The organism is Streptomyces sp. NPDC091412 (assembly GCF_044756885.1).
Lineage (GTDB): Bacteria > Actinomycetota > Actinomycetes > Streptomycetales > Streptomycetaceae > Streptomyces.
Genome location: NZ_JBIVTV010000002.1, coordinates 55478 through 112148, shown reverse-complemented (window position 1 = coordinate 112148; position 56671 = coordinate 55478). Strand labels below are relative to the sequence as shown.

Sequence of the window (56671 nt, the reverse complement as noted above, 5' to 3'; positions counted from 1 at the left end):
GCACCTCGGCGCGGTCGCCGGTGTGGAGGTCACCGCCAGCCACAACCCGCCCCGCGACAACGGCTACAAGGTCTACCTGGGCGACGGCTCCCAGATCGTGCCCCCGGCGGACGCCGGAATCGCCGCCGAGATCGACGCGATCACCACGCTCACCGCGGTGCCCCGCCCCGACTCCGGCTGGGACATCCTCGACGACTCCGTCCTGGAGGCCTACCTGGCCCGTACGGACGCGGTCCTCGCCCCCGGCTCGCCGCGCACGGCCCGCACCGTCTACACGGCGATGCACGGCGTCGGCAAGGACACCCTCCTCGCCGCGTTCGCCCGGGCCGGCTTCCCGGCCCCGGACCTGGTCGCCGAGCAGGCCGAGCCGGACCCGGACTTCCCGACCGTCGCCTTCCCCAACCCGGAGGAGCCCGGCGCGATGGACCTGGCGTTCGCCCGGGCCCGCGCGACCGGCCCCGACCTGATCATCGCCAACGACCCCGACGCCGACCGCTGCGCGGTGGCCGTCGGGCACGGCACCGACTGGCGCATGCTGCGCGGCGACGAGGTGGGCGCCCTGCTCGCCGCCCACCTGGTCTCCCGCGGCGTGACCGGCACCTTCGCGGAGTCGATCGTCTCCTCCTCCCTCCTCGGACGCATCGCCGGGAAGGCGGGCCTGCCCCACGAGGAGACGCTCACCGGCTTCAAGTGGATCGCCCGCGTGGAGGGTCTGCGCTACGGCTACGAGGAGGCCCTCGGCTACTGCGTCGACCCCGACGGCGTGCGCGACAAGGACGGCATCACCGCCGCCCTCCTGATCACCGAACTGGCGTCCCGGCTCAAGGAGGAGGGCCGCACCCTGCTGGACCTCCTGGACGACCTCGCCGTCGAGCACGGCCTGCACGCCACCGACCAGCTCTCGGTCCGCGTCAAGGACCTCTCGCTGATCGCCGACGCGATGCGGCGCCTGCGCGAGCAGCCCCCGACCGCGCTCGCGGGCCTGCCGGTCACCCGTTCCGAGGACCTCACCCGGGGCACGGACCGGCTGCCGCCCACGGACGGCCTGCGCTACACCCTCGACGGCGCCCGCGTCATCGTCCGCCCCAGCGGCACGGAGCCCAAGCTGAAGTGCTACCTGGAGGTCGTGATCCCGGTCGGCACCCACGCCGACCTCCCGGCGGCCCGCGGCAGGGCCGACGCCCTGCTGGCGTCGATCAAGCGGGACCTGTCGGCGGCGGCGGGCATCTGACCCGTACGAAGACGGAACCGGAACGGAACGGGTGCCCCACTCGGAGGGCACCCGTTCCGTTCCGAAGGTCACGCGATGTGACGCCGCCGCGCCCGCGTCACCCCACCGCGATCAGAACCGCCAGCACCACCGCACCGGCCAGCGCCGGACCCACGATCTCGTACGCCCAGCGGACCGTCACCTCGCCCTGGGCGGACTCGGCGTGCTCGCGGGCCTCCTGGACCTCGCGCAGGTCGTTCATGAACTGGTCGGTGTCCGTCCGGATGGGATCGCGGTCCGCGGCGGTGTCACCGGCGCCGCCGGCACTGGTGCCACCCGTCGCGCGTGCGGTCGCGACGGTGGCCCTCGCCTGCCGGCGGGCGGCCCGCTTGCGCGCCCGCAGCGACACGGGCAGCGCCCACAGCTGGTACTTGGTGCCCGCCTTGTCGAACACCTCGTTGGAGTAGCCGGAGCGCAGGCCGGAGACCTGCCCCCAGGGCAGCACGATCACGCGGAAGGGGTTGCGGACGCGCAGCCGGTCGGCGTTGGCGTACACGGCGGGCCGCACGGTGAAGGCGACCACGAGCGGCACCGCGAGGATCATCCCGGCGAGCGCCAGCCACGGGGTGCGGCCCTGGCCGGTGACCAGCGCGTCGATGCCCAGCCACAGGATGATGGCGAGCAGCAGGACACCGCCCGCGATGCCCGCGGACGACCGGTGGACCCGGTCCTGGAACTCGGAGGCGGAGGGCTGCGGCGCGGGGGGTTCGTGCTCGGGCGTCGTCATGGCCCCGATTGTGCCCGACGTCCGCGGGTGCCCTCATCCGCGGTGCGGTAGCGCGGAGCGAGCACGGAGACCAGCACCCGGCGGAATATGGCCGGAGGCACAATCTGGACTCAAGGGGTGTACAGCCGCTACGCGCGTAGATATGCTCGCCTGGTGACCATGCCCACCACTGCACCCCCTCTCGCTGACGTCACCGCGTCCGACAGCACGCTGCGCCGCTTCCTGCACGGGCTGCCCGGCGTCGACGCGGTCGGCCTGGAGGCGCGCGCCGCCTCGCTCGGCACCCGTTCCATCAAGACCACCGCGAAGGCGTACGCGATCGACCTCGCCATCTCGATGGTCGACCTGACGACGCTGGAAGGCGCGGACACCCCGGGCAAGGTCCGGGCGCTCGGCGCCAAGGCGGTCCACCCCGACCCGACGGACCGTACGGCCCCCGCCACGGCCGCGGTCTGCGTGTACCCCGACATGGTGGCCACCGCGAAGGAGGCCGTGGCCGGCTCGGCCGTGAAGGTCGCCTCGGTCGCCACCGCCTTCCCGGCCGGCCGGGCGCCGCTGGACATCAAGCTGGCGGACGTGCGCGCGGCGGTCGCCGCGGGCGCCGACGAGATCGACATGGTCATCGACCGCGGGGCGTTCCTCGCCGGCAAGTACCTCAAGGTGTACGACGAGATCGCCGCCGTGAAGGAGGCCTGCGGTTCGAGCGCCCGCCTGAAGGTCATCTTCGAGACCGGCGAGCTGTCGACGTACGACAACATCCGCCGCGCGAGCTGGCTCGGCATGCTGGCGGGCGCCGACTTCATCAAGACCTCCACCGGCAAGGTCGCCGTCAACGCCACCCCGGCCAACACGCTGCTCATGCTGGAGGCCGTCCGTGACTTCCGGGCGCAGACCGGCGTGCAGGTGGGCGTGAAGCCGGCCGGCGGCATCCGCACCTCCAAGGACGCGATCAAGTTCCTGGTCCTGGTCAACGAGACCGCCGGCGGGGACTGGCTGGACAACCACTGGTTCCGCTTCGGCGCCTCCTCGCTCCTGAACGACCTGCTGATGCAGCGCCAGAAGCTGGCCACCGGCCGCTACTCCGGCCCCGACTACGTGACGGTGGACTGAGCCCCATGAACACGGAAAACCCGCTTTCCCCCTTCGCCTACGCACCGGCTCCCGAGTCCCGGTCGGTCGTCGACATCGCGCCGTCCTACGGCCTGTTCGTCGACGGCGAGTTCACCGAGGCCGCCGACGGCAAGGTCTTCAAGACGGTCTCCCCCAGCACGGAGGAGGTGCTGTCCGAGGTCGCCCAGGCCGGCGAGGCGGACGTGGACCGCGCGGTCAAGGCGGCCCGCAAGGCCTTCGTGAAGTGGTCGGCGCTGCCCGGCTCCGAGCGCGCCAAGTACCTGTTCCGCATCGCCCGCATCGTCCAGGAGCGCAGCCGTGAGCTGGCGGTCCTGGAGACGCTGGACAACGGCAAGCCGATCCGGGAGACCAGGGACGCGGACCTGCCCCTGGTGGCCGCGCACTTCTTCTACTACGCCGGCTGGGCGGACAAGCTCGGCCACGCGGGCTTCGGACCGTCCCCGAAGCCGCTGGGCGTGGCCGGCCAGGTCATCCCGTGGAACTTCCCGCTGCTGATGCTGGCGTGGAAGATCGCCCCGGCGCTGGCGACCGGCAACACGGTCGTGCTCAAGCCCGCCGAGACCACCCCGCTCTCCGCGCTGTTCTTCGCGGACATCTGCCGCCAGGCGGGCCTGCCGAAGGGTGTCGTCAACATCCTTCCCGGCTACGGCGACGCGGGCGCCGCGCTGGTCGCGCACCCGGACGTGAACAAGGTCGCCTTCACCGGCTCCACGGCCGTCGGCAAGGCGATCGCGCGCACGGTCGCGGGCACGGACAAGAAGCTCACCCTCGAACTGGGCGGCAAGGGCGCCAACATCGTCTTCGACGACGCGCCGATCGACCAGGCCGTCGAGGGCATCGTGAACGGCATCTTCTTCAACCAGGGCCAGGTCTGCTGCGCGGGCTCGCGCCTGCTGGTGCAGGAGTCGATCCACGACGAGCTGCTGGACTCCCTCAAGCGCAGGCTCTCCACCCTGCGTCTGGGCGATCCGCTCGACAAGAACACCGACATCGGCGCGATCAACTCCGCCGAGCAGCTGGCCCGGATCACCACGCTCGCCGACCAGGGCGAGGCGGAGGGTGCCGAGCGCTGGTCGCCCGCCTGCGAACTGCCCGAGAGCGGCTACTGGTTCGCCCCGACGCTGTTCACCGGTGTCACCCAGGCGCACACCATCGCCCGTGACGAGATCTTCGGCCCGGTGCTCTCCGTCCTCACCTTCCGCACCCCGGACGAGGCCGTCGCCAAGGCCAACAACACCCCGTACGGGCTCTCGGCGGGCATCTGGACGGAGAAGGGTTCCCGGATCCTGGCGGTGGCGAGCAGGCTGCGCGCCGGTGTCGTCTGGTCCAACACGTTCAACAAGTTCGATCCGACCTCGCCGTTCGGCGGCTACAAGGAGTCGGGCTTCGGCCGCGAGGGCGGCCGGCACGGCCTGGAGGCGTACCTCGATGTCTGAGAAGTCCGAGAAGTCTGGGGCGACGACCGAACCGCGGCTTTCGGTCCTCAAGACCTACAAGCTGTACGTGGGCGGCAAGTTCCCGCGTTCCGAGAGCGGCCGGGTGTACGAGGTGAGCGACTCCAAGGGCAACTGGCTGGCGAACGCTCCGCGGTCGTCCCGCAAGGACGCCCGTGACGCGGTCGTCGCCGCGCGCAAGGCGTTCGGCGCGTGGTCCGGCGCGACCGCGTACAACCGGGGCCAGATCCTCTACCGCGTCGCGGAGATGCTGGAGGGCCGCCGCGAGCAGTTCGTCCGCGAGGTCGCCGAGGCCGAGGGCCTGTCCAAGGTCAAGGCGGCCGCGCAGGTCGACGCGGCGATCGACCGCTGGGTCTGGTACGCGGGCTGGACCGACAAGATCGCCCAGGTGGTGGGCGGCGGCAACCCGGTCGCGGGCCCGTACTTCAACCTCTCCTCCCCCGAGCCGACGGGCGTGGTGACCGTCCTGGCCCCGCAGGAGTCGTCGTTCCTGGGCCTGGTCTCGGTGATCGCCCCGGTGATCGCGACGGGCAACACGGCGGTGGTGGTCGCGAGCGAGAAGCACCCGCTCCCCGCGCTCTCCCTCGGCGAGGTGCTGGCCACCTCCGACCTGCCGGGCGGTGTCGTGAACGTCCTGTCCGGCGGTACGGCGGAGATCGCCACGCCGCTCGCCGCACACCAGGACGTCAACGCGATCGACCTCGCGGGCGCCGGCGCCGAGCTGGCGAAGGAGCTGGAGGTCGCGGCGGCGGACAACCTCAAGCGCGTCCTTCGTCCACAGCCTGTGGATTACTTCGCGACGCCGGGCATCGACCGTATGACGGCCTTCCTGGAGACCAAGACGGTCTGGCACCCGACGGGCTCGCTGGGCGCCTCCGGCTCGTCGTACTGAGCCGCCCGGGGCGCCGCACCGCGGCGGCCCGCACAGCCGAGAGCCGCGTCTCCCCTCCGTCCGGGGGAGGCGCGGCTCTCCGCGTGCGCGCGTCAGCGCACCGACCCGAGCACCTGCCCGACGACCGGCACGGCACCCACCGACGGGGCCTGGGCCACCGGGCCCGTGAGCATCTTCGAACCGACCGGGCGGAAGTCGGCGAGCTGGGTGCCGACGCCGTTGTCGAGCGGGTCGACGCCGGTGCCCGCCAGGGGGTTGGGCTTGAGGGCCGTGACCGTTCCGGTGGTGTGGCCGACGGTGCCGGTCAGTGCCTGCACGCCCGTCTGCGGGTCGGCCCTGCCGAGGGAGCCGAGCAGGCGGCCCTCGCCCCCGCCCGGGAGGATGTCCGCCGAGGCCGTTGTCGCGCCCACACCCAGGGCGGCCCCGGCGGTCGCGACGGCGACCAGGACGCGCCGGGCAGTGGAGCGGGGGGAGGACGCGTGTCGAGCCATGACTGGTGCCGCCTTACGGATGCGGTGGGTAACGGAAACAGCGCACAGGGTAGTTGAGACGTAACCCACGTTCCAAAGCCGACCCGCGGGGTCGGCAGGCGGGCCACCATGCGTCAAACTGGTGTTCCGTGAGCCTTCATCCCCCGTCACCCGCCCGTGTCGTGCTGCTGTGCGGCCCCTCGGGCTCGGGCAAGTCCCTGGTAGCCGCCCGCTCCGGACTGCCCGTGCTGCGCCTCGACGACTTCTACAAGGAGGCCGGTGACCCGACCCTGCCGCTGGTGGCGGGGAGTTCGGACATCGACTGGGACCACCCCGGCTCGTGGGACGCGGACGTCGCGGTCGCGGCGATCAGCCGGCTGTGCGCGACGGGCACCACGGACGTGCCGGTGTACGACATCTCGCTGAGCGCCCGCACCGGTGAGGACACGCTGCACATCGGCCGCACCCCGCTGTTCATCGCGGAGGGCGTCTTCGCCGCCGAGATCGTGGGGCGCTGCCGGGAACTCGGTGTCCTGGCCGACGCGCTGTGCCTGAACCGCGGACCGGTCAGGACCTTCCGGCGGCGCTTCCTCCGGGATCTGAAGGAGGGCCGCAAGTCGGTCCCGTTCCTGCTGCGCCGGGGCTGGCGGCTGATGCGCGCCGAGCGGTCGATCGTGGCCCGCCAGGTCGCGCTGGGCGCCCACGCCTGCGACCGGGACGAGGCCCTGGGCCGGCTGGCCGCCGCGGCGGCGGGTCGGCAGGCGCAGACACGGACGGCCGCGTAACCGGCGTACGGCACAGGGAAGTACACACCTCGTACGCGCCTACGCGCCTTGTACGCGACCACGCGCGCCCCGTACACCCCCGTCGTCGTACGTGCCTCGGAGCGCCTCTCTCGCGTCAAGGCGCCTGCGCACGCGAAAGCGGGACTGGACAGACCCCCCGGTCCTCCAGTCCCGCTTCCTTGGTGCTCCCCCACACTCCCCCGTGTTCCCCCGTGTCCCCAGGGATTCCCCCATCCCCCGAGTCCCCGTTGTTCCCCCGGTTCCCCCGTCTTTTTCCCTCCCCCGTTGTTCCCCCCGTTCTCCCCTTCCCCCGTTTCCCCCCGTTTCCCCCCGCTGCCCTTCGGTCGGCTCAGGCGACGAGCTCGCCGAAGGACTCCTCACGGTCACGGCCGATGCTGAGGACCTCGTCCTCGCGCAGCCGGCGCAGGGACCGCCAGATGCTGGACTTCACCGTGCCGACGCTTATGCCGAGGATGTCCGCGATCTCCGGGTCCGTACGGCCCTCGTAGTAACGCAGGACCAGCATGGTGCGCTGGAGTTCGGGCAGCCGGGCCAGCGCCTGCCACAGGACCGTACGCAGCTCGGTGCCGCGCATGGCGTCCGTGTCGCCGGGCGTCTCCGGCAGTTCCTCGGTCGGGTACTCGTTGAGCTTGCGGCGCCGCCAGGCGCTGATGTGCAGGTTGGTCATGGTGCGGCGGAGGTATCCGCCGACGGCCGCCTTGTCACTGATCCGGTCCCACGCCCGGTAGGTCGAGAACAGCGCGCTCTGCAGCAGGTCCTCGGCCTCGAAGCGGTCACCGGTGAGGTGGTAGGCGGTTGCGTACAGGGAGGCGCGGCGCTCCTGGACGTAGGCGGTGAACGCCGCTTCGGCGTCCACGGCCTCCGACAGTGCGCGGCGCTCCCCCGGACCCTCCCCGTACGCGGTTCCCCCGTGTGTTTCCCCCGTGTGAGCGTCAACCACCGTCATGCGGGGCTGAGGCCCCTGCTGCGCATGCGCGGCGTGCTGACGCCCGGTGCCGCGAGCGCACCCCCGCCCGCTCACGGCACCGGACTTCTCCGAAGACCGGGCCACGTCGTGCAGACGCGTGACCACTGCGCTGTGGCTGGTGCTGTGCAGTGTGTTCATTCGCGCCCCCCGTCGTGGAGTTCCGGTGTTCCGTCCTGCTTCTTGCCCCGTGCCGAAAATCTTGCCGTGGCCACTTCATGGCCATGTCCGCCGACTGTCACAGACCTGTCACAGGGGTACGGAGGCCGTTACCGGGCGCAGGTCGCCGTACGGGTGTCGAAACACCGACCCGGCATGGGCCAGAATGAGGTTCGTGCCTTCCCTGTTGCTGATCGAGGACGACGACGCCATCCGAACGGCCCTGGAGCTCTCACTGACGCGCCAGGGACACCGGGTGGCCACCGCTGCCAGCGGTGAGGACGGTCTGAAGCTGCTGCGCGAGCAGCGGCCGGACCTGATCGTGCTGGACGTGATGCTGCCCGGCATCGACGGGTTCGAGGTGTGCCGGCGCATCCGGCGCACGGACCAGCTGCCGATCATTCTGCTCACCGCGCGCAGCGACGACATCGACGTGGTGGTCGGGCTGGAGTCCGGAGCCGACGACTACGTGGTCAAACCCGTGCAGGGGCGGGTGCTGGACGCCCGGATCCGGGCCGTGCTGCGGCGCGGCGAGCGGGAGGCGAACGACTCGGCGACCTTCGGCAGCCTCGTCATCGACCGGGCGGCGATGACCGTGACGAAGAACGGCGAGGACCTCCAGCTGACCCCGACCGAGCTGAGACTGCTGCTGGAGCTGAGCCGCCGGCCCGGGCAGGCGCTGTCCCGGCAGCAGCTGCTGCGGCTGGTGTGGGAGCACGACTACCTCGGTGACTCGCGGCTGGTGGACGCCTGTGTGCAGCGGCTGCGGGCCAAGGTGGAGGACGTGCCCTCGTCCCCGACGCTGATCCGTACCGTGCGCGGCGTCGGTTACCGCCTGGACGCGCCTCAGTGACGGACGAGCGGGGCGGACTCCGGGGCTGGGCCTCGGAGCGCAGGGGAACGTTGTCCCGGCTGCGGTTCACCAGTCTGCGCCTGCGGCTGGTCGTGGTCTTCGCGCTGGTGGCACTGACCGCGGCCGTGTCGGCGTCCGGGATCGCGTACTGGCTCAACCGCGAGGCGGTGCTCACCCGCGCCCAGGACGCGGCGCTGCGCGACTTCCAGCAGGAGGTGCAGAACCGCGCGGGCGCGCTGCCGGTGCACACCACGCAGGACCAACTCCAGCACACCGCCGGGCAGATGGCCGGCAGCAGCCAGCGCTTCAGCGTGCTGCTGGTCGGCCAGGACGCGAACGGCAGGACGCTGTACGGCAACTCCGGCGGGCTGAACGGCTTCTCGCTGGAGGACGTGCCCGCCTCGCTGCGCACCGCGGTGAACAGGCAGCAGCCGCTCTCCTCGGCCAACAAGGCGCCCTACCACCTGTACTGGCAGCGGATCGTCATGCACGGGACTCCGTACCTGGTGGCCGGCACACGGGTGATCGGCGGCGGCCCGACCGGCTACATGCTCAAGTCGCTGGAGCCGGAGGCCAAGGACCTCAACTCGCTGGCCTGGTCCCTGGGCATCGCCACCGCACTGGCGCTCGTCGGTGCCGCTCTCCTCGCCCAGGCCGCCGCCACGACGGTGCTGAAGCCGGTGCACCGGCTGGGAGTCGCCGCGCGCCGGCTCGGCGAGGGCAAGCTCGACACCCGGCTGCGGGTGTCCGGAACCGATGAACTCGCCGACATGTCCCGCACGTTCAACAAGGCGGCCGAGGCGCTGGAGAAACGGGTCGCCGACATGGCCGCCCGCGACGAGGCGTCCCGCCGCTTCGTCGCGGACATGAGCCACGAGCTGCGCACGCCGCTGACCGCCATCACCGCCGTGACGGAGGTGCTGGAGGAGGAGCTGGACTCCGAGAGCGGCGGCATCGACCCGATGATCGAGCCGGCGGTCCGGCTCGTCGTCAGCGAGACCCGGCGGCTGAACGACCTGGTCGAGAACCTGATGGAGGTCACCCGCTTCGACGCGGGCACGGCCCGGCTGGTGCTGGACGACGTCGACATCGCCGACCAGATCACCGCCTGCATCGACGCCCGCGCCTGGCTGGACGCCGTGGAGCTGGACGCCGAGCGCGGCATCCACGCCCGGCTCGACCCGCGCCGCCTGGACGTCATCCTCGCCAACCTCATCGGCAACGCGCTCAAGCACGGCGGCTCGCCCGTACGGGTGTCGGTGCGCGAGTCGGCCGCGGAGGCGGAGCGGCCGGCCGAGATCGTCATCCAGGTGCGCGACCACGGGCCGGGCATCCCCGAGGACGTCCTGCCGCACGTCTTCGACCGCTTCTACAAGGCGAGCGCGTCCCGGCCGCGCTCCGAGGGCAGCGGCCTCGGGCTGTCCATCGCCCTGAACAACGCGCACATCCACGGCGGCGGCATCACCGCGGCCAACTCGCCCGAGGGCGGAGCGGTGTTCACGCTGCGGCTGCCGCAGGACGCCTCCGCGCTCGCCGAGGAGCGGTCCGAGGGTGACCGATACGAGGAGGACAGCGCGAACGGCACGAACGGCACGAACGGCGGGAAGGGGGCCGCCCGATGAACGCACGCCGACTTCTGCCGGCGGCGCTGACCGCCCTGGGCCTGCTGCTCGCCGGGTGCGGGATCCGGCCCACCGAGGTGCCCACGGACTTCGGCGGCGCGCCCTCCCGTGTGCCCTGCTCGCTGTCCCAGCCCGACCTGACCATCCAGTCCTCGCGCGGCGTGCCCGTACAGGTCTTCCTGTTGTGCGGCTCGTCGCTGGTGACCGTCGACCGGACGGTACGGGTGCCGGAGGGCACCGCGGACGCGCGGCGGCGGGTGATCGTGGCCCAGGGGCTGCTCGACCAGCTCGCCGCGCCGCCGTCGACCGGCGAGAAGGCGGCCGGGTACACCACACACGTCCCGGACGGCCTGAAGGTCGAAGGGCCGCGCCCCGGTGACCCCGCCGACACGCTCCGGCTGAGCAGCGCGCCGGCCGGCCTCGCCCCGTACGCCCTCGCGCAGATCGTGTGCACGCTGTCCGACTCGGCCGCCGCCGAGGGGGACGGCTCCGTCGTCCTCGGCGGCCCGGACGACACGGCGCTGCGCCGCTACGAGTGCACCGGGGAACTCCGGTCCCGACCGGGCACCACCCTGCCACCGTCGACCCAGGTGACCACGGGCTGACGCGGGGCGGCACACGGCTGCGGGCCACGGGTGTGCCGCTCGGTCGTGGCACACGGGCGCGGCACGGGGCCCTGGCCACACAGGCTTGGGCCAGGGCCGTGGCACACGGGTGGCGCACGGGCTTGACGCTGGGCCTGGCACACAGGTGCGGCGCATGGCTGTGACACAGGGCCATGGGTGCACGGGCGCGGCGCACGAGTGGGGCGCTCGGCTGTCGCACACGGCCGTGGCGCACGGGTGTGACACAGGACCGTGGCCACACAGGCGCGGCACAACAGGTTTGGCCCTGGGCCGTGACACCCGGACGCGGCACAGGGCCGTGGCGACCGGGCGTGGCACACAGGCCCGATATGGGACCGTGACACACAAGCGCGGCACAAAGCCGTGACACACAGGTGCCGTGCACAGGTGTGCCGCGGGGGCGTGGCACACGGGTGTGGCACAGGGCCATGTCACACAGGCACGGCGCACGGGTATGGCACAAGGCCATGACACACAGGCACGGCGCGCGAGTGTGGCGCAGCACTCACCACGGAGTGTGCCGTCCGGCCGGAACCGATCGTGCCGGGGGCCGCGTCTTGGGTGGCGTGCAGCGTCAAGGCTCCATCCGCGGCAACGCCGCGTTCCACGTCCGTGTGACAGGGGGTGTCCTCCTCGTCGCCCACCTCGCGCTCGTCGCCTGGCTCACGCTGCGTCCGCTGGACGTCCCCTGGGTGACGCCGCCCAATCTGCGTCCGCTCGCCACCGTCCGGGGCGACCTGGCGCTGGGCTGGCCCGAGGCGGCCCGGCGCATCGGCGAGGGCCTGGCGCTGCTCGCGCCGCTGGGCGTACTGCTGCCGATGACGCACGGCAGCCTTCACGTCTCTCCACTCGGGTCCCTGTTCCGCACGGTCGCCGCGGGCGCCCTGGTCTCGCTGGGCATCGCCCTGCTGCAGACCGGCGTACCGGGCCGGGTGGTGGACGTCGACACGCTCCTGCTGAACACCACGGGCGTGGCCCTCGCCCACCTCACGGTCGTGCCCGCGGGCCGCTCCCGTCTCCGCCGCGGGGCCGAGCGCCGGGACCGGCCGGCTCCGCGCCAGGAGGATCCGCCTCAGGGGCGCACCCCGACGATTCCCAGGGTCGGCCTCGCCCCGTGGAGCGACGCTCTGCCCCCTTCGTCTCCGTAACGTGGAAGACGGACGGGGCAGCCGACGGGGCGGCCCCGCACCGACAGCTCACGAAGGAGTCGACCATGACCGCCCTGGCCCGCCCGACCCACGGTCGCGTGCTCGGCGGAGTGTGCGCTGCGCTGGCTCGGCGCTTCGGCACCTCCGCGACGACGATGCGCGTGATCTTCCTGCTGTCCTGCCTGCTGCCGGGCCCGCAGTTCCTGGTCTACATCGCGCTGTGGATCCTGCTGCCCTCGGAGGAGACGGCCGGCAGCGCGTGGTGAACGCCGCGCACGCGGTGACGCGGTGACGCGGTGACGCGGTGACGCGGTGAAACGACGGCACGGCTGGGGCGCACCCTGGAACCAGGAGGTGCGCCCCAGCCGTGTCGTGTCCTAGGGGAGCGGTGGGCTCAGCCCAGCGGCAGCCCGTTCAACGGCAGGCCGTGGGTGGGCAGGCCCTGCACCGGCAGTCCGCCGAGCAGACCGGCGACCGGCTTGGTCGGGCCGTTCTGGAGCAGGCCCTGGGTGGCCGGCTGCGCGGCCGCGAGACCCGACTGCACCGCGGGCCTGGCCTGGTTCAGCGCCTGGCCGGCCCCGGGCACCGACTTGGCGACGTTCTCCGTCGGGAGCGCCTTGCTGACGGTACCGAGCGCCTGGCCGGCGTCCGGAACGGCCGGCGCGGCGTTCGCGGCGCCCGCGCCGGCGGCGGCGAAGGCGGCCCCGAGGGCGGCGACACCGAGGGACTTGACGGCAGACTGCTTCATGAAAACGCGTCCTTGGGTGGAAGACAGGGAACTGAGCGGTCCACGACCGTAAACATGCCGAGCCGTCCGCCGCAAACATCGACATACGGACGGAATAAGCGCCCCGGACATGTTCCCGTATCTTCCGATCAGCCTTCCAAGGTCGAGAAACCCCTGGTGGACGCCGTCTGCTGAAACAGCCATTCGGATTTCAGCGCCGCGTATCCGGGCTTGATCACGTCATTGATCATCGCCAGTCGTTCATCGAAAGGAATGAATGCTGATTTCATCGCATTGACGGAGAACCACTGCATGTCGTCGAGTGTGTATCCGAATGCCTCGACCAGCTGCTCGAACTCCCGGCTCATGCTGGTGTGGGACATAAGACGGTTGTCCGTGTTGACCGTGGCCCGGAAGTGGAGCCGGCGCAGCAGTCCGATCGGATGCTCGGCGTACGAGGGCGCCGCCCCGGTCTGGAGGTTGGAACTCGGGCACAGCTCCAGCGGGATGCGCTTGTCACGGACGTAGGAGGCCAGCCGCCCCAGTTCGACCGTGCCGTCCTCGTGGACCTGGATGTCGTCGATGATGCGCACCCCGTGGCCCAGCCGGTCCGCGCCGCACCACTGCAGCGCCTGCCAGATGGACGGCAGTCCGAAGGCCTCGCCGGCGTGGATCGTGAAGTGGTTGTTCTCCCGCTTCAGGTACTCGAAGGCGTCCAGGTGCCGGGTGGGCGGGTAACCGGCCTCCGCGCCCGCGATGTCGAAGCCCACCACGCCCGAGTCCCGGTAGCGGTTGGCGAGTTCGGCGATCTCCAGGGAGCGGGCCGCGTGCCGCATCGCGGTCAGCAGGACGCCGACCCGGATCCGGTGACCGTTCTCCAGGGCGGTCCGCTCGCCCTCGCGGAAGCCCTCGTTGACGGCCTCGACGACCTCCTCCAGGCTCAGCCCGCCCTCCAGGTGCTGCTCGGGGGCGTAGCGCACCTCGGCGTAGACGACGCCGTCCTCGGCGAGGTCCTCGGCGCACTCGCGGGCGACCCGGACGAGGGCGTCGCGGGTCTGCATCACGGCGACGGTGTGCGCGAACGTCTCCAAGTACCGTTCCAGCGAGCCGGAGTCGGCGGCCTCCCGGAACCACGGGCCCAGCTTGTCCGGGTCGGTCTCGGGGAGCGGGGAGTAGCCCGACGCGCGGGCCAGGTCGACGACGGTTCCGGGGCGGAGCCCGCCGTCGAGGTGATCGTGGAGCAGAACCTTGGGCGCCCGGCGGATCTGGTCCGAGCTCGGGGTGTTCCCCTGGTGGGCAGTCTGGCTCGTCATTTTCCGCACTTTAACTCCTACGCGCGTAGATCATCGTGTGTACACATCCGTCGATATGTAACGGTGACCGCCCGGACGGGTGGCGTACACCGGTGCTTCTGACACTGTTCTGTCATGTCACACCAAGCGACGCCGGTTCGCACGGCCCGGCTGGGGAGGACGGTCGGCCCGGAGCCGGCGGCGGTGGGCGGAGCGGTGCTGCTGCTCCCGGGCGGCCAGGAGGTCTCCACCCGCAGACCCTCGCCGGTGCTGGCGGCCGCCTCGGTGCGCGCGCTGGGGCGCCGGCTGGCCCGCGCGGGGCGCGAGGAGGGCCTGGCCGTGCACGTGGTGCACTACCGCTACCGCGGCTGGAACGGAGCCGAGGCACATCCGGCCCGCGACGCCGCCTGGGCCGTCGAGGAGGTCGTCCGGCGCTACGGGGACGTGCCGGTCTGCCTGGCCGGTCTCGACATGGGCGGCCGGGCCGCGCTGCACGCCGCCGGGCACGAGACCGTCAACTCCGTGGTGGCCATCGCCCCTTCGCTGCCCGAGGCCGACGTGGCCGCCTCGCCCGAACCGGTCAGGCAGCTCGCCGGGCGCCGGGTGCTGATCGTGCACGGCACGAACGACGAACGGACCGATCCCGAGCTGTCCTTCCGGTTCGCCGAGCAGGCGAAGAAGGCGAACCGGGACGTGTGCCGGTTCGAAGTCCACGCCGACGGACACGGGTTGCGTCAGTACCGGGACGAAGTCCTCGCGCTCACCACCGACTTCGTCATGGGGTCCCTGTTCGGGCGGGTGTTCTCGCGGCCGGTGCAGGACGCGCTGGCGGCTCCGCCACCGCTGGGTCTGCGGATGCCGCTGGCGGCCGGGTTCGGGAAGACACTGCGGCGGTAGGGCCGCCCGCCGTCAGGTGGGGAGCAGATTGCCGCGCTTGGCGAGCAGGAACTTCTTGAAGGCCGCCACCGGCGGGGTGTCCGGGTGGCCCTCCAGCCAGGCCACGCCGATCTCCCGTACCGCGCGCGGGGCCGTCACCGTCAGCTCGACGACTCCCGGGCGGGGGAAGGCCGGCGGGGGCAGCAGGGCGACCCCGAGGCCCGCGGCGACCAGGCCGCGCAGGGTCTCGGCCTCCTCGCCCTCGAAGGCGACGCGCGGCGTGAAGCCGGCCTCCCGGCACAGGGCGTCGGTGATGCGGCGCAGGCCGTAGCCGGGTTCCAGGGTCACGAAGGACTCCTCGGCGGCCTCGGTCAGGCGGATGCGGCGCCGGGCGGCGAGCCGGTGGTCGGCGGGGACGACCAGGCGCAGCTTCTGCTCGTCGAGACGGCGGGCGACCAGGTCGGGGGCGTCCGGCACGGGGGACGTCAGGCAGAGGTCGAGCTCGCCCGCCCGCAGCCCCTCCAGCATGGCCTCGCCGTAGTTCTGCACCAGGCTGAAGCGAACGCGGGGATGGTCGGCCCGGAAGGCGTGGATGAGGCCGGGCACGGTCTCGGCGCCCATGGTGTGCAGGAAGCCGAAGGCGACCTTCCCGGTGGCCGGGTCGGCGTCGGCGCGCACCTCCTCGGCGGCGCGCTCGATCTCGGCGAGGGCGCGTTGCACGGAGGCGAGGAAGGTACGGCCGGCGGGGGTCAGGGAGACCGTGCGGCCCCGGCGGGCGAAGAGGTCGACGCCGAGGTCCTGCTCCAGCCGGACCATGGCCCGCGAGAGCGTCGACTGCGGGACCTGCATCTCCTGCGCGGCCCGGGTGACGTGCTCGGTGCGGGCCACGCCGGCGAAGTGCGCCAGGCGGGGCGCCAGCAACGCGACGATGTCTTCTGTGTCACCGGTCTGTGACAGACGCGGCTGCGACCTCGGCTGATGCACCATGGGAACGATTATGCCGAGTCCGTGCATTGGACGGATGAGTGCCCGGCTTTCTACGGTCGCCGTATGACTCCCGCCGATACCGGGGCGCTCACCACCGTGGGCGCCGTCGCCTCAGTCCCCGACTCCGACTCCCGCATGGCCCCGGGCGGCCCCGGCTACCGCCGGATGAGCCTCGCCCTCTTCCTCGCGGGTGTCGCCACCTTCGCGCTGCTGTACTCCACACAGGCCCTGCTGCCGCTGATCTCCGGCGAGTTCCACGTGGCGGCGAGCGACGCGAGCTGGACGGTGGCCGCCGCGACGGGCGGCCTGGCGCTGTTCGTGCTCCCGGCGAGCGCGCTGTCGGAGCGTTTCGGGCGGCGTACGGTCATGACGGCCTCGCTGGCGGTCGCGGTGGTCGTCGGGCTGCTGGTGCCGTTCGCGCCGTCGCTGGGCTCGCTGGTGGTGCTGCGGGCACTCCAGGGCGCGGCCCTCGCGGGGCTGCCGGCCTCGGCGCAGGCGTATCTGGCGGAGGAGGTGCGGCCCCGGGCCCTGGTCACGGCGATCGGCCTGTTCGTGGCCGGCAACAGCGTGGGCGGCATGAGCGGCCGGGTCATCACCGGCTGGGTCGCCCAGGAGTGGGGCTGGCGGGTGGCCGTCGGGGTGGTCGGGGTGATCGCGGTGGGCTGCGCGGTGGCCTTCCGCCTGCTGCTTCCGGCGCCGCAACACTTCAGGGCGGGCTCGCTGCGCCCCCAGGTGCTGGCGCGCTCGGTCCGCGACCACCTCGCCGATCCGCTGCTGCGCAGGCTGTACGCGATCGGCGCGCTGTTCATGACGGTGTTCGGCGGGGTCTACACGGTGATCGGCTACCGCCTGACGGAGGCGCCGTTCTCCCTGCCGCAGGGCATCGTCGGCTCGATCTTCCTGGTGTACCTGGTGGGCACGGTGTCCGCGTCGACGGCGGGCCGGCTGGTGGGCCGGCTGGGCCGCAGGGGCGCCCTGTACCTGGCGGGCGCCACGACGGCGGCGGGTCTGCTGGTGTCCCTGCTGGACTCGGTCGCGCTGGTCCTGCTGGGCCTGGTCCTGATCACCGCGGGCTTCTTCGCCGGTCACGCGGTCGCCTCCTCGGCGGTCAGCCGGACGGCCACGCACGGCCGTGCCCAGGCCTCGGCGCTCTACCAGTCCGCCTACTACGTCGGCTCCAGCGCGGGCAGCACGGTGGGCGCCGTGGCCTTCCACGCGCAGGGCTGGTCGGGAACCGTCGGGGTCGGACTGCTGGCCGTCCTGGGCGTCGTGGCGATCACGGCGCTCGGCTCGCGGGCGGCGAGGGTCGCGGCGCGGCGGGAGCCGGTGCCCGCGTAGCCGCGCCGGCCCCCTCGCCGCAGGGCCGTCCGGGACGCCCTCGCGCGGGCCGCGGGCCCGTGCATGCCCTTCGACCTGCCGTCTCTCCTGCTCCAAGGGCCGTTGTCAGTGGGCTGCGGTAGCTTCCGAAGTGCTGGGCGTGACGACGCGCACCGGACGGGACGGCCACAGGGGCGGGTGGACGATGGGAAACGGCACGACGGCGACGGCGGAGCTCGACGAGCGGCTGGAGGGGTACCGGGTCGAGCTGACCGGTTACTGCTACCGCATGCTCGGCTCGTCCTTCGAGGCGGAGGACGCGGTCCAGGACACCCTCGTGCGTGCCTGGCGGAGCTACGACAAGTTCGAGGGGCGCTCCAGCCTGCGCTCGTGGCTCTACCGCATCGCGACGAACGTCTGCCTGGACATGCTGGCGGCGGGCAGCAAGCGGGCCCGGCCGATGGACCTGACCGAGTCCACGCCGCTGGCCCGCGCGGCGCTGTCGCCGCGCCCGGACCACACATGGCTGGAGCCGATGCCGGACGCCCGTGTGCTGCCGGCGGTCGAGGACCCGGCGGAGGCGGCCGTCACCAAGGAGTCGGTGCGGCTCGCCTTCATGGCCGCGTTGCAGCGGCTGCCGCCCAAGCAGCGGGCCGTGCTGATCCTGCGAGAGGTGCTGGCCTGGCGGGCGAGCGAGGTCGCCGAGCTGCTGGGCACATCGGTCGCGTCGGTCAACAGCGCCCTCCAGCGGGCGCGCGCCACGCTCGCCGAGCGGGGCGACAAGGCCGCCGAGGCGACGGTGTCCGACCCGCTGGACGAGGCCCAGCAACGGCTCCTGGAGCGCTATGTGAAGGCGTTCGAGGGGTACGACATGGCGGAGCTGACCGCGCTGCTGCACGAGGACGCGGTGATGACGATGCCGCCGTTCGACCTGTGGCTGACGGGCCCGTCGGACATCACGGGCTTCATGACGACGCTGGGCGCGGCCTGCGCGGGCTCCCGGCTGCTGCCGGTGCGGGCCAACGGGCTGCCGGGCTTCGCCCAGTACAAGCCGGACCCGGAGAAGGGCGGCTTCACCCCGTGGGCGGTGCAGGTCCTGGAGACGTCAGAGGGCCGGATCACCGGGTTCCACTGCTTCCTCGACACCCAGCGGTGGTTCCCGTTGTTCGGGTTGCCGCTCCATCTCGAGGGAGAGGCCGACCAGGCGGAGGAGGGCGTCTAGCGCCGGGTCGGGGTCGCGCAGCCGTATGCGGCCGCCGGCTCGCCGGGCGGCGAGCTGGAGCCGCGCCAGCAGGTCGACCACGCCGAGTCCCGGCGGCCCGAGACCCCCGACGTCGCACACCACGACGTCGGCCCGGGTGTCCCCCAGCAGGGCCCGCACGTCCGCGCACAGCCCCGCCACCTCCTCCCGGGTGACGGGGCCGGCGAGCACGAGCACGGCAGGTGTCCTGGCATCCACGGTCTGTAGACCGTGCGGCCGGGCGCAACTCATCGCGGGCCGGGGACCGCGGGCCCGCCGGAGATCACATTGACCCGCTCCCCGCCCTCCCCGGAGGGTGGCCGTATGTCCCACGGATCAGCACCGCCCTGGATACCCGACGGCCTCCTGCCCGCGGAGGAGGCCGTGTGCGGGGGGTGCTGAGCGGGTTCGCGGTCATCGCGGTGGTGATCGGCGTCGGCTACGCGATCGGTCACCGCGGCTCCCTCGGTGACCAGGGCCGCGAGGTGCTGACCAGGCTGGCCTTCCACGTGGCGTCCCCCGCCCTGTTGTTCACGACGCTCGCGCGGGCCGACCTGTCGGTGGTCTTCTCCAGCCGGCTGCTGGTGACGGCGTTGAGCACGGCCGCGGCGGCGGGCGTCTTCGTGGCGTTCGGCGCGGTGCGGCGCTGGGGCGTGGGTCGCACCGCGATCGGTGCGCTGTGTTCCAGCTACGTCAACTCCGGCAACCTCGGCATCCCGATCGCCGTGTACGTCCTGGGCGACGCGTCCCTGGTGGCCCCGGTCCTGCTGTTCCAGCAGATCATGGTCACGCCCATCGCGCTGACGGTGCTGGACCTCTCCGGGCCGGACGGGAAGGGCTCCCTGTGGCGGCGCCTGCTCACTCCGCTGCGCAACCCGATCGCGGTGGGCTCCCTGAGCGGGGTCCTGGTCTCGGCGACCGGCCTGCGGGTGCCCGGTCCGGTGATGGACCCGATCACCCTGATCGGCAACATGTCCGTCCCGGCCGTCCTGCTGGCCTACGGCATCTCCCTGTGCGGCAGCGCGGCCCCCGGCCGTGGCCGCGACCGTCACCCGGTGCTGCTCGCGGTCGCCCTGAAATCGGCGGGCCAGCCGTTGGCGGCCTGGGCCCTGGCGGCGGGCGTCTTCGGCCTGAGCGGGGCACCTCTGCTGGACGTCGTGGTGACCTCGGCCCTGCCCGCCGCACAGAACCTGTTCACCTACGCGAGCCGCTACCGCGTCGGCGAGTCCCTGGCCCGCGAGTCCATCCTGCTGTCGACGATCCTGTCGGTGCCGGTGCTGGCGGTGGTGGCGGCACTGCTGGGCTGACCATCAGCCGCAGGGGAACACGCCGGTGTCGAGAATCAGTTTGAACGGACGAGGTCGTCCCAGCCCTGCTCGGGATCATGGCTGACGGTGAGTGCGCTCATGGCGGTCTCCTATCGGGGCGTCACCGATCCCAGCATGCCGAACGGGACCGGTGGAGGTCCACCGATCCCGTTCACCCGGAAGAGGAAAGTGCAGGTCAGGCGATACGTTCCAGCACCACCGGCGAGGCGGTGAAGTCCGTGCCGGGCGCCGCGATGTCGTACGAGCCCTCGACCGACTGGAGCGCGTACTCGAAGCGCTCGGGGGTGTCGGTGTGAAGGGTCAGCAGGGGCTGGCCCTCCGTCACCCGGTCGCCGGGCTTGGCGTGCAGCTCGACGCCCGCGGCCGCCTGGACCGGGTCCTCCTTGCGGGCGCGGCCGGCGCCCAGGCGCCAGGCGGCGACGCCGATGCCGTAGGCGTCGAGGCGGGTCAGGACGCCCGAGGAGGGGGCCGTGATCACGTGCTGTTCCCTGGAGGTGGGCAGGGGGGCGTCGGGGTCGCCGCCCTGGGCCGCGATCATGCGACGCCAGACGTCCATCGCGGAGCCGTCGGCCAGGGCCTTCGCCGGGTCGGCGTCCTTCAGGCCGGCCGCGTCCAGCATCTCGCGCGCCAGGGCCAGGGTCAGTTCGACCACGTCCGCGGGGCCGCCGCCGGCCAGGACCTCGACCGACTCGCGGACCTCCAGCGCGTTGCCCGCCGTCAGGCCGAGCGGGGTCGACATGTCGGTCAGGAGCGCGACCGTCCGCACGCCGTGGTCGGTACCCAGACCGACCATCGTGGAGGCCAGCTCACGGGCGTCGTCGAGCGTCTTCATGAAGGCGCCGGTGCCCACCTTCACGTCGAGGACCAGCGAGCCCGTGCCCTCGGCGATCTTCTTGGACATGATCGAGGAGGCGATCAGCGGGATCGCCTCGACCGTGCCGGTCACGTCGCGCAGGGCGTACAGCTTCTTGTCCGCGGGGGCCAGACCGTCGCCGGCCGCGCAGATCACCGCGCCGACGCCGTCCAGTACGGACAGCATCTCCTCGTTGGACAGCAGCGCCCGCCAGCCGGGGATCGACTCCAGCTTGTCCAGCGTGCCGCCGGTGTGGCCGAGGCCGCGGCCCGACAGCTGCGGGACGGCCGCGCCGCAGGCCGCGACCAGCGGGGCCAGCGGCAGCGTGATCTTGTCACCGACGCCGCCCGTCGAGTGCTTGTCGGCGGTGGGGCGGGACAGGGAGGAGAAGTCCATGCGCTCGCCGGAGGCGATCATCGCCGCGGTCCAGCGGGCGATCTCCTCGCGGTTCATGCCGTTGAGGAGGATGGCCATCGCGAGCGCGGACATCTGCTCGTCGGCGACCTCCCCGCGGGTGTACGCGTCGATCACCCAGTCGATCTGCTCGCCGCTGAGCTCGCCGCGGTCCCGCTTGGTGCGGATGACGGAGATGGCGTCCATGGCCATGGGGTTCGGTTCCTTCCGGGGTGCGAAGGGGGCGGGCGGCCCGCTTGGCCCCAAGGGGTTCAGGGGGCCGCCCGGGTGTTACTTGGTGAGGTGGTCCGGCCCGAAGGCCTGCGGCAGCATCTCGGACAGCGGCAGGATCCCCGCCGGGGTCTCCAGGATCAGGTCCGGCCCGCCGAACTCGTACAGCAGTTGGCGGCAGCGCCCGCACGGGACGAGGATCTCGCCCCTGCCGTCCACGCACGTGAAGTGCGTCAGCCGGCCGCCCCCGGTGTTCGCGAGCTGCGAGACCAGTCCGCACTCGGCGCACAGGCCGAGTCCGTAGGAGGCGTTCTCGACGTTGCAGCCGGTGACGATCCGGCCGTCGTCGGCCAGGGCGGCGGCACCGACCGGGTAGTTCGAGTAGGGGACGTACGCACGGGTCATCGCCGCGCGCGCCTCCTGCCGCAGCGCCGCCCAGTCGACCGTCGCGTCTGAGCTCACTTGCCCTGTCCCTTCCGGTACGGCTGACCGTCCGCCTTCGGCATCCGCAGGTGCTGTGCCGACAGCGACAGCACCAGCAGGGTGACGATGTACGGCGTGGCGGTCACGACCTGCTTGGGCACCTCGTTGGTGCCGAGGTACCAGGCGAACATCAGCGCCGAGACGACGGCGGTGATGACGGCGGGCACCAGCTTCTTCTTCCACACCAGGTATGCCGCGCCGAACACCAGCAGGATCGCAAGCAGCAGGATCAGCGCGTGCACGTTGGTCGTGCCGCCGCGCAGATTCAGGCTGTCGGTGTAGCCGAACAGGCCGGCGCCGAGGGCGAGGCCGCCCGGCATCCAGTTGCCGAAGATCATCGCGGCGAGACCGATGTAGCCGCGGCCGGCGGTCTGGCCGTCGAGGTAGACGTTCGAGGCCACGATGGACAGGAACGCGCCGCCCAGGCCGGCGAAGCCGCCGGAGATGATCACGGCGATGTACTTGTACTTGTAGACGTTGACGCCGAGCGACTCGGCGGCCACCGGGTTCTCGCCGCAGGAGCGCAGGCGCAGCCCGAAGGCGGTGCGCCACAGCACCCACCAGGACAGCGGCACGAGGGCGATCGCGATGACGGTCAGCGGCGACAGGTTGGTGATCAGACCGCCGAGCAGGCCGGCGATGTCGGAGACCAGGAACCAGTGCTTGGTGTTGAGTGTGTCCAGCCAGCCGGACAGGCCCGGTATGTCGAAGGTGCCGAGCGAGTCGATCGGCGGGGACTGCTTCGAGGAGCCCTGGGGGACGTGCTCGAAGGTGAACTTCGACAGGTAGCGGGTGGTGCCGAGGGCCAGGATGTTGATCGCCACACCGGAGACGATGTGGTTGACGTTGAAGGTCACCGTGGCGATGGCGTGCAGGACGGCGCCGAGCGCGCCGCCGATGATGCCGAAGACGATGCCGACCCAGGGGCCCCACTGGTAGCCGGCCCAGGCGCCGAACCAGGTGCCGAGGATCATCATGCCCTCGAGGCCGATGTTGACGACGCCGGACCGCTCGGCCCACAGACCGCCGAGGCCGGCGAGGCCGATCGGGACGGCCAGGCGCAGCGCGGTGGACATCTGGCCGGTCGAGGTGATGCCGTGCGCGCCGGTGACGAGGCGGACGACCGAGGTCAGTACCAGCACGCCCGCGATGATCAGCAGGAGCACCGGGAGGGAGACACGGCGGCTGCCCTTGCCGGGCTGCTTGGCCTGGGGCTTGGCGATGGTCGCGGTGGACATCAGGCCGCCACCTCCTTCTTCTGGACGTTGTTCTGGGCGGCGGCCGCGGCCAGCTCGGCGCCGACCTGCTTCTGCTGGCGGCGCAGGCCCCACTGGCGTACGGCCTCGTAGGAGATGACGACCGCGAAGACGATCAGGCCCTGCATGATCGTGGCGATCTCCTTCTCGTACGCCACCGGGACGGCGTAGTCGAGGGCGGGGGACGCCTTGTCGAGGAAGGCCCAGAGCAGGGCGGCGAGGGCGATACCGCCGGGGTTGTTGCGGCCGAGCAGGGCGATGCCGATCGCGGTGAAGCCGAGGCCGGCCGGGAAGCTCAGGCTGTAGGTGTGGGAGTCGCCGAGCAGCAGTGGAAGGCCGGACAGGCCGGCGACCGCGCCGGAGATCAACATGGCGGTGAGCACCATCCGCCTGGCGTTGACGCCGGAGGCCGCGGCAGCGGACTCGGAGGCGCCGGACGCACGCAGGTCGAAGCCGAAACGGGTGCGGTTGAGGACGAACCAGTACAGCACGCCGAGCAGGACGGCGAGGAAGACCAGGCCGTAGATCTCGCCGACGTCGGAACCCAGGTTGATGCCCGGGACCCAGCCGGACTTGTGCATGACGCCGGTCGTCATGTTGTTGCCGACCTGCACGCCCCACACGCTGTTCTGGGAGAGGTAGACAATGAGGCTGCTGGCGATCGCGTTGAGCATGATGGTGGCGACCACCTCGCTCACGCCCCTGGTGACCTTCAGGACGCCCGCGATACCGGCCCAGAAGGCGCCGGTGAGCATGCCGACGAGCAGCAGCGTCGGTATCTGGAGGAAGGACGGCAAGGCCAGGTGGGCGCCGACCACGGCGGTCATCATCGCGGCCAGGCGGTACTGACCGTCGACACCGATGTTGAACAGGTTCATGCGGAAGCCGAGGGCCACGCCCAGCGCCGCGATGTAGTACAGCGACGCCTGGTTGATGATCAGCACCTGGACGTCGGAGTACGACGCCTGCTCGAGCATCAGCGTGTACGGCTCGATCGGGCTCTTGCCCGAGGCGATCAGCACGATCGAGGTCAGCAGGATCGCCGCGACGAGCGCGATGACCGGGCCGGCCACCGCGAGGAGCACCCGCTCCTTGTCGAACTTCTTCATCGGGCCTCGTCCTCCGGACCGGCGGTGGTTTCGGTGTGTTCCAGGTGACCGGACGCGGCGCCCGTCATGGCCGAGCCCAGTTCCTCGGGGGTGATGGTGGCCGGGTCGGCGTCGGCGACCAGCCGGCCGTTGTAGATCACCCGCAGGGTGTCGGACAGACCGATCAGCTCGTCCAGGTCGGCGGAGATCAGCAGTACGGCCAGACCCTCGCGGCGGGCGTCCCGGATGTGGTCCCAGATCGCGGCCTGCGCGCCGACGTCCACACCGCGGGTGGGGTGGGCGGCGATGAGGAACTTGGGGCTGTGGCTCATCTCACGGCCGACGATCAGCTTCTGCTGGTTGCCGCCGGACAGGGAGGCGGCGGTGACGTCGATGCCGGGGGTGCGGACGTCGTACTCCTCGACGATCCGTCGGGTGTCCTCCTGGGCGCCCTTGGGGTCGAGCCAGAAGCCCTTGGCGTTGGGGCGCTCGGTGACGTGGCCGAGGATGCGGTTCTCCCACAGCGGGGCCTCCAGCAGGAGCCCGTGCCGGTGGCGGTCCTCGGGGATGTAGCCGACGCCGGACTCCCGGCGCCTGCGGGTGGGCCAGGAGGTGACGTCCTCGCCGAGGAGGGCGATCGTGCCCGTGTCGGCCTGCTTGAGGCCGATGAGGGCTTCGATGAGCTCGCTCTGGCCGTTGCCCTCGACGCCCGCGAGGCCGAGGACCTCGCCGGCGTGGATGGTGAAGCTGATGTCGTCGAGGACGGCCCGGCCGCCCTCGGCCTCCAGCCGCAGCTTGTCGACGATGAGGACGGGGCGGTCGGTGACCGTGGACTCGGCGGTCTCCGGAGTGGGCAGTTCGCTGCCGACCATCATCTCGGCGAGCTGGCGCGAGGTGGTCTCGGCGGGGACGGCCGTGCCCACGGTGGTGCCGCGGCGGATGACGGTGATGTCGTCCGCGACCGACAGGACCTCGCCCAGCTTGTGGGAGATGAAGATGACGGACAGGCCCTCGGCCTTCAGCTCGCGCAGGTTGTCGAAGAGCGCGTCGACCTCCTGCGGGACGAGCACGGCGGTCGGCTCGTCGAGGATGAGGGTGCGGGCGCCGCGGTAGAGGACCTTGAGGATCTCCACGCGCTGACGGTCGGCGACACCGAGGTTCTCGACCAGGGCGTCCGGGCGGACGCCGAGGCCGTAGCGGTCGGAGATCTCCTTGATCTTCCTGCGGGCGCCGCCGCCGATGCCGTACAGCTTCTCGCTGCCGAGGGCGACGTTCTCGAGCACGGTCAGGTTGTCGGCCAGCATGAAGTGCTGGTGGACCATGCCGATGCCGCGGGCGATGGCGTCGGCGGGGCTGCCGAAGCTCACCTGCTCGCCGTCGACCGCGATGGTGCCCTCGTCCGGCTTCTGCATGCCGTAGAGGATCTTCATCAGGGTGGACTTGCCGGCACCGTTCTCGCCGACGAGGGCGTGTACGGTTCCCTTACGGACCGTCAGGTGGATGTCGTGGTTGGCCACGACTCCGGGGAACCGTTTGGTGATGCCCGCGAGCTCTACCGCGATGGTCGGCTGGGCGGTGAGCGGAGGGCTGCTGGACGCGTCGATGGCGACTCTCCTTGGGGAAAGGGGCCGCTCTACGCGCGTAGCGCCCCTGCTTTAAATAGTGCCCGGACCTGATCGACCTTGATTTGTCCTCGATCCGTTCCGAGCATTCTGCCGCGTGAACGGGGTGGGAGTCGCTGTGCGCTTCCACACCCCGTTCCGCCGCCGTGACACTGCCGCCGCAGCGTCGTTCAGGCCATCCCTGAGACAGGCCCGCAACCGTTCGGTCAGGAGTCCTTGACCGTGATCGAGCCGCTCTTGATGCCTTCCTCGGCCTTCTTGATCGCGGCCTGGAGGGCGGCGTTGTCCTTGAAGACGGGGTTGGAGTCGGAGAGGCTCACACCGCCGGTCGCCAGGCTGGCGCGGACCTCACCGGTCTGGGGCTTGCCGTCCTTGACCGACTTGGCCAGGTTGTAGACCGCGCCGGAGACGTCCTTCATGGCCGAGGTGAGGATCGAGTCCTTGTACTTGGCCAGCGCGTCCTGCTTGTACTGGTCGGAGTCGACGCCGATGGCCCAGATCTTGTGCTCGGAGGCGGCCTTGATCACGCCCTGGCCGGACAGACCCGCGGCGGCGTAGACGACGTCGGCACCGGCGTCGATCTGGCCGTTGGCGGCGTTCTCGCCCTTGTCGGGGCTGGAGAAACCGCCCTCCTGCGCGGTCTGCGTCAGGTACTGCGACTTGACCGTGACGCCCTTCTTGGTGTCCGCGACGCCCTGCTTGAAGCCCGCCTCGAACTTGTGGATCAGCGGAACGTCCACGCCGCCGATGAAGCCGACGGTGTTCGTCTTGGTCGTCTTGGCGGCGGCGACACCGGCCAGGTAGGAGGCCTGCTCCTCGTGGAAGACCAGGTCCGTGACGTTGCTCGCCTTGATCTGGTTGTCGTCGACGATGCCGAAGGTCGTCTTCGGGAACTTGGCGGCGGCGGCCTTGACGGCCGGCGCGTAGGCGAAGCCGACGCCGATCACCGGGTTGTAGCCCTGCTTGGCGAGGGTCTCCAGGCGCTGTACCTTGTCCGCGTCCGACTCACCGTCCTGCGGCTCGACGGCCGTGCTCTTGTAGCCGAACTCCTGGTCGGCCTGGTCCAGGCCGGCCGTGGCGGCGTCGTTGAAGGACTGGTCGCCCTTGCCGCCGACGTCGTAGGCGAGGGCGAGGCCCAGGTTCTTGTCGCCGCCACCGGCCGACGTGCTGGACGAGCTGCTGCCACATGCGGAAACAGTGACGGCGAGAGCTGCGGTTGCGACACTTGCAACCGCTATACGGGACACCCGGCGCATGGAACGAGACTCCTTCGTGCAAGCGCCCATACCAGGCGCTGGTTCCGCCGCAGCGTAACGCGCGTAGACATGGCGGAAAACCCCTCCTTGCCAGAGTGTTATCCGACCGTTTTGATCCTTCGGTGCCGCTCTGGCCCTGCGCGGGTGTCCGCCGGAGACGCCCACCGGCCCGTGGCCAGGCAGGTCGAGGTCCCGCCGTCGCGGCCGGCCCGCCCGGCGCTCGCGGACACCGTGACGGCGAAAGGCCCCGGACCTGTACGGTCCGGGGCCTTTCCGTCAGCGCTTCGGGCCTGGCGGCGCGGTCACTCGGTGTTGACGGTGACCTTGCCGTCGATGATGTCCTGCTTGGCCTTGTCGACGGCGGCGACGACGTCCTTCATGGCCTTGTACTTCGGGTTGGAGTCGGCGAAGCCCACACCGCCCGACTTCAGGTCGCCGCGCACCTCACCGGAGAGCGGCTTGCCGTCGACGACGGACTTGGTCAGCTCGTAGACCGCGCCGCCGACGTTCTTCAGGGCCGAGCCGAGGATCCAGTCCTTGTACTTGGACAGGGAGCTCTGCGCGTACTGGTCGGAGTCGACACCGATCGCCCACACCTTGTGCGCGGCGGCGGCCTTGATGACGCCCTGACCGGACAGGCCGGCCGCGTGGTAGATGACGTCGGCGCCGGCGTCGATCTGACCGTTGGCGGCGCTCTCACCCTTGTCGGGGCTGGAGAAACCGCCCTCCTGCGGGGTCTGCGTCAGGTACTGCTTCTCGATCTTGATCTTCGGGTTGACCGACTTGGCACCCTGGACGAACCCTGCCTCGAACTTGTGGATCAGCGGGATGTCCACACCGCCGATGAAGCCGACGTGGTTCTTCTTGGTGGTCTTGGCCGCCGCGACACCCGCCAGGTACGAGGCCTGCTCCTCGTGGAAGACCATGTCGGCGACGTTGTCGGCCTTGACGGTCTCGTCATCGATGATGCCGAAGGTCGTCTTCGGGAACTTCGCCGCGGCCTCCTTGACCGCCGGGCCGTACACGAAGCCGACCCCGATGATCGGGTTGTAGCCGGCCTTGGCGAGCTGTTCGAGGCGCTGCACCTTGTCCGCGTCGGACTCGTTGTCGTTCGGATCGACGTCCCGGCCGCCGATCTTGAACTCGCTCTCGGCCTTCTGGAAACCGGAGAACGCGGCGTCGTTGAAGGACTGGTCGCCCTTGCCGCCGATGTCGTACGCCAGACCGATGCCCTTGCCCGAGTACGTGCCGGAGCCGCCGGTCGAGCTGCTGTCGGCCTTGTCGGAGCCGCCGGCCGAATCGCTGCTGGACTTGCCGCACCCGGCGGCCGCGAGCGCGATGACCGCTACGGTCACCGCGGCTTGGGAGAATCTCGACCTCGATGAGTTCAGACGCACAGCAAGCACCCCTTCTTGCCCACGGCACCGTCGCCGGCCCGTTTTGCCCATGTGCCGCCTCTGGTGGCGATTCCGGCGCACAGTAACGCGCGTAGAGGCGGAGGGAAACGGGGTTTATCCCGGCCGTTACCGAACCGTGCCGACAGCGGACGGCCTTCGCGTGCCCGGCGGTCGCGGACGGGTGACACGGACCGGAGGGGCGGGGCGCCGGCCGGGCGCCCCGCCCCTCCGGCCGGGATCAGCGCGTCGGATGCAGCAGGGCGGCGGCGGTGAACAGCTCCACGCCCACCCTGATGGCGGCCTCGTCGGCGTCGAAGTCCCCCTGGTGCAGGTCGCGCACGGTCCGCTCACCCGGGGTGCGCACCCCGAGCCGGGCCATCGCGCCGGGCACGTGCTCCAGGTACCAGGAGAAGTCCTCGCCGCCGAGGCTCTGCTCGGTGTCCTCCACGCTGGCGGCGCCGCGCCGGGCGACCATGGCGTCGCGCAGCAGTTCGGTCACCACCGGTTCGTTGACGACCGGCGGCACCCCGCGCACGTAGTTGATCTCGGACTTGGCCTTGTGCAGGTTGGCGACCTCGTCGATCGCGGCGACCACGATGTCGGGTGCCTGCCGCCAGGCGTTGATGTCCAGGCAGCGGACCGTCCCGGCGAGCTCGGCGTGCTGCGGGACCACGTTCGGGGCGTGCCCGGACTCGATCCGCCCCCAGGTCACGGCGAGCCCGGCACGGGTGTCGACCCGCCGGCCGACGAGCGCGGGCACGTCGGTGACGACCCGGGCGACGGCGGTGACGAGGTCCGTCGTCAGATGCGGTCGTGCGGTGTGGCCGCCGGGACCGTCCAGCGAGACCTCCAGCCGGTCGCAGGCGGAGGTGATGGGGCCCTGGCGCAGTCCGATCCGGCCGGCGTCGACCCGGGGGTCGCAGTGCACGGCGACGATCCGGCCCACTCCCTCCAGCGCGCCGCTCTTGATGACCTCGGCGGCGCCGCCGGGCAGCACCTCCTCGGCGGGCTGGAAGATCAGCCGCACGGGCCGCGGCAGCAGCCCCTGCCGGTGCAGGTCCGCGAGGACCAGTCCGGCGCCGAGGACGACGGCGGTGTGCACGTCGTGTCCGCAGGCGTGCGCGCGGTCGGGCACGGTGGAGCGGTACGGGCTCTCGCTCTTGGTGTCGGGGATGGGCAAAGCGTCGATGTCGGCGCGCAGGGCGAGCACGGCCGGCCCCCCGCCTCCGGGGTCGCCGCCGATGTCGCAGACGAGACCGGTCCCGGTCGGGAGCACCCGCGGCGCGAGCCCGGCCTTCTCCAGCCGCTCCTTGATCGCGGCGGTGGTACGGAACTCCTGGTTGCCGAGCTCGGGGTGCATGTGCAGATCGCGCCGGAAGGCGACGAGCTCGGCGTACAGCGCCTCCGGCAGCATGCCGGGAAGGGCGTCCGCCGTGGCATCAGCGGGGAGATCGGCCTCGGACTCTGGGGACATCAGTTGCTTCACCCTCTGAAGGGTAGGACGCCGGGGTGGTCAACTGGCCCTAGATCAACAAAAGTTCAACCCGTTAGGGGCAGAAAAGGTGGCCGCCCGGCGCATACGTATCGGCTGGGATGGGTAAACTCGCCCGCCATCGCCGGCCGAGCGGATCGCGGAGCCCCGGGAGAGTGGTGTGCATCACACCCCTGGCACCCCGCCCCATTTGTTCGTTTCTCCAGGCATACCACGTCGCACCGGAACCACGCCCGAGATGTTCACCTGTCGGACGTCATCCGGACCCGTCCCGCCCCCGCCGGGACTCCCCGGGGCCGCCCGCGGAAGTCCCGGCGGAACGCTCAGCCGGCCTGGGCCGTACGGGCGAGACGGTGCACGTCCCGGGCGGTGCCCGTCACCCCGGACAGGAAACCCTGGGCCCGCGGGGAGGCGTGCGCCGTCAGCCAGCTCGGGTCGATGTCGCAGACGGTGACGCGTACCTCGGTGCCGGCCAGGGCGAGCGGCAGGGTGTGGACGACGGTGGAGGGGAAGCTGAGGACCGTGCGGCCGATCGGGCCGCGGCGGGCGATCAGCTCCAGGGGGAGCTCGGGGCGGACGATCTGCAGGCCCGTCTCCACGGCCAGCCGGTGCAGCTTCTCGGCACTCTCGCGCCGGTGGGCGAAGTAGCGCCTCGCCCCGTGCGTCCTGGCCAGTGCCCGTACGGCGTCCACGTACCGGTCGCCGTCGACGACACCCGTCTCCACCAGTGACGTGCCGACCAGGTCGGCGCTCGTGGTGACACTCGGCGGGCCGAAGCGGTCGCGGGTCCAGGCGAAGCGGTTCGCGGTGACGGTCACACCCCGCGGGGCCTCGTCGATCGGCATGGACGAGAACACCTCCACCCGGCGCTCCCCGCCAGGGGTGAGCCGGCGCCGGGCGGCGGCCGACACCGGGCCGAGGACGAGGTCCCGGGGGCCGCGGCGGCCGCCCTTGCGGTGCCAACGCACCAGCCGCTCCCCGCGGGCGAGCTGGCCGACGAACTCCATCGTCGCCGTGCCGTCGTCCACGACCACGAGGTCCCGCGCCTTGGTGATCGTCAGCAGCAGCTGCACATACCGTGAGAACGGGTCCCCCATCACGACCCGCTCGGCCCGCCGGAGCGGCCCGGCCAGACCACCGATGGTCCGCAGCGGCGCCCCGGCCCCGCCCCGCGCCTCCTCCCACCGCACCTCGTGACCCTCGTCGCGGGCCAGCTGGGCCATCCGCCGCAGCTGACCGCGGCTCATCGGATCGGTCGGCGACAGCACGACGAGGGTGATCCCGGACTCCGGGCGGGCGCCGGGAGCGGTCCCGCCCGGATCGGGGGCGCGGTCGGCGGTGTGGCCGTGGACGTGAGCCCATTCCAGCACGTTCAGCAGTTGTACCGGGCTCTCGACGAAGGCGAGGGTGTGGGGGCTCATCGGCGCGGGACCGTCCGTGTTAAGGGGCTGGGGCTCACACCGAGACCGGCTCGCCCGCCGCCGCGGCGATCTCCGCCTCGGCGACGACGCCGGTGACACGGCGCAGCTTCTTCATCGGGCCGCGCTCGGAGTCGTAGACCTTCTTCACGCCGTCGCCGAGGGAGGCCTCGATGGTGCGGATGTCGCGGACCAGGCGCTGCAGGCCCTGCGGCTCGACGGAGGCGGCCTGGTCGGAGCCCCACATGGCGCGGTCCAGGGTGATGTGGCGCTCGACGAAGACGGCGCCCAGGGCAACCGCGGCCAGCGTGGTCTGCAGGCCCGTCTCGTGGCCGGAGTAGCCGATCGGGACGTTCGGGTACTCCTTCTCCAGGGTGTTGATCACGCGCAGGTTCAGCTCCTCGGCCTTCGCCGGGTACGTCGACGTGGCGTGGCACAGCAGGATGTTGTCCGAGCCCAGCACCTCCACCGCGTGGCGTATCTGCTTGGGCGTGGACATGCCGGTGGAGAGGATGATCGTGCGGCCCGTGGCGCGCAGGGCGCGCAGCAGCTCGTCGTCCGTCAGGGAGGCGGAGGCCACCTTGTGGGCGGGCACGTCGAACTTCTCCAGGAAGGCGACGGCCTCGGTGTCCCACGGGGAGGCGAACCAGTCGATGTTCTTGCTCTTGCAGTACTCGTCGATCTGGCGGTACTCGTCCTCACCGAACTCCACGCGGTGGCGGTAGTCGATGTAGGTCATCCGGCCCCAGGGGGTGTCGCGCTCGATGTCCCACTGGTCGCGCGGGGTGCAGATCTCGGGCGTGCGCTTCTGGAACTTCACGGCGTCGCAGCCGGCCTCGGCGGCCGCGTCGATCAGCTTGAAGGCGTTCTCGATGTCGCCGTTGTGGTTGATGCCGATCTCACCGGTGACGTAGACCGGGCGGCCGGGGCCGGCCTCGCGCGAACCGAAGGTGCGGATGCGGGAGTTGGTGCTCATGGCAGGAGTCGTCCTTACTTGGTGAGGGAATCGAGAGAGGGGCCGAGGATCCAGCTGGCGATCTCTCGGATCGCGCCGTCGCCGCCGGGGACGGTGGTGACCGCGCGTGCGGCGCCGCGTACGACGTCGTGGGCGCTCGCGACCGCCACGGGCCAGCCCACGAGGGAGAAGCACGGGAGGTCGTTGACGTCGTTGCCGACGTAGAGCACGCGCTCGGGCGCGATGCCCTGCTCCTCGCACCACTGCTTCAGCGCGAGGTCCTTGCGGTCGATGCCGTGCAGCACCGGGAGCCTGAGCTTCCGGGCGCGGGCGGCGACGACCGGGTTCTGTTCCGTGGACAGGATCAGCATCCTCAGGCCGCTGTCGCGCAGCGCCGCGATGCCGAGGCCGTCCCCGCGGTGCACGGAGACGAACTCCCGTCCGTCGGAGTCGATCAGCACCCTGTCGTCGGTCTGGGTGCCGTCGAAGTCGAGTACGACCGCGTCCACGTCGGCGGCGGTGGGCAGGGCCCCCGGCCGGTCGGCGTCGAACAGCGGTGCCAGCGCGCGCGCCCGCGCCAGGTCGTGCGGGTCGTCGATCTCCAGCACCCGCGCCGGGTCGGTCCGGACGAGCTCCGTACGCCCGAAGAAGCGGTGCCGGTGCGTGCGGAACCCGGACGCCGCCATGGCGTAGGCGGCGCCGGTCTCCAGCAGGTCCTGGGGGCGGTCCTGGCGGCGCGGGCGGAAGGACTTGTCGTGGTTGACGCCGTAACCGCCCTCGGTGGCCGCGGACTCGGCGGCCGCCGTGTCCGACGGTGCGCCGGCGGTCACCGGGTCGTCCGCGGCGTCCCGCCACACGAAGCCGTGGAACGGCGCCACGGTCACCGCGGTGTCGGCGCCGTCCTCGGCGACCGCGCCCACGACCCCGTCGACGTCCTCGCTCCGCAGGAACGGGCTGGTGCACTGCACGAGCAGCACCACGTCCACCGGGGCGCCGTGCAGTGCCTCGTGCGCGTCCATGGCGTGCAGCACGGCGGCCTCGGAGGTGGCGGTGTCACCGGCGATGGCGGCCGGCCGCAGCACCACCTCGGCGCCGGCCTGGCGGGCGGCGGCCGCGATGGCCTGGTCGTCGGTGGAGACCACCACGTCGGTCACCAGCCGGGCCGCCCGGCACTCGCGCACGGCACGGGCGACCAGCGGGACGCCGCCGACAGGGGCGAGGTTCTTCGCGGGTACGCCCTTGGAGCCGCCGCGCGCGGGTATCACCGCGAGCACGCGGCGCGCCGTGGCGCCGGATCCCGCGTCCGGGTGGGCGTCGGTCATGGGCTGCACTCCTTGGTGTGGGACGCGGTCGCTCACAGCTCCCCCATCCGCCGGATCACGGGCGCCACGCGCTGCACGCCGTGGCGGTAGGCGCCGCGGGCGGCATGGCGGAAGATCCGGCGTACGGGGCCGGGTGACCGGTCGGCGGCGGGCGCGCCCGGCAGCGGGCTGCCGTCGGGGGCGAGGTGGTGGCGGGCGAGGACGCCGGGCAGGTAGCCGGGGGCCGTGACGGGGGTGTAGTAGGGCCTCAACGGCGGGAGTTCACCGGCGGCGAGCAGTTCGTCAACGCGTACGCGGGCCCTGTCGAAGGCGGCCTCGTACGAGCCTCCGGTGGCGACGCCCTGGCGGGCCACCCACCACGGGTCCGGTTCGGGCTCGTGGCCGTCGTCGAGCTGGTCCCAGGAGGCCAGGCAGCCGGAGCCCACGAAGTGGTGGTTGCCGAGCGCCTCCCGCACCCCGAGGTCGGTCAGGACGACGGTGGGGATGCGCCGGTGCAGGGACTCCAGCGCGGCCGTGGAACTCACCGTGACCAGCAGGTCGGTGCGGTCCAGGACCTCGCCCATGTTCCCGTACACCAGGCGGAGGTTGGCGGGCAGGTCCTTGCGCTCGGCCAGCTTCTGGTACGGCAGTTCCTCGATGTGCGTGGTGTGCTCGCCCGGCTTGGAGCGGAGCTTGAGCAGCACCTCGCGCCCGGGGTGCCGGCGGGCGTGCCGGATCAGCCGGTCCAGCAGGTAGGCGCGGTCCCCGCGGCTCTGCGGCACGGAGGGCTGCGCGGCGAAGACGACCGTGTAGGGGTCGTCCTCCGTCCGGTCCGGGGTGTGCACGGCGCCGCCGAGGAACGGCAGCGCCACCTCGGTCACCGACGAGGCGTCGGCGCCCACTCCCTCGTACACGGCCCGGAAACGGTCCGCGTCCTGGCGGGAGTTGGCGAGGACGAGGTCGGCGCCGTGCCGCAGCAGCAGACCGTCGGTGAGCTTCTCGTAGACGACGCCGACGTAGCCGGTGACGACCACGGGCCGCTCGGTGCGCCCCTGCCAGACGTGGGCCAGTCCGTGCAGCATGGCCTGGACGCCGCCGCCGACGAGGGCGAGCACGAGGACGTCGTACGGCTCCTGCGCCATCTCGCGCAGGAACTCGGCGGCGGTGACCTCGCTCAGACGGTCCGCGCGGACGCCGACCTCCTCGAGCTGGCGGGGGGTGGGGGTGGCACGGCCCCGCAGCAGGTAGCCGTCGAGCCGGATGTCCGGTTCACCCGAGTCGGGGGAAACACCGGCGGAAACCAAACGGTTCGCCGTGAGGGCACCCCATTTCCACCGGGTGTCGGAATCCGCGAGAACGGCGACTCGCCGGGACTTCTTCGCACTGGCTGGCACGTCGAAGACCGTAGGAAGGCTTTTCTAGGTTCCACCCAACCCGAACACAACAAACAGTTAACAGCACATCGCCGAATGGCGAATCAGGCCGCCGACGGCCTGGAAAAAGGGCTGGTTCACTGCGTCGCCACGCGTCGTTCACCCAGGCTCAAGCTGACGGTAAAGGCGGGGGCGGGACCGTTTCCTAACCTCGCCTGCGTGGTCAAGCTCTCCGTCATCGTGCCGTTCTACAACGTCCGGCAATACGCGTCCGACGCCTTGAAGAGCCTGCGCGCGAACGCCCGCGAGGACTTCGAATTCATTCTCGTCGACGACTGCTCGCGCGACGAGACACCGGACATGCTCGCGCGCGCGGAGCGCGAGCTGCCGGGGGCGGTGTACGTCAGACACGAGAAGAACGGCGGGCTGGCGACCGCGCGCAACACCGGGATCGACACGGCGCGCGGCGAGTACCTGACCTTCCTGGACGGCGACGACTGGCTGGCCCCCGGCTACTACCCGCGGCTGCTCGCCGCGATCGAGGAGCTGGGCTGCGACTTCGTCCGCACCGACCATGTGCAGTGCACCGGGCGGGCGCGCACGATCCGGCGTGTCCCGCACGGCCGGCGGGGCGAGGTGATGGACCCGCGGCAGGCGATCCTGCCCGCCGAACGCACCACCTCCGTCGACTACCCCTACGCCTGGGCGGGTGTCTACCACCGCCGGCTGGTCGACCGGGGGCTGCTGCACTTCACCGACGGTCTGCGCACGGCCGAGGACCGGCCGTGGATCTGGCGGCTGCACCGGGAGGCGGAGTCGTTCGCCGTGGTGGGTCTGCTGGGCGTCTTCTACCGGCGCGGGGTGGCCGGTTCCCTCACGCAGATCGGCGATGTGCGCCAACTCGACTTCATCCGTGCCTTCGACCAGGTGATCGAGGAGACCGCGGCCGACCCCGAGGCCGACCGGCTGCTGCCGAAGGCGGTCCGCACCTACTGCGCGATCATCGCCCACCACCTGTCGGAGATCGACAAGTTCGAACCGCCGGTGGCCAGGCAGCTGCGGGCCATGAGCGCGGCGGCGATCAAGCGGATGCCCCAGGAACTGCTCACCGACGTCCTCGACACCATGGACCTGAACCGTTCCTCCAGGCTGCGTCGGCTGCGCCGCCGGGTTCCCGCAGCGAAGGCGGCCTCCTGATGCCCCGCACCACCCAGATCTTCTGCGCCTCGACGCTGTACGGTGCCGCCACCCTGGCCGCCGCGATCGAGTCCGGCTGCTTCCCCGGGGCGGACCGCCGGCTGCTCCTGGTGTGCAACAACGCGGCGACGCCGGAGATCACCCCGGCCGTCGACGAGATGCCGGGCTTCGCACCGCTGCGCGACCACTTCGACGGCGTGCTGTCCTGGAACGAGGCGATCCGCCCCTTCCACCCCGGGGCCTGGTCCCCGCGCCCCGACGACCTCCCGCTGCTCGAGCGTTACCTGCGGCTGCTGTGGGGCCTGGACGACGACCGCGTGGCCCTGGTGATGGAGTCCCTCCAGGTCAACCCGGCCCTGGCCATCGCCCAGTCGTTCGCCGAGGCGCCCATCGACGTCTACGCCGACGGGCTGATGAGCTACGGCCCCACGCGCAACAAGATCGACCCGCTGGTCGGCACGCGGGTGCGGCGGCTGCTCCACCTGGACCTGGTCCCCGGTCTGACCCCGCTGCTGCTGACCGAGTTCGACGTGCCCGCGCAGGCCCTGCCGGCCGATGCGTTCATGACGGTGCTGAGCCGGATCGGCGACGCCGTGCCGCAGCTTCCGCCGCTGCCCGAGCGTGCCGCCGTACTGCTCGGCCAGTACCTGTCCGCGCTCGGCATCCTCTCCGCCGAGGAGGAGGAAGAGCTGCACGTGCGGATGTTGCGCGGCGCGGTCGCCCGCGGGCACCGCTCGGTCGTCTTCAAGCCGCACCCGGCCGCTCCGGCCCGCCGCAGCCGAGCGCTGGAGGCCGAGGCGGAACGGCTCGGCGTGGACCTCACCGTCCTGGACCTGCCCGTCCTCGCCGAGGTGCTGTTCGAGAAGACCCGGCCCGCGCTGGTGGCCGGATGCTTCTCGACCGCGCTGTTCACCGCCTCCGCCTTCCACGGCCTGCCGGTCGCCCGGGTCGGGACCGGTCCGGTGCTGGAGCGCCTGACGCCCTACCAGAACAGCAACCGCGTGCCCGTCGTCCTGGCCGACGCGCTGCTGCCGGACCTGGAGGACGGGCAGGGCGAAGGGAAGGAGGACGGGCAGGAGGATGCCATCGCCGCCGACTTGCTGACCGGGCTGGTCACCGCCGTCGGTTTCACCATGCAGCCGCAGATCCACCCGGGTCTGCGCCCGGCAGCGGAACGCTTCCTCTCCCAGCACTTCGGACCGCGCACCCAGCGCTACTTCAAGCGCCGCCGGCTCACCTCGCTGGGCCTGCCGGGCGGCATCCCGGAGCGGCTGGCGTTCCTCCCCCGCAGCGCCACGGCGCGCCGGATGGTGCGGCGGGCGCGGGCGCTGAAGAACGCCGTCCGGGGCTGAGGACCCGAGCGCCGCCCGCACCCGGCGGCGCGTGCGGATCATGGCCCTGCCGCAGGTACGGCGGCCTGCCGGCGGACACCCCGGTCCTCGCCGGGCGACGTCGTCCGGTCGGCCCCGAACCGGGACTCTTCACCCGCCGTCCACCGCGAAGACACCAGGGAACCGTCGTACTGGGGCACGATGCGTCCCTCGATCGGAGGACGGTGGAACGCATGACGAACCCCCTGGCGGGATTGTTCAAGGCACGGCAGAAGGAGGCTGCCAGGCTGGAACTGTTCGCCCGGAGCATGCGCCTGTGCGGCGAGTACCTCGCGGCACGGAGCGAGACGTCCTCTCCCCGGCACGCCCGCCTCACCCGGGCGATCGGCACCTTCGCCACCTCGCTCGACACGCCGTCGGCCGATCCCTTCGACTCCCTGCTCAAGGTCGGCGAGCGCGCCCTGGAGGCCGGCGGGGACAGCGGACTGGCCCTCGCCCTGGGCGTGGCCGAGACCTCGACCCGGATCCGGCAGCGGTCCAGGGGAGCCTGGCGGCTGCACGGCCTGGCCCTCGACGGGCTCGGCCGTGAGGCAGAGGCACTGGAATGCTACGAGCGCCACCTCACGCTGGTGCAGGACAACGGCGCAGCAAAGGAGGTCGTCCGCAGGATCGACACCCTGCGGCGGCAGCGGGCGTGCCTGGAAGAGGCCGACGCGCTCTTCCCCCGGGCCGGCTCCCCGCTGCGCGACCTGCTCGGACAGCCCTCCGCGGTCACGGCCCCGGCGTTCGCCGCCTTCGTACAGGCGCGGGTGGCCGAGCACAGCGCCGGGGACCCGGCGGTGCGGCGCCTGCTGAAGCTGTACGGGACGTACCGGCGGCTGGTCGAGCGGCCCGCGCTGTCCGACCCGCTGCTCGGCGGGAGCACCCCGATCGGCGTCGGCGGGCTGCGCGGACGGATCGAGGGGCGGACGGTGTGCCTGGTCTCGGGCGCCGACGACGCGGCCGGGAGCGCGTCGGGCGCCGAGACCGACGGCTACGACCTGGTGGTGCGCTGCGACTCGTTCGGGGTCCGCGCGGAGGGCACCGGCGAGCGCACCGATCTGCACGCCGTCTCGTTGCGGGGCGAGACCCCGTGGAACGGACCCGCCTGGACGCAGCCGGCCGGCATCCGGCTGGTGTTCGGCTCCCCGGCCGCACAATGGCGCCGCGCCACGCGGCAGCGGCTCGTGCCCGGAGCGCAGGAGCACATCGGTGACGCGTCCCTGCGCGCGCCCCTGACCGACCCGGCGCTGATCGGCGAGGGCGACTGGGAACCGGCGACCACCACCGCCTTCACCGTCCTGCGGCTCCTGGACTTCCTGGATGTCAGCCCCCGCCTGGACCTCATCGGCTTCGGCCTGCCCGGCCGGCTGCGACCGAGGGAAGCCGAGTGGGTCATGGACCGCGCGACACACGTCGACAACAGCAAGATGAGGATCGCCCTGCGATGACCCACTCCTTGGCGGACGACCGCAGCACCGTCACCGGCAGACGCCGCATCGCCTTCGCCGTCCACGCCGACAGCGACCGCCTGCCCGCTCTGGCCACGCTGCTGCGCAGCCTGGTACTGACCAACCCGGGCGTGTGCGAGGACTTCGTGGTCCTGCACACGGAGCCGGCCGGCTCCTCGTTCGACGCCCTGCACCGCCTGCACCCGCGTGTCGTCACCCGCCGGGCGGAAAGCCGCGCGGACCTCTTCCGGCTGGAGGGGTATGACACGGTCATCGCCCTCAGCCCGGACATGGTGGTGCTGGGGGACCTCGGTGAGCTGCTCAGGATGCGCCATGGTGTGGGCGCCGTCCAGCAGGCGCTGTACGACGGGGAGGGCGGGGAGCGGCACGCCGTCCTGCCCGGCGGCCTCCTGGTGATCCAGCGCACCGACGTGGACGACGCCCTGGCGGCCCGGCTCTCCGGCGACGGCGGTCCGGACCTCTCGTCGGCGGACGTCCTGGTTCCGGTGGACGCGCGGTACGACTTCCTCACCCACCGGCTCCCGGGCGACTCGCCGGTGCCCGCGAACGTCGCCGTCCTCCACTTCACCGGCCCCTCCGACGCGCCCGGGGACGGTCCGGCCGCCGAGGCGCGGCGCCGCTTCGAGATGAGCGACGAGGAGTTCCGGGCGGCCTACTGCGCCCTGCCCGGCGACAAACACGCCGGCCTTCTGGCGCACTGCGCGCCACCGCTGCTCGAGTCGCGTCCCTCCCTCGGTCTCGCCCGTACGGTGGCCGATGTGTACCGTCGGCAGGGCCGCTACGACGAGGCCGTCGACGTCCTCGCCCCGGTCGTGGGCGACCGGCTGGACGCGCCCCGCTGCCAGGAGACGCTGGGCGTCTGCCTGATGGCGCTGTCGCGCTACGCCGAGGCCGAGGCGCATCTGCTCCTGGCGGCGGCCTCACCCGATGTCGCCCCGCGTGCCTTCGCCCAGCTCGCCCGCCTGGCGTGGCTGTGCGGGCGGGAGGAGGACGCGCACGCGTACGCCCGCGAGGGCCTGGACGCCGATCCCACCGACGCCGGTTGCCACAGCTGGTATGTGCGCACCCGCCCCGAGGGACCGGCACCGGAAGAGCCGGACGCCGCCGCGCACCAACTGGCGCATGTCGCGCTGTTCGCCGAGGGCCAGGAGAACGCCGGGGACAAGGTCCTGCCCGAGGCCGTGCGCATGTGCTTCGACGCCGACACCGGCCCGCACCGCTGGTACCAGCAGCCGGTGCACCGGCTGGTCGACGAAGCGGCACTGGAGCAGCTGAACGCCCGGCGCGGAGTGATCGTGGGCGGCGGCGGGCTCTTCCTCCCGGACACCTCCCCCAACGGCAACAGCCACTGGCAGTGGAACGTCCCGGACGAGCTCCTGGCGCGGATCACCACGCCTCTGGCGGTGTTCGCGGTCGGCTACAACGTGTTCGACGGACAGCTCTACCGCCGGAGCCGGTTCGCCGAGAGCCTGCGGGTGCTCGTCGAACGGTCGGCGTTCTTCGGGCTGCGCAACCACGGCTCGATCGAGCGGGTCCGGGAGCTGCTCCCCGAGGAGCTGCGCGACCGGGTGCGCTACCAGCCCTGCCCGACCACCGTGGCGCGGTACCTCGCCCCGGGCCGGTTCGATCCGGCCGAGAGGTCCGAGACCGTCCTGGTCAACTGCGCCTACGACCGCGCGGGGCTGCGCTTCGGCAACGACTACGGCCACTTCCTCGCCCAGATGGCCACCGCGCTCCGGGAACTGCGGGACCGAGCCGATGTGCGGTACGCGGCCCACATGCCCGCCGACGAGAGGTTCGTGCACGACCTGCGCCGGGAGCACGGCCTCACGCTGCCCGTGGAGCAGCTCTACGACATGTCGAACGACGGCATCCGCGAGCTGTACGGCCGGTCGCGGCTGGTGATCGGCATGCGCGGGCACGCGGGCATGATTCCCTTCGGCTGCGGCACCCCCATTCTCAGCCTCGTCTCCCACCCGAAGCTCGCCTATTTCCTGTCCGACATCGGACGCGAGGAATGGGGGCTGTCCGTGCACGACCGGGAACTCGGCTCCCGGCTCACGGAACGGGCCACGGCGATCCTCGACGACCACGCGACCGCCGTGGCGGCGGTGCACGACGCGCAGAAGCTCCTGTGGGAAACGACCCGGTCGAACATCGACGAGCTCAGGAAAGCCTTTGGTCAGGCGTAGAACATCGATCATTCACCGATGATTCGAACATAATTCATCTCTCCATATCTCGGGCGACACTGCACCTGTCAGGAGCATCGTTAGCCTGTTCCAATCCCCAACCTTCGAGCGTGAGAGGCCTCTGTGCCGAAACTGTCCGTTGTCGTCCCCATGCACAATGTGGGAGCGTTCGCCGAGAGCACGCTGCGAAGCCTCGCCAACAATGCGAATCCCGATGTCGAGTTCCTGCTCGTGGACGACTGCTCCACGGACTCCACCCCCACGGTCATCGACCGCTGGGCGGAGGGCCGTCCGGGCGCCAAGGTGATCCGGCACGAGAAGAACATGGGCATAGCCCAGGCGCGCAACAGCGGTATCGACGCGGCGAGCGGTGAGTACATCACCTTCCTCGACGGCGACGACTGGTACGGGCCGGGTCACCTCGCCGAACTGGTGTGCGCCATGGACGAACTGGGCTGCGACTTCGCCCGTACCGATCATGTCCAGGCCACGGGCATCGAGCGGGTGGTCCGGCGGCCCCCGGCCCCGGTGCGCAACCTCGTGATGGATCCGCGCGACGGAATAGCGCCGGCCGAATCGGAGACGATGGTCGACTACCCCTTCGTCTGGGCGGGGATCTACCGCCGGCACCTCTTCGCCGACGGGGGCATGCGCTTCGCGACCGAACTCCGCACCGCCGAGGACCGGTTGTGGATCTGGCGCCTGCATCTGAAGGCCAGGACGTATGCCTCCCTCGGTGTGCACGGCGTGTTCTACCGGAGGGGCGTCGCGACCTCGCTCACCCAGATCAAGGACGCGCGTCAGCTGGACTTCATCCCGGCCTACGACGCGCTGCTGCAGGATGTGCTGCAGGACTCGGAGACCGAGCGTTTCCTCCCCAAGGCCGTACGGACCTATTGCGCCATGATCGCCTTCCATATCGGCAAGGCGAACGAGTACGAGCCCTCGACGGCCCAGCGACTGCGGCGTGAGGCGAAAGCCGCACTCCACCGCATGCCCGAGCGAACGCTCGAGGAGACCCTCACCACTATGGACAGCACTCGGAGCAGGTTGCTCAGCCGCCTGCGTGACGGGCGGAAGGCTGCCTGAACCATGCCCCGAAAGACCCAGATCTTCCAGGTCTCGACCCTCTACGGAGCGGCCACTCTCGCCGCGGCGCTCGACGCGGGCCTGTTCGGACCGCGCCACGAGGCCCGGCGCGTCCTGCTGGTCTCCAACAACGCCGCCGTACCGGAGACGGCCCTGCGCCTCGACGAGATGCACGGCTACGCACGCATGGCCGGCCGCTTCGACTCGGTGGTCAGCTGGAACGAGGCGATCAGCCCCCACCATCCCAGCGCCTGGGGTCCGCGGGGCAACGACACGGTGTTGTGGCAGCGGGCGCTCCGCCTGCTGTGGGGCATCGACGAGCGGGACCTGATCGAGCTCGCCGTCGAGTCGATCCAGGTCAACCCGGCCCAGGCCTTGGCGGCGATCTTCTCCGAGAGCGCCGTCCATGTGTACGCCGACGGCCTCATGAGCTACGGGCCGACCCGGGACAAGCTGCCGCTGACCCTCGCGCGCCGCATCCGGCGGCTGCTCCATCTCGACCTGATACCCGGTCTGAAGCCGATGCTGCTGTCCGAGTACGGCGTCGAGCCCGAGCTCGTCCCGGACGAGGCGTTCCGCGGCGTGCTCGACGAGATCTCCCGGGACGCGGCGGACGACCCGCGGCTGGCGCCCGTCCTGGAGGAGGCGCCGACGGCCGTGCTCCTCGGCCAGTATCTGGCGGCGATCAACATCCTGAGCGCGCAGGAGGAGGAGGACCTCCATGTCCGCATGCTCACCGGGGCCGTGCGCGCCGGGCACCGTTCCCTGGTCTTCAAGCCCCATCCGACGGCACCTGCCGACTACTCGACCGCGCTGAGCAAGGCGGCGGCGGACGCCGGCGTCCGGCTCACCGTGCTGGACGCGCCGCTGCTGGCCGAGACGCTGTACCACCACTGCCGTCCCGCACTCGTCGTCGGCTGTTTCTCGACGGCCATGATGACCGCCTCCGCCTACTTCGACGTGCCCGTCGCACGGGTCGGGACCGCGCTGGTGACGCGGCGCCTCCAGCCCTACCCGAACAGCAACCGCGTGCCCCTGGCCGTGGTCGACCACCTAGTGCCCGATCTGGAGCGCGAGGAGACCCCGGCTCTCGTCGGCGCCGCCCCCGGGACCTTGTCACCGCTGGTCCGGGCGATCGGTTTCTGCATGCAGCCCAAGGCGTACCCGCAGCTGCGGGAGTCGACGGCGGACTGGCTGCGGAACCATCTGGCCGACAGCCCCGGCTACTACTTCCCCGAACTGCGGCTGGCCGAGCTCGGCCTTCCCGGCAGCCACCCGCGGTCGCGCGCGAAGATCCAGGTCCGCCGCGCGAAGCGCGTGGTGCGCAGGGCGGTGCGACGCGGCGTGAGGCGATGACGCGTGGGGCGGCCTGCGCGTTCATCCGTCCCGGACGGCCAACCGAGGCCCAGCAGCCACAGGGGAGCTACCAGCTCTTCAACTCCCGTACACCGAGCAGTAAGAGAGTGACGCGGTGCCGAATGACATAGCCGTAGGCCTGCCGCAGCAGCGCAGCGCTCCGTCCGAACAGGCCGCCGCACCGCGGGAACACCGCTACGACATCGACCTGATGCGGCTGATCTGTTCCGCCACCGTGATGCTGGGGCATGTGGGCGCCCAGTTCATCCACGCCACCAACGACAACCCGGCCAAGGGTTCAGGGTCGTACTGGGCGGGACACGTGGCGGAGGCGATCAATCCGTTCGCCGTTCCCATGTACTTCGCCATCGCCGGCTGGGCCGTGCTGGTCGGCGCGCCCCCGCGCGACAGCACCCGGATGTGGCAGCGGGTCGTCCGCAACACGGTTCCGCTCTTCGCCTGGACGGCGATCTATCTGGTCTGGGCCTGGCTGCGGGACCGCAACGACCGGCCCATGACCGAGCTGGCGACGGACTCCCTCTTCGGCTCGGTACGGCCCGCCTACCACCTGTGGTTCATGTACAACTACATTCCGATCATCGTGCTGCTCGCCTTCGCGATGATGATCAGGGCGGGGAAGCGGCCCTGGGGGCTCGGAGCGGCACTGTTCGGCATCGCGGTCCTGCCGAGCGTGCTGACCACGCTCGGGGAGGTCACGGATCACCGGATGCCGTCGGTGGCCTGGGGGTTCGGTACCTATTCGGTGGTGTACGCGGTCGGGGGCGCGATGCTGTTCGCCCTCCCCGCCGGCGTCGTACGGTGGCGCTGGCCGCTGTTCGTCCTGCTGCCACTCACCATGGCCGGGTGCCTCTGGTACAACACGCAGATCCACTATGTGATCCCCAACGCGCACCTGTTCGTCGGCGTCATGTGCGTCTGCGTGCTGCTCCTCATCAGCCGGGTCCGGATCCCCGAGAAGTGGCGGCCCCTGCTGCAGAAGCTGGCCGGTGCGGCGCTCGGCGCGTACATGGTCCATGTGTTGTTCCTCGAGGAGGTCGTCGCACCGCTGGTGTCGGCGGACCTGAGCGGACCGATGGCGGGGCTGCTTCTGGTCGGTCTGCTGATCACGATCCTGGCCCTCTCGTTCGCCGCCAGCCTGTTGTGGGGCAAGCTGAACCTGCGGCGGCTGCTCGGCTGAACCCGGCCGGACACGACGGCGCAACAAGCCCCATGGGACAGAAGTGAGCCCCGGAACGGATCCGTTCCGGGGCCCGTGCCGTCTGCGGTCCCTGAGGCGACCGGCGGCTGCCGGGCCGGTGACTACACGCTCGCCAGCGACAGCTTCACCGCGAAGCCCAGGAACAGCACGCCCGCCGCGGAGGTCGCCGACGCCGACAGGCGCTTGCGGCGGCGGAAGGCGGCGGCCAGCTTCATGCCGCCGAATATCAGCGCGCTGAGGTAGAGGACGCTGGCGAACTGGAGGAAGGCGCCGAGGATGACGAAGGAGAGCGCCGGATAGGCATAGGCCGGGTCGACGAACTGCACGAAGAAGGCGATGACGAACAGGATCGCCTTGGGGTTGACGAGGCTGACGACGAGAGCGCGGCGGAACGGCCGCTCGCCGGCGGCCACCGGAGCGGAGTCCTCCTCCCGCGCGGCCTTCTCCCGCCGGGCCCGCCACATCCCCCAGCCGGTCCGCAGCATGCCGATCGCGATCCACGTCAGATATCCGGCGCCGGCGTACTTGACGATCCCGAACAGCACGGGGTTCGCCTTCAGCAGGGAGGCGGCCCCGGCCGCTCCCAGCGTCATGAGCACGGTGTCCCCGCACCAGACACCCACGGCGGCGGTGTACCCGGCGCGTATCCCGCGCCGGGCGGCGACGGACAGCACGTACAGCGAGTTGGGCCCGGGAAGCAGAACGATGAGGACGAGCCCTGCCAAATAGGTGGGGAGATGGATGACTCCGAACATGGCAAGGAGTGTCGCACGACGGTGCACCACCACTTCACCGGCGCCGCCATCGACCCGGCACGACTCGATGCCTGGCTCACCGGCAGATCAACCGCCCCCTTCGCGGCACTCCGTCCCGCCGGACGAGATCCAGCGGGACGGATTCGCCGGCAGCGTCCGGATCATCCGTCCGGGCCCGTACGGCTTCCGGTCGGCGGATCGCCATGCCGAATGCCTTGCCCGTGAGGGGAAGGCCGTTCAGGCCCGGCTCGTGGGTCAGCACGGTGTCGCCGGTGCCGCCCATGGCATTCGTCCATGGCAGGGCGTGGACGGCGCCGCGCTCCGCGGGACCGTACGGCATACCGATCCACAGGTGCGTACCGGTCGCGTCGAGGTGGCTGCCGACCCGCTGTGAGGCGCCGGGGGTGCCCGGCAGGCCGCGGGCGTTGCCCGCCTCGATCCAGTGGTCGGAGTCGCCGGGCGCTCCGAGAAGCGAGAAGGTCTGCACGATGCCGGCGTCGGTGGCCGTGCCGATGTCCTCGCCGGGCACGCCGACCGCCGGCAGCATGGTCGAGGCGGTGCCCACGGAGTTCGGTGCGGTGTTCGCGGCGGCCAAGGCGGTGCCGAAGTGGTCACCGGCCGCGGACGCGCCGTTGACGCCGGCGACACCCTGGTGGATCTGGGCCGGTTGGCTGACGGTGCCGGACGCGGTCACCCGGAGCGTGTGCACCATGCCGGCCTCCGGGAAGGAGGTGGTGCCGACCCAGAGGGTCTCGCCCGGGGAGCCGAAGCCATCGCCCGCCTCGGCCTTGTCCGGAACGAAGTCGACGGGTCGGTCGCTGGGCACTTGCCGGGGTCGGCTGCACCGCGAAGCCGAGGAAGAGGGCGCCGGCGGCCTCGGCGTATCCGGCCCGCACCCCGCGCCGGGCGGCGACTGGGAAGGGGTGTCGCACGCGGATACCCGGGCGCGACGCTCCGGTTCCAGACCTCACCGAACGGAGGGCAGGGGCCGGTCAGGGGTCAGAACGCGTCGCTCGGCACGTAGTTGCCCCACACCTCCCGCAGCGCGTTGCACACCTCGCCCACCGTCGCCCGGGCCTTCAGGGCCTCCTTCATCGGGTACAGGACGTTGTCCTCGCCCTTCGCGGCCTTCTTCAGGGCGGACAGGGCCGTGTCCACGGCCGTCTGGTCGCGCTCGGCGCGCAGCTTGGCCAGGCGTTCGGCCTGCTGGGCCTCGATGGCGGGGTCGACGCGGAGCGGCTCGTACGGCTCCTCCTCGTCGAGTTCGAAGCGGTTGACGCCGACGACGACCCGCTCGCCCGAGTCGGTCTCCTGGGCGATGCGGTAGGCGCTGCGCTCGATCTCCTGCTTCTGGAAGCCGTGCTCGATCGCCGAGACCGCGCCCCCGAGGTCCTCGACCTTCCGCATCAGCGCGACGGTGGCCGCCTCGACGTCGTCCGTCATCTTCTCGATGACGTAGGAGCCGGCGAACGGGTCCACCGTCGCGGTCACGTCCGTCTCGTACGCCAGGACCTGCTGGGTGCGCAGCGCCAGGCGCGCGCTCTTGTCGGTGGGCAGCGCGATCGCCTCGTCGAAGGAGTTCGTGTGCAGCGACTGGGTGCCGCCCAGAACCGCCGCCAGGCCCTGGACGGCGACCCGGACCAGGTTCACCTCGGGCTGCTGCGCCGTCAGCTGGACACCCGCCGTCTGCGTGTGGAAGCGCAGCATCAGCGACTTGGGGTTCTTCGCGCCGAACTCCTCCTTCATCACACGCGCCCAGATCCGGCGGGCCGCGCGGAACTTGGCGACCTCCTCCAGGATCGTCGTACGGGCGACGAAGAAGAACGACAGGCGCGGGGCGAAGTCGTCGACGTCCATGCCGGCCGCGACCGCCGTGCGGACGTACTCGATGCCGTCGGCGAGGGTGAACGCGATCTCCTGCGCGGGGGACGCGCCCGCCTCGGCCATGTGGTAGCCCGAGATGGAGATGGTGTTCCACTTGGGGATCTCGGCCTTGCAGTACTTGAAGATGTCCGCGATCAGCCGCAGGGACGGCTTGGGCGGGAAGATGTACGTCCCGCGCGCGATGTACTCCTTCAGCACGTCGTTCTGGATCGTGCCCGTCAGCTGGCCGGCGCCGACCCCCTGCTCCTCCGCCACCAGTTGGTACAGCAGGAGCAGGAGCGCCGCCGGGGCGTTGATCGTCATCGACGTCGACACCTTGTCCAACGGGATCCCGCCGAACAGCACCCGCATGTCGTCGATCGAGTCGATGGCCACGCCCACCTTGCCGACCTCGCCGTGCGCGATCGGCGCGTCGGAGTCGTGGCCCATCTGGGTGGGCAGGTCGAAGGCGACGGACAGGCCCATCGTGCCGTTGGCGATCAGCTGCTTGTAGCGGGCGTTGGACTCCACCGCCGTGCCGAATCCGGCGTACTGGCGCATGGTCCAGGGACGGCCCGTGTACATGGTGGGGTACACACCGCGGGTGAAGGGGTAGGCCCCCGGCTCGCCCAGCTTCTCGGCCGGGTCCCAGCCCTTCAGGGCGTCCGGCCCGTAGACCGGTTCGATGGGCAGCCCCGACTCCGACTCGCGCGCCATGGTGTGTGCCTCCGCGTTTCCTTGTTACTCGCCAGTTACTCGTCAGTACGGCCGACTCTCGCCACGGACTGTAGCGGCGGCCGTGCGCCGGGTGGAGTGCCCCACGCTGGGAGCTATCTCACAGCCCGAGGGGTCACTCTGTCTCCCCACCTTGCCCCCTGGTTCGCCGCCCGTCACGTCTGGGGAGACATTCCGGTGTACGGCCGGCGACGGACACCGGTGGGACAGCGGGGGGGCGCCATGCGTACCGGGGCAACGAGGAGAGCGATCGCCGCCGCGGCCGCGGCACTGGCCGCCGTGTGCGGCTGCACGGTGCAGTCCCCGGGCCCGGACGGCCGGCCGCACTCGCCGGTGCACATCGAGGTCCCGGACACCGGGCCGCCCGGCGCCCGCACCAGCGCCCCCGGCGGCGCGGGGCCGGCCCGGACCCCGGTCCGCGCCACCGCCCGGGTCCTGTGGTCCCGCGGCGACAGCGGCCGTGACGTCCGGGAGCTCCAGGCCCGGCTGCGCCAGATCGGCTGGCTGTTCGACGGGCCCACCGGGTCCTACGACGACCTGACCGAACAGGCCGTCAAGGGCTTCCAGGGAAAGCGCGGGCTGCCGCGGACGGGGCGGACCGACACGGTCACCTGGCAGCGCCTGCTGCGCATGACGCACGAGCCGGGCCGGTGGGAGCTGTATCTGATGGGCGGGCAGCCGGCCGGCCCGCCGGACGGGCGCTGCCTGACCGGCCGGGTGCTGTGCATCGACAAGACCAGCCGGACGCTGCGCTGGATGGTGGACGGGCGGACGCTCTCGACGATGGCGGTGCGGTTCGGGACGGAGTACACACCCACCCGCGAGGGTGTGTTCCAGGTCTACTGGAAGTCACGACACCATGTGTCGACGCTCTACGACTCCCCCATGCCCTACGCGCTGTTCTTCAGCGGCGGCCAGGCCGTGCACTACTCCTACGACTTCGCGGCGCGCGGCTACGCGGGCGGCTCGCACGGGTGCGTCAACGTACGGGACGAGGCGGCGGTCTCACGGCTGTTCGCACAGGTGCGGGTCGGCGACAGGGTCGTCGTGCACTGGTGACGCGCGAGGCGCGGCAAGGCGGGAGGAAGAGGGAGGAGGACGGGGGCGCGGGCGGGACCGGGGGAACGTGTCCCGCCCGCGCCAAATGCACGAGCCGTGGGTACGGGGGGAACCCCGGCTCTGTGCGATGGCCGATGACCAGTCGGCTCACTCACTACTGCGCCACCGCCGCGGAAAACGTCACACCCCGCCGGGACAATTTTTCCCGGGGCACGAACTCGCAGGTCGGAGCAGCGGCAGGCGCGGGATCACAGGGCGCTGTAGGTGGGCCCCGGCGACAATGCCGAGGGCGAGACCGGCTCTTTCGGGACCGACGGGGCGGAGTCCGGGAGCTGCGGGGCGAGGACCGTGGGTGCGAGGCCCTTGCGGAGACCGCGGCCGTCACCGTCGCCAGCTTGGTCGCCGCCTTGGTCGTCGCCCTGTTCGCCCTCGGCGCCCTTGTCGCCTTGGCCCTTCCCGCCGCCCTTGCCCTTCCCGCCGCCCTTGCCGTTCTGGCCGCCTTCGTTCTGGCCCTGGTCGTCGCCGCCCGTGTCACCGGAGCGGCCGTCGACCGCCTTCAGGACACCCTGACAGTACGACCACACGCGCGCGGAGCCGCCGGCCGCTCCCTCCAGGTCGCGCCGGCGGTCGGAGTCCAGGGTCCTGCCGTCGCGCAGGTCGCGGCAGGACGAGACCAGCCGGTTCCAGCGGTCGCCGGAATTGCCCTGTTCGTCGCCGGAGCCGGTGGCGGCGCCACGACCGGGGGCGGCACTGCCCTCGCGCGGGGCGCTCCCGGCGTCGCCGTCGGTGGCGCCGGTCGTGGCGCCGGTCGTGGCGCCGCCGGACGCCGGAGTGCCCGGACCGCTGCCCGTGGTGCCGCCGGGCGAGGGCGACACCAGCGGGTGTTCCGGTGCCGCCGGGGCGGAGACGGAGGTGCCGGGGACCGGCTCGTCGCCGCGAAACGGCGTCGGCAGCACGCCGGTGGTGGCCGCCGCCGCGACCCCGCCGACCGCGCCCGCGGCGAGCGCGGCCGACACCGCGAGACGTACCGGCCGGCCCCGGCGCCGCGCCCCGGCGCGCCGGGATCGCCCTCCCGTACGGCCACCCGCGTGCGTGCCGATCCGGACGAGCCCGACCTCGTCGGAGCGCGCGGAACGCGGACGGGAGTGTGCTCCGAGGGCCGCGCCGCGCGCGTCGGTCCCCTCCGCGGCACGCTCGTCGGCGCGTTGGGCGCGCGCCTTGCGGAAAGCGGCCAGCGCGGCGGCCTCACCGGGCAGCGCGGCGTCGGCGGAGTCGTCCGGGTACACGGAGGCGGCCGAGGAGGCGGGAGAAGCGGCCGGGTCCGGGAAGACCCGGGCGGCCTGAGGAGGCGGATACGACTCGGCGGACAGGGCGCCGAGCGCCTTGGCGAGCCGTTCGGCCTGGTGACGGACGGTGATGTCGACGGTGTCCAGTGGCTCCCCGCGCAGCAAACGCTCCGCGGTGTCGCGGTCCAGCCACCTGTGCTGCTCCTCGGCCATCACATGTCCTTCTGCGTCCGGGCACGCATATGCGTCACACCGGCGGACGTCACCGCGTGGCCCCGCGGTGCGCGCGGAGGCGGCAGCGCGTCGAGCGCGTGGGGGGATTCCGGATCGTCGCCGAGGAGTTCCGCGAGCCGTTTCAGACCGCGGTGCGCGGCGGTGCGCACGGCACCGGGGCGCTTGCCGAGCGTCTCCGCCGCGGTCTTCGCGTCGAGGCCCACGACCACGCGCAGCACCACGGCCTCGGCCTGGTCCTGCGGGAGTTGGGCGATGAGCGAGAGGGTGCTGCCGGTGGCCAGGGCCTCCATGGCCTCACCCGCGGTGTCGGACTCGCCGGCCCGGCCGGCCAGTTCCGTCTCGTCGCCGCCGATCGCGGGGCGGCGGCCGCGCATGCGTATGTGGTCCAGAGCGCGGTTGCGGGCGATCCTGGCGGCCCAGCCGCGGAACCGGTCGGCGTCCCCGCTGAACCGTTCCAGATCGCGGGCTATCTGGAGCCACGCCTCGGACGCCACGTCCTCGGCGTCCGGCTCGCCGACCAGCGTGCGTATGTATCCCAGCAGCCTCGGGTGCACGGCACGGTACACAGTCCGGAACGCGGTCTCGTCCCCGTCCTGCGCCGCGAGCACCGCGGCGGTCAGCTCCGCGTCGTCCCCCAGCACCCGTGGTGCCCTTCCTTGCGACTGATTACCGGCACCGCTGTCGCGGACCGGGCTCTGGCCGTCGTGGTTCCTCAGTTGACGGCTGCGGTGTTCGAGGCGGCAGATCGTTGCGGTGGCCATGCCCGCCGCACCTCGGCGCGAAAGGCACGTTACGGCCTGAAACCGCCTGCCGTCCATGACCGTACAACGTGCAACCAACCGGAGCCGGGGCGAGGTGTGACAGAAACCGCACCGTCGGCGCTGTAAGGAATACGGGCCGCGCGGCCCGTGCCGCGCGACGGCCGGGGCCTCTCCTGTGGGGGGTGGCGGCCCCGGCCGTTGCCTCGGTACTCATCGCTCCGCCGCCCCGCCCCGGGCCTCCTCGTCGAGCTGCCGCGCCAGCCGTTTCAACCCCCGGTAGGCCGCGGTGCGCACCGCGCCCGGCCGTTTGCCGAGGACGCGCGCGGCGGCGGGGCCGTCGAGGCCGACGACGACCCGCAGCAGTACCGCCTCCGCCTGGTCGCGGGGCAGCCGGCGGACGAGGTCGAGAGCGCGCTCGGTGGTCATGGACTCCAGGGCCTGGTCATGGGTGCTGTGCGGGCCGGGCAGCTCCAGGACGTCCTGTTCCAGCGTGGCGGCCTGGGGCCGCACCCGCCGTCGGCGCAGATGGTCGAGCGCCCGGTGCCGGGCGATGGTCGCCGTCCAGCCGCGAAAGCCCGCCCCGTCGCCCCGGAACCGGCCGAGGTCCCGCGCGATCTCCAGCCAGGCCTCGGACGCCACGTCCTCGGCGTCGTCGCCGACGAGACCGCGCACGTACCCGAGCAGTCCGGGCTGCACCAACCGGTACGCGACGGCGAAGGCATCCTCGTCGCCTTCCTGGGCCCGCGCGACGGCCGCACCCAAGTCCCCGTCGTGCGCCTGCGCGCGGCGGGGTTCCCCTCCCTGGCCCAAGAACTGTCCTCGTCCGTAGCGAGTCCCCAGACGTGCGCACCACCGACCGGCCGTGTCCACGCCCCCACGGTCATCAGCGTCCGCTCCCACAGAAGTGTCACAGCTCGTCAGCGGCCCCACGGCCACGGCTCAGATCCGCTCGGTCCCCATCGCGTCCCGGCACAGCAGCCGCAGCGACCCCTGACCCGTGAAGCACCGCCCGGCCTCCTCGATGGGGTCCCACAGCCGTCCGTCCGCGGTGCGCACCCAGTGCTCGCCGCCGCTCGCCCACCACTCGGCCCCGCCGCCATGACGGACGATCACCTCGCCGGCGTACGCGCCGAAGCCGCGCAGCACGCTCCGCACGGCCGCGTGCGGAGTGCCCTCGCGGCGTATCTCCTCGATCGTCCGGTCGACGCGCCACAGGCTCTGCACCGAGTAGTCCAGGCGCAGCCGGGCGCCCTCGCGCATCGCCGTCACGGTGTCCGCCGCCCACCGCACCGGTTTGGTGGCGGCCTGGGGCCTGTCCTGCTGATGAGTCGTCACATGCTGGGCTGTCACATAGGGAAGAGCGCGATCCGCCCGTGGTTCGTCACCCACGACCGCGATCTTGCCCACAACCGGCGCACGACCGACGCAGGACCACCGCACCGCACCCGCAGGACGCTCACAGATCTCCGCCGCGCGCCCGGCCCGTCCGGGGCCGCCGGCTCACACCCGGCCGCGGGCCCGGCGGGACACCACCGCCCGCAGGACGCGGCGCCCCTCCGTGGAGACCTCCAGGGCCTGGCGGAGTCCGGCCCGCCCGTGTCCGGCGACCAGCTCCAGGACGGTGATCTGCCGGCGCAACTCACCGGCGACCAGCGGCGACATGCCCTCGACGGAGCCCGGAACGGGGTTCGCCCCGGCGCGGACGGAGTCGAGCGCCTCGGGGAGGGAGCCGTCGGAGGCGGCGTCCTCGGCCGGGTCGAGGAGCCGGTGGATCTGGAGCGAGGCGACCGAGCAGGCGTCGGCCCACTGCCGCACCTCGGCCGCGGACCGGGCGGCCGGCGCGGCGATCAGCATCCGGCGGGCCAGCAGCGCGGCCTCGTCCCCGGCGTCCCCGGCGTCCCCCTCGCCCAGCGCGCCGCGTGCCTGCTCCAGCCGCTCCGCCCAGTCGCCGTCCGAGGAATGGGCGGAGTCCTCGGCGAGGCTCCCCCACAGCGGCCGCAGGACCTCGTCGTCGCCGCCGAGCAGCGGCACACACCGATCCAAACAAGCCAGCCCGCTGGCGGCCAGCCCGCGCTCGTCGGCCTGCGCGATCAGTTCCACCAGGCTCATCCACGCCTCCTCAAAGGGCGCCGACCTCTACGGAGCCCGCACTTGCCCTTACTGCGTGCGATCGGCCGGTAGTTTCACACGGGTTGCACGCAGAGTCGAGCAAGTTGGCATAAGAGAAGGTTTCGGCCAACGACCGAGGTCGGCTGCCGGCGCCGGGGAAGCGAGGTCAGGCCGCGGCCGGCGCCGGTCCCCGCAACGCCTTCTCGTGCTGCATACGGGTCAGCCGGAGCACCACGAGAACGGCGAACACGGCGGCGACGACGTCGAGGGCGTCGCTGAACATCATCTCCCCGGCGGCCTCGTGCAGGGCCTTGGCCGCGACGGCCTGGTTGTAGTGGCTGTCCGCCAGCCGGCCGGCCAGCAGGCCGATGACCCACAGCGTCCACCAGGTATTCACCGGCCAGTTCGACCTGGGCCCGTCCGCCGGGCTGCTGGCCTCCCAGATGTCCACGGCGATCCTGCGCGGGAACCACAGGTTGACGACCGGGGTGAACCACGCGCCGATCGCCCAGCCGCGCTTCATGCTGTGCCCGGAGGGATCGAACACCTCGGCATTGACCCGCACCCGGTAGAACCAGCACAGGAAGACGACACAACTGGCGAGCAGCGTGACCAACTGGGTGACGCCCGCGACGGCGTAGAGCCGGTCGGCGTCGTCGGCCCGCCGCATCACGTCCGCGCCGACCGAGCCGTTCACGAGGTCGCCCGAGACGTCGTACATCACGATGTCCGTCCAGACGGCGAACAGGTCGGCGGCGGCGGCGAGGAGAAGCATCGCGGCGGCGGCCCGGCCGAGTGCGACCGGCGAGCGCAGCCAGGCCTGCGGCCGCCCCGTGTACGGCGGGACGGGCGGCGGCGGGACGGCCGGCGCCGGAACGGCGGGCGCCGGAACGGCCGCGCAGCTGGTGCAGAGAGTGCCGCCGGGTGCCGCCGCCAGGTGGTGACAGCGTGCGCAGATCATGGTGGGTCCCCCCGAGGTGTCGTAGTGGAGCCGTCCCGGCTCCCCCCGGAGCGCGGGCGCGGCACCCGGAACCTACGGCGCCCGCCCTTCGTACGTCCACTCGATTCGGCATCAACCCAGCTTGTCGGCAAGCCCCTTGAACTCCGCCCAGGACATCGCCGGTTCACGCGGGTCCCACAGCTTCTGGACGGTGGCCCGCAGCGGCATCCGGATACCGGCCGCCACCTGGTCCTGGGTCTGGGAGTTCGCCAGGTCGCACCACACGGCGAACGAGCCGCCCAGTATCTGCGCGTCGTACTTGCCGGACACCGCCTCGGTGCCGCGCAGCACGCGCGGGGTCCACTGCTCGTAGATCCGCCGGCCGGTGGGGTAGACGAAGGTCTGCGGCTCGCCGAGGACGTAGTACAGGAACTCGTCGTTGTAGTTGAGCACCTTGCGGCCGGCGTCGAGGTACTCGAGCGGCTGCCGGGCGCCGTACTCCTTGCCCGTCCAGTAGGCGACCTCGATGTCCCGCGCGGGCGGCACCGACGAGCTCCGGAAGAATCCGTCGTTCCAGGCGCGCGGGGTGCGGTCGTGTCCGCGGACGGTGGCGGCGCGGTCGTTCAGCCAGCCCGTCGTCAGGTCGGCCACGTTGCCGCCGGCGCCGTAGGCCTTCCGCGCGGCGGCGGCCAGCTGCGGGTAGGACGCCTCGGGGTCGCGCACGGTGAGCGCCTGGTACTCGTCGCCGCCGAGGTGCCAGTGGCCGCCGGGGAAGAGGTCCGCGTACTCGTCGAGCAGGTCGTCGACGATCGCGGCCGACCGGGGCTCGGAGATGTCGATGGCGCCGCGTGTCGCCACGCCCTGCGCGTTGCGCAGCTGCAACTCGGGGTGGGCGGCTGTCACGGCGCCGAGGTGGCCCGGCGAGTCGATCTCGGGGACGACGGTGATGTGCCGGCCGGCGGCCAGATCGACCATCCGCTTGACCTGGGCCTTGGTCAGGTGATCCGCGGAGACGACCTCCGGGTGCGTGTCGGACTCGATGCGGAAGCCCTGGTCGTCGGAGAAGTGCAGGCCGAGCTCGTTGAACTTCAGGTCCCCGAGTTCCCGAATGCGGTCCTCCAGCCAGTCGGCCGTGTACGGCTTGCGGGCGATGTCCAGCATGAAACCGCGCCGCGGCTTGTCCGGCGCGTCCTCCACGACCCCCTCGGGGGCCGTGCCGCCGCCGTGCACCTCCTGCTTCAGGGTGCGGGTGCCGTAGAAGACCCCCGCGTCGGCCGGCCCGCTGATGGTCACCCGGCCGTCGCGCACGGTCATGGTGTACGACTCGGGGTTGCGGCCCGCGCCCTTGTCCAGCGCCAGCCGGACGTCCCCCGGACGCACGTCGCCGCGCCGGCCGGAGTAGGTGAGACCGAGTTCACTCGCGATCAGCTTCCCCTCGTCGGCGAGGGAGGCGTGGTCCACCACGACCCGGGCGCCTGGCTCCGGGCGCCAGCCGGGGCCGCGGGCGGCGGTGTGGGAGCGCACGGCGGGGATGGTCCGCGGCGCCTGCGACAGCGGGTGGCTGCGGGTGGGGCCGGGACTCCCCGAGCCGGACGGCCCGCCCGGCGCCGCGTCCGCAAGGGACTCGTCGCCCCCTGAGGACCACACGGCCAGACCGATGCCCAGTCCGACGGCGGTGACGAACCCGCCCACGACGACAGCCCGCGTGCGCGGCGGCTTGCGTGCCGGAGCCCGGCGCCTGTGCTTGCTCACCCGGCCAACCTAACGGCCCATGACGACCGCCCGTGTCCACCGCACGCTCTCAAACTCTCCCGTCCGAGTGAAATTCAAGCACCCGTCGAACACGTCATGAGCACACCCGATAACGTAGCGGCGCATCTCTCACGGATTCCCCTGCCGACCCCCCTGCCGACACGCTGCCGGCCTCCTGCCGACATCCCTGCCGACCTAGGACCCACGCTGCCCGCGCAGAACCTGGAGCGCCTCAACACCGCCCCCGCCCCCGAGATCCACCGGACCCTCCTGAC

The 56671-nt window shown here is 71.8% G+C and carries 52 protein-coding genes (2 of these 52 cut by a window edge); 23 read left to right on the top strand and 29 right to left on the bottom strand.

Annotation, left to right across the window (positions count from 1 at the left end; all coding sequences use genetic code 11):
- Nucleotides 1–1231, top strand: partial view of a phospho-sugar mutase gene (locus ACIQMV_RS04650; protein WP_402591114.1) — the 3' portion only. 425 nt of this gene lie to the left of the window's left edge; 1231 of the gene's 1656 nt are visible here — the last part of the coding sequence; the start codon falls outside the window, past its left edge; it ends in the stop codon at nucleotides 1229–1231.
- Nucleotides 1232–1328: 97 nt separating this feature from the next.
- On the opposite strand, the gene ACIQMV_RS04645 is transcribed toward ACIQMV_RS04650, so the two are convergent.
- Nucleotides 1329–1997 carry a PH domain-containing protein gene (locus ACIQMV_RS04645; protein ID WP_401773167.1) on the bottom strand — a complete coding sequence of 223 codons (669 nt, stop codon included), beginning with the start codon at nucleotides 1995–1997 and terminating at the stop codon, nucleotides 1329–1331.
- Nucleotides 1998–2156: 159 nt separating this feature from the next.
- Between ACIQMV_RS04645 and deoC the strand changes: the two genes are divergently transcribed.
- Genes deoC through ACIQMV_RS04630 form a run of 3 tightly spaced genes read left to right on the top strand, consistent with a single transcriptional unit; the run spans nucleotide 2157 to nucleotide 5474 of the window.
- Nucleotides 2157–3107 (top strand): deoxyribose-phosphate aldolase, encoded by a 951-nt coding sequence (gene deoC / locus ACIQMV_RS04640; RefSeq protein WP_141366321.1) that lies wholly within the window; start codon nucleotides 2157–2159, stop codon nucleotides 3105–3107.
- 5 nt (nucleotides 3108–3112) lie between these two features.
- Nucleotides 3113–4564, top strand: a complete 1452-nt coding sequence (locus tag ACIQMV_RS04635) for an aldehyde dehydrogenase family protein (RefSeq protein WP_141359041.1) — start codon at nucleotides 3113–3115, stop codon at nucleotides 4562–4564.
- On the top strand, nucleotides 4557–5474 hold the full coding sequence (locus tag ACIQMV_RS04630) for an aldehyde dehydrogenase family protein (protein ID WP_141359049.1): 918 nt from the start codon (nucleotides 4557–4559) through the stop codon (nucleotides 5472–5474). The genes ACIQMV_RS04635 and ACIQMV_RS04630 overlap by 8 nt, the downstream gene beginning before the upstream one ends.
- Before the next feature lie 92 nt (nucleotides 5475–5566).
- Here the strand turns inward: ACIQMV_RS04630 and ACIQMV_RS04625 are convergent, their stop codons facing one another.
- Complete coding sequence (locus ACIQMV_RS04625; protein ID WP_141359051.1) at nucleotides 5567–5965, bottom strand: hypothetical protein; 399 nt, start codon at nucleotides 5963–5965, stop codon at nucleotides 5567–5569.
- Between the two features lie 128 nt (nucleotides 5966–6093).
- Between ACIQMV_RS04625 and ACIQMV_RS04620 the strand changes: the two genes are divergently transcribed.
- Nucleotides 6094–6729 (top strand): uridine kinase, encoded by a 636-nt coding sequence (locus tag ACIQMV_RS04620; RefSeq protein WP_225078926.1) that lies wholly within the window; start codon nucleotides 6094–6096, stop codon nucleotides 6727–6729.
- A gap of 349 nt (nucleotides 6730–7078) precedes the next feature.
- Here ACIQMV_RS04620 and ACIQMV_RS04615 read toward each other — a convergent pair whose 3' ends face one another.
- On the bottom strand, nucleotides 7079–7855 hold the full coding sequence (locus ACIQMV_RS04615; RefSeq protein WP_402591111.1) for a SigE family RNA polymerase sigma factor: 777 nt from the start codon (nucleotides 7853–7855) through the stop codon (nucleotides 7079–7081).
- A 193-nt stretch (nucleotides 7856–8048) separates the two neighbouring features.
- On the opposite strand from ACIQMV_RS04615, the gene afsQ1 reads away from it, so the two are divergent.
- From afsQ1 to ACIQMV_RS04590, 5 genes are all read left to right on the top strand, one after another.
- Complete coding sequence (gene afsQ1 / locus ACIQMV_RS04610) at nucleotides 8049–8726, top strand: two-component system response regulator AfsQ1 (protein WP_037868090.1); 678 nt, start codon at nucleotides 8049–8051, stop codon at nucleotides 8724–8726.
- Nucleotides 8723–10348 (top strand): ATP-binding protein, encoded by a 1626-nt coding sequence (locus tag ACIQMV_RS04605; protein ID WP_401773161.1) that lies wholly within the window; start codon nucleotides 8723–8725, stop codon nucleotides 10346–10348. Before afsQ1 ends, ACIQMV_RS04605 begins: the two co-directional genes overlap by 4 nt.
- Complete coding sequence (locus ACIQMV_RS04600) at nucleotides 10345–10953, top strand: hypothetical protein (RefSeq protein WP_401773160.1); 609 nt, start codon at nucleotides 10345–10347, stop codon at nucleotides 10951–10953. Before ACIQMV_RS04605 ends, ACIQMV_RS04600 begins: the two co-directional genes overlap by 4 nt.
- Nucleotides 10954–11540: 587 nt before the next feature.
- A complete protein-coding gene (locus ACIQMV_RS04595; protein ID WP_402591108.1) occupies nucleotides 11541–12122 on the top strand; it encodes a VanZ family protein in 582 nt (193 codons plus the stop codon).
- Nucleotides 12123–12187: 65 nt separating this feature from the next.
- Entirely contained in the window at nucleotides 12188–12388 is a 201-nt protein-coding gene (locus ACIQMV_RS04590; RefSeq protein ID WP_141359063.1) for a PspC domain-containing protein, read from the top strand.
- A gap of 128 nt (nucleotides 12389–12516) precedes the next feature.
- Here ACIQMV_RS04590 and ACIQMV_RS04585 read toward each other — a convergent pair whose 3' ends face one another.
- Nucleotides 12517–12870: an ATP-binding protein gene (locus tag ACIQMV_RS04585; RefSeq protein ID WP_141359065.1), complete on the bottom strand. Its 354-nt coding sequence runs from the start codon at nucleotides 12868–12870 to the stop codon at nucleotides 12517–12519.
- 128 nt (nucleotides 12871–12998) lie between these two features.
- Nucleotides 12999–14162, bottom strand: coding sequence for an adenosine deaminase (locus tag ACIQMV_RS04580; RefSeq protein WP_402591105.1), 1164 nt, complete (start codon nucleotides 14160–14162; stop codon nucleotides 12999–13001).
- Nucleotides 14163–14276: 114 nt separating this feature from the next.
- Here ACIQMV_RS04580 and ACIQMV_RS04575 point away from each other — a divergent pair, with 114 nt between their 5' ends.
- Nucleotides 14277–15038, top strand: coding sequence for an alpha/beta hydrolase family protein (locus ACIQMV_RS04575; protein ID WP_402591103.1), 762 nt, complete (start codon nucleotides 14277–14279; stop codon nucleotides 15036–15038).
- 12 nt (nucleotides 15039–15050) lie between these two features.
- Here the strand turns inward: ACIQMV_RS04575 and ACIQMV_RS04570 are convergent, their stop codons facing one another.
- Nucleotides 15051–16004 carry a LysR substrate-binding domain-containing protein gene (locus ACIQMV_RS04570; RefSeq protein ID WP_402591101.1) on the bottom strand — a complete coding sequence of 318 codons (954 nt, stop codon included), beginning with the start codon at nucleotides 16002–16004 and terminating at the stop codon, nucleotides 15051–15053.
- A 63-nt stretch (nucleotides 16005–16067) separates the two neighbouring features.
- On the opposite strand from ACIQMV_RS04570, the gene ACIQMV_RS04565 reads away from it, so the two are divergent.
- Both ACIQMV_RS04565 and ACIQMV_RS04560 read left to right on the top strand, forming a co-directional pair.
- Entirely contained in the window at nucleotides 16068–17342 is a 1275-nt protein-coding gene (locus ACIQMV_RS04565; RefSeq protein ID WP_402591099.1) for an MFS transporter, read from the top strand.
- 184 nt (nucleotides 17343–17526) lie between these two features.
- Nucleotides 17527–18543, top strand: coding sequence for a sigma-70 family RNA polymerase sigma factor (locus ACIQMV_RS04560; RefSeq protein ID WP_402591914.1), 1017 nt, complete (start codon nucleotides 17527–17529; stop codon nucleotides 18541–18543).
- On the opposite strand, the gene ACIQMV_RS04555 is transcribed toward ACIQMV_RS04560, so the two are convergent.
- Nucleotides 18427–18813, bottom strand: a complete 387-nt coding sequence (locus ACIQMV_RS04555; RefSeq protein WP_402591097.1) for an STAS domain-containing protein — start codon at nucleotides 18811–18813, stop codon at nucleotides 18427–18429. The genes ACIQMV_RS04560 and ACIQMV_RS04555 overlap by 117 nt on opposite strands.
- Nucleotides 18814–18947: 134 nt before the next feature.
- Here ACIQMV_RS04555 and ACIQMV_RS04550 point away from each other — a divergent pair, with 134 nt between their 5' ends.
- Complete coding sequence (locus tag ACIQMV_RS04550) at nucleotides 18948–19868, top strand: AEC family transporter (protein WP_402591095.1); 921 nt, start codon at nucleotides 18948–18950, stop codon at nucleotides 19866–19868.
- Nucleotides 19869–20064: 196 nt separating this feature from the next.
- Here the strand turns inward: ACIQMV_RS04550 and ACIQMV_RS04545 are convergent, their stop codons facing one another.
- The 12 genes from ACIQMV_RS04545 to ACIQMV_RS04490 form a co-directional block, all read right to left on the bottom strand.
- Nucleotides 20065–21348, bottom strand: coding sequence for a thymidine phosphorylase (locus tag ACIQMV_RS04545; RefSeq protein ID WP_141359083.1), 1284 nt, complete (start codon nucleotides 21346–21348; stop codon nucleotides 20065–20067).
- Between the two features lie 78 nt (nucleotides 21349–21426).
- Nucleotides 21427–21828 (bottom strand): cytidine deaminase, encoded by a 402-nt coding sequence (locus ACIQMV_RS04540; protein ID WP_401773147.1) that lies wholly within the window; start codon nucleotides 21826–21828, stop codon nucleotides 21427–21429.
- The gene (locus ACIQMV_RS04535) at nucleotides 21825–23087 is read right to left on the bottom strand and encodes an ABC transporter permease (RefSeq protein WP_402591093.1); all 1263 of its coding nucleotides are present in this window, start codon (nucleotides 23085–23087) and stop codon (nucleotides 21825–21827) included. The genes ACIQMV_RS04540 and ACIQMV_RS04535 overlap by 4 nt, the downstream gene beginning before the upstream one ends.
- Nucleotides 23087–24214: an ABC transporter permease gene (locus ACIQMV_RS04530; RefSeq protein ID WP_402591091.1), complete on the bottom strand. Its 1128-nt coding sequence runs from the start codon at nucleotides 24212–24214 to the stop codon at nucleotides 23087–23089. Before ACIQMV_RS04530 ends, ACIQMV_RS04535 begins: the two co-directional genes overlap by 1 nt.
- Complete coding sequence (locus ACIQMV_RS04525; RefSeq protein WP_402591913.1) at nucleotides 24211–25797, bottom strand: ABC transporter ATP-binding protein; 1587 nt, start codon at nucleotides 25795–25797, stop codon at nucleotides 24211–24213. The genes ACIQMV_RS04530 and ACIQMV_RS04525 overlap by 4 nt, the downstream gene beginning before the upstream one ends.
- A gap of 224 nt (nucleotides 25798–26021) precedes the next feature.
- Entirely contained in the window at nucleotides 26022–27071 is a 1050-nt protein-coding gene (locus ACIQMV_RS04520; RefSeq protein WP_402591089.1) for a BMP family protein, read from the bottom strand.
- A gap of 302 nt (nucleotides 27072–27373) precedes the next feature.
- Nucleotides 27374–28426 carry a BMP family protein gene (locus ACIQMV_RS04515; protein WP_141359096.1) on the bottom strand — a complete coding sequence of 351 codons (1053 nt, stop codon included), beginning with the start codon at nucleotides 28424–28426 and terminating at the stop codon, nucleotides 27374–27376.
- Nucleotides 28427–28706: 280 nt separating this feature from the next.
- Nucleotides 28707–29942: an amidohydrolase gene (locus ACIQMV_RS04510; RefSeq protein ID WP_402591088.1), complete on the bottom strand. Its 1236-nt coding sequence runs from the start codon at nucleotides 29940–29942 to the stop codon at nucleotides 28707–28709.
- A 341-nt stretch (nucleotides 29943–30283) separates the two neighbouring features.
- Nucleotides 30284–31381, bottom strand: a complete 1098-nt coding sequence (locus ACIQMV_RS04505) for a hypothetical protein (RefSeq protein WP_402591086.1) — start codon at nucleotides 31379–31381, stop codon at nucleotides 30284–30286.
- Nucleotides 31382–31415: 34 nt separating this feature from the next.
- Nucleotides 31416–32354: an N-acetylneuraminate synthase family protein gene (locus tag ACIQMV_RS04500; protein WP_141359102.1), complete on the bottom strand. Its 939-nt coding sequence runs from the start codon at nucleotides 32352–32354 to the stop codon at nucleotides 31416–31418.
- 14 nt (nucleotides 32355–32368) lie between these two features.
- A complete protein-coding gene (locus ACIQMV_RS04495; RefSeq protein ID WP_402591084.1) occupies nucleotides 32369–33655 on the bottom strand; it encodes a cytidylyltransferase domain-containing protein in 1287 nt (428 codons plus the stop codon).
- Nucleotides 33656–33687: 32 nt separating this feature from the next.
- Complete coding sequence (locus tag ACIQMV_RS04490; RefSeq protein ID WP_402591082.1) at nucleotides 33688–35028, bottom strand: DUF6716 putative glycosyltransferase; 1341 nt, start codon at nucleotides 35026–35028, stop codon at nucleotides 33688–33690.
- A gap of 198 nt (nucleotides 35029–35226) precedes the next feature.
- Here ACIQMV_RS04490 and ACIQMV_RS04485 point away from each other — a divergent pair, with 198 nt between their 5' ends.
- From ACIQMV_RS04485 to ACIQMV_RS04455, 7 genes are all read left to right on the top strand, one after another.
- Nucleotides 35227–36204, top strand: a complete 978-nt coding sequence (locus ACIQMV_RS04485; protein WP_402591080.1) for a glycosyltransferase family 2 protein — start codon at nucleotides 35227–35229, stop codon at nucleotides 36202–36204.
- A complete protein-coding gene (locus ACIQMV_RS04480; protein WP_402591078.1) occupies nucleotides 36204–37556 on the top strand; it encodes an alpha-2,8-polysialyltransferase family protein in 1353 nt (450 codons plus the stop codon). The genes ACIQMV_RS04485 and ACIQMV_RS04480 overlap by 1 nt, the downstream gene beginning before the upstream one ends.
- Nucleotides 37557–37768: 212 nt before the next feature.
- The gene (locus tag ACIQMV_RS04475; RefSeq protein WP_402591076.1) at nucleotides 37769–39025 is read left to right on the top strand and encodes a hypothetical protein; all 1257 of its coding nucleotides are present in this window, start codon (nucleotides 37769–37771) and stop codon (nucleotides 39023–39025) included.
- On the top strand, nucleotides 39022–41238 hold the full coding sequence (locus ACIQMV_RS04470) for a polysaccharide pyruvyl transferase family protein (protein WP_402591074.1): 2217 nt from the start codon (nucleotides 39022–39024) through the stop codon (nucleotides 41236–41238). Before ACIQMV_RS04475 ends, ACIQMV_RS04470 begins: the two co-directional genes overlap by 4 nt.
- A 123-nt stretch (nucleotides 41239–41361) precedes the next feature.
- Nucleotides 41362–42327, top strand: coding sequence for a glycosyltransferase family 2 protein (locus ACIQMV_RS04465; RefSeq protein ID WP_402591072.1), 966 nt, complete (start codon nucleotides 41362–41364; stop codon nucleotides 42325–42327).
- A gap of 3 nt (nucleotides 42328–42330) precedes the next feature.
- On the top strand, nucleotides 42331–43683 hold the full coding sequence (locus ACIQMV_RS04460; RefSeq protein ID WP_402591070.1) for a polysialyltransferase family glycosyltransferase: 1353 nt from the start codon (nucleotides 42331–42333) through the stop codon (nucleotides 43681–43683).
- A 115-nt stretch (nucleotides 43684–43798) separates the two neighbouring features.
- Nucleotides 43799–44881 (top strand): acyltransferase, encoded by a 1083-nt coding sequence (locus ACIQMV_RS04455; protein WP_402591068.1) that lies wholly within the window; start codon nucleotides 43799–43801, stop codon nucleotides 44879–44881.
- A 122-nt stretch (nucleotides 44882–45003) separates the two neighbouring features.
- Here the strand turns inward: ACIQMV_RS04455 and leuE are convergent, their stop codons facing one another.
- The 3 genes from leuE to ACIQMV_RS04440 form a co-directional block, all read right to left on the bottom strand.
- A complete protein-coding gene (gene leuE / locus ACIQMV_RS04450) occupies nucleotides 45004–45657 on the bottom strand; it encodes a leucine efflux protein LeuE (RefSeq protein ID WP_402591066.1) in 654 nt (217 codons plus the stop codon).
- 76 nt (nucleotides 45658–45733) lie between these two features.
- Nucleotides 45734–46483 carry a hypothetical protein gene (locus tag ACIQMV_RS04445; protein ID WP_402591064.1) on the bottom strand — a complete coding sequence of 250 codons (750 nt, stop codon included), beginning with the start codon at nucleotides 46481–46483 and terminating at the stop codon, nucleotides 45734–45736.
- A gap of 173 nt (nucleotides 46484–46656) precedes the next feature.
- The gene (locus ACIQMV_RS04440) at nucleotides 46657–48180 is read right to left on the bottom strand and encodes a methylmalonyl-CoA mutase (RefSeq protein ID WP_402591912.1); all 1524 of its coding nucleotides are present in this window, start codon (nucleotides 48178–48180) and stop codon (nucleotides 46657–46659) included.
- 297 nt (nucleotides 48181–48477) lie between these two features.
- On the opposite strand from ACIQMV_RS04440, the gene ACIQMV_RS04435 reads away from it, so the two are divergent.
- Nucleotides 48478–49314, top strand: coding sequence for a L,D-transpeptidase family protein (locus tag ACIQMV_RS04435; RefSeq protein WP_402591911.1), 837 nt, complete (start codon nucleotides 48478–48480; stop codon nucleotides 49312–49314).
- 248 nt (nucleotides 49315–49562) lie between these two features.
- Here ACIQMV_RS04435 and ACIQMV_RS04430 read toward each other — a convergent pair whose 3' ends face one another.
- From ACIQMV_RS04430 to ACIQMV_RS04400, 7 genes are all read right to left on the bottom strand, one after another.
- Complete coding sequence (locus ACIQMV_RS04430; RefSeq protein WP_402591062.1) at nucleotides 49563–50813, bottom strand: extensin; 1251 nt, start codon at nucleotides 50811–50813, stop codon at nucleotides 49563–49565.
- Nucleotides 50813–51475, bottom strand: coding sequence for an RNA polymerase sigma factor (locus ACIQMV_RS04425; protein ID WP_141366323.1), 663 nt, complete (start codon nucleotides 51473–51475; stop codon nucleotides 50813–50815). Before ACIQMV_RS04425 ends, ACIQMV_RS04430 begins: the two co-directional genes overlap by 1 nt.
- A gap of 330 nt (nucleotides 51476–51805) precedes the next feature.
- Nucleotides 51806–52405, bottom strand: coding sequence for an RNA polymerase sigma factor (locus ACIQMV_RS04420; protein ID WP_402591060.1), 600 nt, complete (start codon nucleotides 52403–52405; stop codon nucleotides 51806–51808).
- A 129-nt stretch (nucleotides 52406–52534) separates the two neighbouring features.
- Nucleotides 52535–52930, bottom strand: coding sequence for a hypothetical protein (locus ACIQMV_RS04415; RefSeq protein WP_402591058.1), 396 nt, complete (start codon nucleotides 52928–52930; stop codon nucleotides 52535–52537).
- 165 nt (nucleotides 52931–53095) lie between these two features.
- Nucleotides 53096–53704, bottom strand: a complete 609-nt coding sequence (locus tag ACIQMV_RS04410) for a hypothetical protein (RefSeq protein ID WP_402591056.1) — start codon at nucleotides 53702–53704, stop codon at nucleotides 53096–53098.
- A 166-nt stretch (nucleotides 53705–53870) separates the two neighbouring features.
- On the bottom strand, nucleotides 53871–54665 hold the full coding sequence (locus ACIQMV_RS04405; protein WP_402591054.1) for a DUF4328 domain-containing protein: 795 nt from the start codon (nucleotides 54663–54665) through the stop codon (nucleotides 53871–53873).
- 111 nt (nucleotides 54666–54776) lie between these two features.
- Nucleotides 54777–56396, bottom strand: a complete 1620-nt coding sequence (locus ACIQMV_RS04400) for a glycoside hydrolase family 20 protein (RefSeq protein ID WP_402591052.1) — start codon at nucleotides 56394–56396, stop codon at nucleotides 54777–54779.
- A 96-nt stretch (nucleotides 56397–56492) separates the two neighbouring features.
- On the opposite strand from ACIQMV_RS04400, the gene ACIQMV_RS04395 reads away from it, so the two are divergent.
- Nucleotides 56493–56671, top strand: partial view of a 2-oxo-4-hydroxy-4-carboxy-5-ureidoimidazoline decarboxylase gene (locus tag ACIQMV_RS04395; protein ID WP_141359138.1) — the 5' portion only. Its footprint extends 421 nt past the window's final position; the window shows 179 of its 600 coding nt (coding positions 1–179); the start codon lies at nucleotides 56493–56495; its stop codon lies off the right edge, out of view.

What these genes read in the sequence shown, in the direction of transcription:
- ACIQMV_RS04405 (WP_402591054.1), bottom strand. Translation starts at nt 54,665, where the DNA reads ATGATCTGCGCACGCTGTCACCACCTGGCGGCGGCACCCGGCGGCACT.
- ACIQMV_RS04565 (WP_402591099.1), top strand. Translation starts at nt 16,068, where the DNA reads ATGACTCCCGCCGATACCGGGGCGCTCACCACCGTGGGCGCCGTCGCC.
- ACIQMV_RS04625 (WP_141359051.1), bottom strand. Translation starts at nt 5,965, where the DNA reads ATGGCTCGACACGCGTCCTCCCCCCGCTCCACTGCCCGGCGCGTCCTG.
- ACIQMV_RS04475 (WP_402591076.1), top strand. Translation starts at nt 37,769, where the DNA reads ATGACGAACCCCCTGGCGGGATTGTTCAAGGCACGGCAGAAGGAGGCT.
- ACIQMV_RS04570 (WP_402591101.1), bottom strand. Translation starts at nt 16,004, where the DNA reads ATGGTGCATCAGCCGAGGTCGCAGCCGCGTCTGTCACAGACCGGTGAC.
- ACIQMV_RS04590 (WP_141359063.1), top strand. Translation starts at nt 12,188, where the DNA reads ATGACCGCCCTGGCCCGCCCGACCCACGGTCGCGTGCTCGGCGGAGTG.
- ACIQMV_RS04615 (WP_402591111.1), bottom strand. Translation starts at nt 7,855, where the DNA reads ATGAACACACTGCACAGCACCAGCCACAGCGCAGTGGTCACGCGTCTG.
- ACIQMV_RS04505 (WP_402591086.1), bottom strand. Translation starts at nt 31,381, where the DNA reads ATGAGCCCCCACACCCTCGCCTTCGTCGAGAGCCCGGTACAACTGCTG.
- ACIQMV_RS04495 (WP_402591084.1), bottom strand. Translation starts at nt 33,655, where the DNA reads ATGACCGACGCCCACCCGGACGCGGGATCCGGCGCCACGGCGCGCCGC.
- ACIQMV_RS04555 (WP_402591097.1), bottom strand. Translation starts at nt 18,813, where the DNA reads ATGAGTTGCGCCCGGCCGCACGGTCTACAGACCGTGGATGCCAGGACA.
- ACIQMV_RS04535 (WP_402591093.1), bottom strand. Translation starts at nt 23,087, where the DNA reads ATGTCCACCGCGACCATCGCCAAGCCCCAGGCCAAGCAGCCCGGCAAG.
- ACIQMV_RS04630 (WP_141359049.1), top strand. Translation starts at nt 4,557, where the DNA reads ATGTCTGAGAAGTCCGAGAAGTCTGGGGCGACGACCGAACCGCGGCTT.
- ACIQMV_RS04435 (WP_402591911.1), top strand. Translation starts at nt 48,478, where the DNA reads ATGCGTACCGGGGCAACGAGGAGAGCGATCGCCGCCGCGGCCGCGGCA.
- ACIQMV_RS04545 (WP_141359083.1), bottom strand. Translation starts at nt 21,348, where the DNA reads ATGGCCATGGACGCCATCTCCGTCATCCGCACCAAGCGGGACCGCGGC.
- ACIQMV_RS04530 (WP_402591091.1), bottom strand. Translation starts at nt 24,214, where the DNA reads ATGAAGAAGTTCGACAAGGAGCGGGTGCTCCTCGCGGTGGCCGGCCCG.
- ACIQMV_RS04430 (WP_402591062.1), bottom strand. Translation starts at nt 50,813, where the DNA reads ATGGCCGAGGAGCAGCACAGGTGGCTGGACCGCGACACCGCGGAGCGT.
- ACIQMV_RS04580 (WP_402591105.1), bottom strand. Translation starts at nt 14,162, where the DNA reads ATGACGAGCCAGACTGCCCACCAGGGGAACACCCCGAGCTCGGACCAG.
- ACIQMV_RS04635 (WP_141359041.1), top strand. Translation starts at nt 3,113, where the DNA reads ATGAACACGGAAAACCCGCTTTCCCCCTTCGCCTACGCACCGGCTCCC.
- leuE (WP_402591066.1), bottom strand. Translation starts at nt 45,657, where the DNA reads ATGTTCGGAGTCATCCATCTCCCCACCTATTTGGCAGGGCTCGTCCTC.
- deoC (WP_141366321.1), top strand. Translation starts at nt 2,157, where the DNA reads ATGCCCACCACTGCACCCCCTCTCGCTGACGTCACCGCGTCCGACAGC.
- ACIQMV_RS04460 (WP_402591070.1), top strand. Translation starts at nt 42,331, where the DNA reads ATGCCCCGAAAGACCCAGATCTTCCAGGTCTCGACCCTCTACGGAGCG.
- ACIQMV_RS04575 (WP_402591103.1), top strand. Translation starts at nt 14,277, where the DNA reads ATGTCACACCAAGCGACGCCGGTTCGCACGGCCCGGCTGGGGAGGACG.
- ACIQMV_RS04560 (WP_402591914.1), top strand. Translation starts at nt 17,527, where the DNA reads ATGGGAAACGGCACGACGGCGACGGCGGAGCTCGACGAGCGGCTGGAG.
- ACIQMV_RS04500 (WP_141359102.1), bottom strand. Translation starts at nt 32,354, where the DNA reads ATGAGCACCAACTCCCGCATCCGCACCTTCGGTTCGCGCGAGGCCGGC.
- ACIQMV_RS04645 (WP_401773167.1), bottom strand. Translation starts at nt 1,997, where the DNA reads ATGACGACGCCCGAGCACGAACCCCCCGCGCCGCAGCCCTCCGCCTCC.
- ACIQMV_RS04600 (WP_401773160.1), top strand. Translation starts at nt 10,345, where the DNA reads ATGAACGCACGCCGACTTCTGCCGGCGGCGCTGACCGCCCTGGGCCTG.
- ACIQMV_RS04585 (WP_141359065.1), bottom strand. Translation starts at nt 12,870, where the DNA reads ATGAAGCAGTCTGCCGTCAAGTCCCTCGGTGTCGCCGCCCTCGGGGCC.
- ACIQMV_RS04520 (WP_402591089.1), bottom strand. Translation starts at nt 27,071, where the DNA reads ATGCGCCGGGTGTCCCGTATAGCGGTTGCAAGTGTCGCAACCGCAGCT.
- ACIQMV_RS04510 (WP_402591088.1), bottom strand. Translation starts at nt 29,942, where the DNA reads ATGTCCCCAGAGTCCGAGGCCGATCTCCCCGCTGATGCCACGGCGGAC.
- ACIQMV_RS04410 (WP_402591056.1), bottom strand. Translation starts at nt 53,704, where the DNA reads ATGAGCCTGGTGGAACTGATCGCGCAGGCCGACGAGCGCGGGCTGGCC.
- ACIQMV_RS04480 (WP_402591078.1), top strand. Translation starts at nt 36,204, where the DNA reads ATGCCCCGCACCACCCAGATCTTCTGCGCCTCGACGCTGTACGGTGCC.
- ACIQMV_RS04470 (WP_402591074.1), top strand. Translation starts at nt 39,022, where the DNA reads ATGACCCACTCCTTGGCGGACGACCGCAGCACCGTCACCGGCAGACGC.